This window comes from Bradyrhizobium sp. ARR65 (assembly GCF_000472385.1).
GTDB lineage: Bacteria > Pseudomonadota > Alphaproteobacteria > Rhizobiales > Xanthobacteraceae > Bradyrhizobium.
In genome coordinates, this window is sequence record NZ_AWZU01000012.1 from 57,040 (window position 1) to 114,710 (window position 57,671).

Sequence of the window (57,671 nt, forward strand, 5' to 3'; positions counted from 1 at the left end):
AATGCCTCGCCAGGATCGCCGACCCCGCCGGCGAGGGGCAGCGCACCTTCATCCATGTCGACAAGGAAGCGGCGCTGAATGCGGCTGAGGCGATGGATCGCCTGCGCAAAGCCAAGGCGGCGCCGTCGCGCTTTGCCGGCATTCCGATTTCCATCAAGGACCTGTTCGACATCAAGGGGCAGGTGACCCGCGCGGGTTCGCGCGCGCTGGAGGATTCCGCCCCGGCCGAAGCCGATGCGCCGGTGGTCGCGCGGCTGCGCCGCGCCGGATTCATCGTGATCGGCCGCACCAACATGACCGAGTTCGCCTTTTCCGGCATCGGCATCAATCCGCATTACGGCACGCCCAAGGGCGCCTGGCGGCGGAGCGAAGGCCATATCCCCGGCGGCTCGTCCTCGGGTGCCGCGGTCTCCGTGCTCGACGGCATGGCCCATGGCGCGCTCGGCACCGACACCGGCGGCTCCTGCCGGATTCCGGCCGCCTATAACGGCATTGTCGGCTACAAGCCGACGCAGCGGCGCATTCCGCTCGACGGCGGCGTGCCGCTGTCGTTTTCATTGGACAGCTATGGGCCGCTGGCGCGCAGTGTCGGCTGTTGCGCGATCCTCGATGCGGTGCTGGCGGACGAGCCGGTCACGCCGCTGCGTCAGCGCCCGATCAAGGGCGTGCGATTGGCAGTGCCGACCACCATCGTGCTGGACGAGCTTGATGAACCGGTGGCGCAGACCTTTGATCGTGTCCTGAGCACATTGTCGCGGCTGGGCGCCGAGATCGAACATATCGAAGTGCCGGAATTCCTCGATGCCGGCCCGATCAACAGCAAGGGCGGTTTCGCCGCCGCCGAAAGCTATGCCTGGCATCGCTATCTGCTCACCAGCAAGGGCGACGTCTACGATCCTCGTGTCTCCGTGCGCATCCTGCGTGGCGAGGCCATCAGCGCGGCGGACTATATCGATATGCTCAACGCGCGTCGTTCGCTGATTTCGCGCATCAATGCGCGGCTTGCGTCCTATGACGCGCTGGTGCTGCCGACCACGGCCAATACCCCGCCGCGCATCGCCGATCTCGCCGCCGACGATAAGGCGTTCACAAGGGCGAACCTGCGTTCCCTTCGCAACTGCTCGCTGATCAACCTGATCGACGGCTGCGCGATCTCGCTTCCTGCCCACAAGGAAGGCGAGGTGCCGGTGGGCTTCATGCTGGCAGCGCCCGGCGGCGCGGACCGCCGCATCTTCGAGCTTGCGGCAGCATTTGAGGGGGTGATCCGTGTTTGATCTCACCTTCACCGTCGATGCCAAGAGCACCACGACGCCGCTGACGCTCGCAATCGATCAGCTTGTGATCGCCGGCTGGACGGGGCGCGATCCGGTGGCGCGCGACAAGCACATTGCCGAGCTCGAGGCGCTCGGCATCGCGCGTCCCGCAACGACGCCGATTTACTACCGCGCCTCGGCGCGGCGGTTGACGCAGGAAGACAGCATCGAGGTCTGCGGCAACGAGTCCAGCGGCGAGGTCGAGTTCGTGCTGATCGGCTGGCAGGGGCGCATCTTCGTCGGCCTCGGCTCCGACCACACCGACCGCAAGGTCGAGACCTATAACGTCACCGTCTCCAAGCAGATGTGCGACAAGCCGATCGCGCCGGTGTTGTGGGAGCTGGAAGACGTCGCCGCGCACTGGGACCGGTTGATTCTGCGCTCCTATGCCTGCACCGCAGGAAAGCGCGAGCTCTATCAGGAAGGCACGCTCGATGCGATGCTGCCGGTCGACGAGCTGGTCAAGCGCGGCTTTGAAGGCGGCAAACTGCCCGACGGTTGCGCCATGTTCGGCGGCACCTTTGCCGCCAAGGGCGGCATCCGCCCGGCGGAACGGTTCGAGTTCGAGCTGGAAGACCCGGTGCTGAAGCGCAGCATCCGGCACGCGTATGACATCGTGACGCTGCCGGTGCGGGGCTAGCTCCATCCCGATCGCCATTCCGGGATGATCCGAAGGACCAGACCTCCGATGCGCAATTGCGCATCGGAGAATCTCGAGATTCTCAGATGTGCAATTGCACATCAGTGTTCGATGCTGAGTTTATCATCGGGCCGGCCACAGGCCGGACCCGGCGGCATCGCCCCGGAATGACCGGAGTTCGCAACCGGTTCCGTCAGAAATCGGGTGGTGGCACCCCGCGCGATCTGCGAGACTGCTGGCATGATCGCACATGCAAAGAAAATCGTTCGTACGGTTCCATCGTCCGACGTCGCCGCCCGCGTCGAGGCCATCGATTGGGCGCGCGTGGAAAGCGAGCTCGATGCGCAGGGCTGCGCGGTGTTGAAGCAGCTTCTCACACCCGAGGAATGCCGGCGTCTCGCCGCGCTCTATCCTGACGATTCGCATTTCCGCAGCCGCATCGTGATGGCGCGGCACGGCTTTGGGCGTGGCGAGTACAAATATTTTTCCTACCCGTTGCCCGACGTCATCGCGCAACTGCGTCCCCAGCTTTATGCGCGGCTTTGCGGCATCGCCAATCGCTGGAACGAGGCGATGGGGATCGATATCCGCTATCCCGAGCGGCATGAGGCTTTCCTCAAGCGCTGTCACGACGCGGGGCAAACGCGCGCAACACCGCTGCTGCTGCAATATGAGGCCGGCGATTACAACTGCCTGCACCAGGATCTCTATGGCGAGCACGTCTTCCCGCTGCAGGTCGCGATCCTGCTCTCGGAGCCGGGCCGGGATTTCGAAGGGGGCGAGTTCGTGCTGACGGAGCAGCGGCCGCGCATGCAGTCGCGCGCCGAGGTGGTCGCTCTATGCCAAGGCGATGCGGTCGCCTTTGCCGTGCATCACCGCCCGGTGCAGGGGACGCGCGGGCCTTATCGCGTGAACATGCGCCATGGCGTGAGCCGTCTCCGTGTAGGCCACCGCCATACCGTAGGCGTGATCTTTCACGACGCCAAATGACTGCGGATTTGTTTGAAGGCGTCCTCGACGTTGGCCCTGCGCGGCAAAAGATCGCGGACGGCGCAACGCTGCTGCGCGGCTTTGCCAAGGCGTTCGAACATGATCTGATGCCCGCGTTGCACGCGATCATCGCGCAAGCCCCGTTTCGTCACATGCACACGCCGGGCGGTCACCAGATGTCCGTGGCGATGACCAATTGCGGCTCCCTCGGCTGGGTCACCGATCGCAGCGGTTATCGCTACGACGCCATCGACCCGGAGATCGGAAAGCCCTGGCCCGCCATGCCGGCGGTTTTCCTCCTGCTGGCCCGAGAGGCCGCCGCTCGCGCGGGCTTCGCCGGCTTTGCGCCGGATGCCTGCCTGATCAACCGTTACGAGCCCGGCGCGCGCATGTCCCTGCACCAGGATCGCGACGAGCGCGATTTCGATCAGCCGATCGTTTCGGTCTCGCTCGGCCTTTCCGCCGTGTTTCTGTTCGGTGGCCCGAAACGCGCCGACAAGCCGCAGCGTTACCGGTTGCAACATGGCGACGTGGTCGTTTGGGGCGGCCCGTCGCGGTTGTTCTTTCACGGCGTCGCGCCGCTTGCCGATGGCGAACACGCATTGCTTGGCCGGCAGCGCATCAACCTGACGTTTCGGCGGGCGCGCTAGCTTCGTCCTGCGACCGAAGAGGAGCGATCCAGAGGTGCCGGGAAGAAGGCAGATCTGAATTGCCTCGCTCCGTCGTTCCGGGGCGACGCGATAGCATCGAACTCTGATGTGCAGTTCCACATCTGAGAACCTCGAGATTCCGGGTTCGCGCGCTAGTCGCGAGCGCCCCGGAATGACGGAGAACAACGGCGGCGGTCACTACGGCCGCGTCGGATGAATGAACGTCCAGGGCGAGACTTCCGAATCTCTTTCCACCTCGATCGCGACCAGATACGGCCCGCCATGCGCCAGCGCCTTTTCCAGCGCGGGCCGGAAGTGATCCGGCGAGGTGACGCGGCTGGCTGCGACGCCAAAGGACTCCGCGAGCTTGACAAAATCCGGGTTGACCAGGTCGGCCGCCACCACGCGGCCCTCAAAGCGGTTGCGCTGGTCGCGCCGGACATTGCCGTAGGCATTGTTGTTGAACACCAGCGTCACCACGCCGATGTTGAATTGCACGGCGGTTGCGAGCTCCTGCACGCCGAACATGAAGCCACCGTCGCCGGTGATGGCGACCACCGCCTTGTCGGGATTGGCGACCTTGGCGCCGAGCGCGGTCGGAAAGCCCGAGCCGAGCGTGCCCTGATAGCCCGAGGTGATGAAGGTGCGCGGCTCGTAGACCGGGAAGCCGTACCAGGAGGCAAAGCCGACCTGCGACAGTTCGTCGGTGACGATGGCGTTGTCCGGCAGAACCTCGCGCAGGATGTTCAGATAGGCCATTTGCGGCTGCACCTGCTGAATGTCCTTGAGCGCAGCGGCGGAGGCTTCGGCGATCTCCGCGCGCCGGCCGCTGGTCTTGCGGTAGCCGGCCTTGCGGACGGCCGCGAGCAGGTCGCGCGTGCCCGCCTTCGCATCCGCTATGACCGCGACGTCGGGCGTGAGCCGCCGCATCTCCACCGGATCGATATCGATGCGCACCGATTTGATGCCCTCGGGCCGGAACGGCCAGCGGAACATGGTGGGCAACTCCATGCGGGTGCCGATGCCGAGCATCAGGTCGGTCTGCGGCCAGAGCTTGTAGGCGGCCGCGATGGTCAATCCCAATTCATGCGCGTTGGAGACGATGCCACGTCCGCTGCGGAACGCCACCACCGGCGCATCGATCAGTTCGGCAAGTTCGAGAATCTCTTCCCGCGCATCGGTGGCGCCGCTGCCGACAAAGATCATCGGCCGCTTGCTGGCGGCAATCAATGCCGCTGCATTCTTGATGCGATCGGGATCTGCAAGCGGCGCGGGGAATGCTTCGAACACTTTCGCCGGACCTGTTGCCGTGCGTTGCGTGAACACGTCCCAGGGCATTTCCAGCGCAGCCGGGCCACGCCGTCCCGACAACATTTCCTGGAACGCACGCGCCACGAGCGTGGGCGCTACATCGGGATATTCGATGCGCTCCGCCCACTTCACGAAGGTGCGCAAGGTCGCAAGCTGGTCCGGCATCTCATGCAGATGCCCGCGCCCCTTGCCCAAAAATTCCGTCGGCACCTGTCCAGTCAGACACAGCACCGGCTCGTTCGAGCCGAAGGCGGTCAGCATGGCCGCGCCCGCATTGAGCACTCCGGGGCCGGGCACGACGCTGAACACGCCTACCTTGCCGCTCGATCGCGCATAGCCGTAGGCCATGTAGCCGCAGGCCTGCTCATGCCGTGCGCCGATCACCTTCAACTGCGCCTGTTGGAACGCGTCGAACAAGCCGTAAACCTGCGCGCCGGGCAGGCCGAACACCGTGTTGATGCCGTGAGCGACAAGGCCGCTCACGATCGCTTCGCCGCCGGTCATTGTGGTCATTGCGGGATCCAGTTGATTGCTTGTGGCTTAGAGCACTTCGTCGACCACGCCGTTGCGCAGCAGGCCGATGCCTTCGGCTTCGACTTCGACGACATCGCCGGGCTTGAGATAGCGCGGCGGATCGAATCGTGCGCCGGCTCCGGTCGGAGTGCCAGTCACGATGACGTCACCCGGAACGAGCGTGGTGAAAGTCGAGATGTAGCTGATCAGATAGCGGAACGGAAAGATCAGCCGCGACGTGCGATCGTCCTGCCGCGTCTCGCGGTTGACGCGGGTGGTCAGGCGGATATCGGCGATCTGGTTTTCGCTGGTGTAGGGGACGAGCCAAGGGCCGAGGCTGCCGCTGGCATCAAAATTCTTGCCTTGGGTCACGTTGAACTTGGCATGCCGCAGCCAGTCGCGGATGCTGCCCTCATTGCAGAGCGTCAGCGCTGCGATGTGGTCAAGGGCCGCACTTTCCGAAATGTGCCGGCCTGATTTGCCGATCACCAGCACCACCTCGCCCTCGTAATCGAGCTGCTGCGAGGCGCGCGGGCGCACCAGCAGCGTATTGTGGCCGACGAAGGATCGCGGTGTGCGCATGAACATCGACGGATATTTCGGCGCATCCTGGCCGTCCTTGTATTCCGCGTTGCGATCCGGATAATTCACGCCGATGCAGATGATCTTTTCCGGCGCGGGAATCGGCGGCAACCAGGTGATAGCTTCCAGCGGATGATCGGGCGATTGCCGCACGGCTTCGTCCGCGAGCTTTAAGAGCGTGCCGGCGGCGATGACCTCCCGCAGCGTCGGGTAGTCTTTGCCATAGCGCGCCGAGAGATCGACGATGCCGTTGTCGAGCACGGCGCCGTATTTCGGCGTGCCGCCAACGGAATATGTCGCAAGGCGAAGCAAGGTCATCGCGCCCTCCATCGTCGTCCCGGCCAAGCGAAGCGCGAGCCGGGACCCATACGGCGTGACCTCTCAGTCAGGCGCGCTGGAAGACGCCCGTCGTCCCAACTGCGCCCTGTGCTTATGGGTCCCGACCTTCGCCGGGACGGCTCGTGGCGGGAATCTTCGTGGGCAATCATCATCAATCCGCAACCGTCACATCAGCAACAAACAGCGGCTCGCGCACCTTTTGTCCGGTAAACGGCGAGCCCTGCTCGAACCATGAGCGTGGCGCGGGCGCGCCCCACAGCGTCTGCCGCCGCGGATCCTTCAGCGACCAGCGCAAGGGAGCGTGATCATGGTCCATCGTAAAGTAGTCGCTGGTGTAGAGCTCCAGCCGATGGCCGTCGGGGTCGCGCACGTAAAGAAAGAACGCGTTCGAGATGCCGTGCCGGCCGGGCCCGCGCTCAAGATTTTTCAGATATCCGCTGGAGGCCATGACGTCGCAAAGATGCAGGACGTTCATTGCCGTGGGCACCCAATAGGCGAAATGGTGCAGGCGAGGGCCCTCGCCATTGGTCAGCGCAAAGTCGTGTACATTGCCCTTGCGATGCAGCCAGGCCGCCGCCATGCGGCCGTTAGGCCCGTCCTCCTCGGCATATTCGGTGAGGCGGAACCCGAGCCGGGCGTAGAAGTCGACGGTGTCCTGCACCTCGGCGGCAAACACGTTGAAATGATCGAGCCGTTGCGGATGACAGCCCTTGTAGAGATCGTAACGGCGCAACAGATGCGGCCGCTTCTCCATCGACGCATAAAGCTCGATCTGGAAGCCGAAGGGATCGGTGAACTGCAGGGTGCGACCCTGGAACGGCTGGTCCGCAAAGGCGCAAGCGATGCCGTTCTCCTTGAAAAACGAGGCGGCCTTGTCGAGATCGGCCTCATTGCCGACTTTGAATCCCAATCGATTGCAGGCGGGCGCCGGAGCTTTCCGCAGCACCAGCGAGTGATGCTGATGCTCTTCTGCCGCGCGCAAGTAGATGGTGTTGTCGTCGGCATCCTCGACATGCAGGCCGACGGTGGTCTCGTAAAAGCTGCGGCTGAGCTGAAGATCCGTCACGTCAAGGACGACGTGACTTGAACGGATGATGTTGAAGGGCGGGTCGAAGACGTGTTGTGGAACGGGCATTGTTTCTCTCCCCCGATTTGTCATTCCGGGGCCGTGCGCAGCACGGAACCCGGAATCTCGAGATTCCGGGTTCATCGCTGCGCGATGCCCCGGAATGACGAGTGTGGCTAAACTCCCAGTCTCTGAATTTTGTGCGTGCCTCGCGCCAGCGAGACGTGCTTGGTTTCCATGTAGAAGTCGAACGAGTAGTCGCCGCCGTCGCGGCCGATTCCGGACGCCTTCATGCCGCCGAATGGCGTCGGCAGGTGGCGGACATTTTCCGAATTGAGCCAGATCATGCCGGCTTCCAGCGCGTCGGCAACGCGCAAGGCGCGGCCCATATCGTTGGTCCAGACATAGCCGGTGAGGCCGTATTTCACGTCATTGGCGATTGCGATGGCGTCCTTCTCGTCACGAAACGGAATGACCGTCAGGAACGGACCGAACACTTCCTCCTGCGCGACCCGCATCTTTGAGTGTGCGCCGGTGACCAGCGTCGGCTGCACGTAATGCCCGCCGCCCGGACCATCATGAGGCTTGCCGCCGACGGCGACTACGGCACCATCCTGCCGCGCGACGTCGAAATAGGAGCAGACCTTTGCCAGATGCCGCTCGTGAATCAGCGGTCCAATCTCGGTCGCGGGATCGAGGGGATGGCCGACCTTGAGCGCCTTCACCCGCGCGGCGAGCTTTTCGACGAAGGGCTCCGCGATGCTCTGCTGGATCAACAGCCGGCTCGATGAGGTGCAGCGCTCGCCATTGAGCGAGTAGATCATGAACACTACCGCGTCCAGCGCGCGGTCCAGATCGGCGTCGTCGAATACGATCACCGGATTCTTGCCGCCGAGCTCGAAATGCACGCGCTTTAGGGTCGGCGCTCCCTGCGCCATGATCGCCGAACCCGTCGCGCTTTCGCCGACAAAGCCGATCGCCTTGATCGCGGGGTGCTCCGTCAGCGCCTTGCCGGCCTCTTCACCAAAGCCGTGCACGGTGTTGAGCACCCCATCGGGAATGCCGGCTTCCTTGACGATCTTTGCAAGCAGATCGGCCGTGACCGGCGACCATTCCGCCGGCTTGTGTACGACCGTACAGCCGGCGGCAAGCGCCGGCGCGATCTTCCAGGTCGAGAGCATGAACGGCGTATTCCAGGGCGTGATCACGCCGACCGGGCCGATCGGCACGCGCGTGGAGATATTCCAATGCTCATCGCTCGGCATGTTGAGACCGTCGCGGGCATCGGCGCATTTATCCGCGAAGAAGCGGAAGTTTTCCGCCGCCCTGATCGCGGCCTTGGCCATGAAGCGATGGGCCTGGCCGGTATCGATGCATTCGAGCACGGCGATATCCTCGGCGTGGTCCTCGATCGCGTCGGCCGCGCGATGCAGCAGCTTGCGGCGCAGCGAGGCGGACATCTCGCGCCAGGCAGGGAAAGCTTCCGCCGCGACGGTGGCGGCACGGTCGATGTCCTCGGCATTGCCACGGGCGACGGTCGCGAGGACCGCGCCATCCACCGGCGATTTGGTCTCGAAGGTTGCGCCCGAGATCGACGGCACAGTCTTGCCGTCGATCATGTGGCCGATGCCGTCAGCTTTCAGTTTGGCAAGCAGCGGCGCGGCGCGGTCGAGATTGGCCTTGAACTGATCGGCTTTGGCCGTCGCCTTATCCATGAACAGCCTCCGTTTTGAGCGCTTCGTGGATGTTGTTGCGCTTGAAGCTCGTCTCCTTGTCGTTGATCTGCATATCGAACGACAGCGCGAACTTGCTGGCCTTGAATAGGGGATCAAGTTGTTCGGAGAGTGAGCGAAAGACGTGCTCGCCCGCCGTCTTGCGCGTGGCGAGATCGCGGCCCTCGCCAAGCCGCAGCACCATGTCGAGAAAGCCGTAGTCCTTCTTGCCGTCCGCTATGGCATAATGCTCGCAGCGGATGGCGCGGACGCGGATGCCGCCGAGCGGGAAGATGCCGGTTTCCACCGCGGCCCTGCGAACGACCTCAACTACCTCAGCCATATCGAGACGCCCATCGAGGTTGGCGGAGTATTCGATCGTGAAATGCGGCATTGTCTACTCCACGCGCAAGATCAGGCGAAATAACAACTGACGGTTCCGTAAGGGCCATAGTCGGCCTGGACGGTATCGCCCTTGCGGGTCTCGATCGGGCGAATGAACGAGCCGGCCAGAACCACCTGGCCAGGCTCCAACGCGAGCCCCAGCGGCGCGATCTTGTTGGCGAGCCAGGCGACCGCGGTGGCGGGATGATTGAGCACGCCGGCCGCCAATCCCGTCTCTTCCAATTGGCCATTGCGGTAGCAGAGCGCACCGATCCAGCGCAGGTCGGCGTCCAGCGGCCGCAACGGCCGGCCGCCGAGCACGATGCCGGCATTGGCCGCATTGTCCGCGATCGTATCAAAGATTTTCCGCGTCGCCTTGGTTTCCGGATCGACGCGCTGGATGCGCGTGTCGAGGATTTCCAACGCGGGCACCACGAACTCCGTTGCATTGAGCACGTCGAACAACGTGCAATCGGGTCCCGAAAGGTGCTTGCCCATGATGAAAGCGAGCTCGACCTCTACGCGCGTGGCGATGAAGCGGTCCGAGGGCACGAGCCCGCCATCGGCAAAGAACATGTCGTCGAGCAGCACGCCGGAGTCAGGCTCGTCGATATTAAGCGCGCTCTGCATCGCCTTCGAGGTGAGGCCGATCTTGTGGCCTTTGACGAGGCGTCCTTCGGCGCGCTTGATCTCGATCCACGCCGTTTGAATCGCGTAGGCATCCTCGATGGTGATGGCAGGGAATTCCTGCGACAACTGCCGGATCTGCCGGCGGCTCTTTTCCGCCTGATGCAGGCGCTCGGCCGCAACGCGGATATCTTGCTGAGAAAGGGCCATGCGCGCTCGCGAAAACTTGCTGCGGGCAAATACTTAACATGTTAAGTTTATCCGGGCAAATCGAATTGATGTTTGCTGCATTGCGAAATTTTACTGCGGATCGGAAGGGCTGATGGGGCGAACGAAATCATCGAGGCGATCGGGCGTGAGCCCTGCGTTGCAGGGACATCGGGTGCCGATGCGCGAGTTCTCGCGTTCGCTGCCGATGGCGCTGCTGCGGGCGCGCGAAGCCGTGATGCGGCAATTCCGCCCGTCGCTGCGGCGACATGGGCTGACCGAGCAGCAGTGGCGAATCCTGCGCGCGCTTGCAGCCGTCGACGCGAGCGAGGTGACGGAACTCGCGCGCACCGCTTTTCTGCTGGGGCCGAGCCTGTCGCGCATCCTGCGCGATCTGGAAGCGCGCCGGCTGATCGAGCGCCGAACCGCTGAAACCGATCTGCGTCGCGGTGTGGTCTCGATTTCCGAAAAGGGCCTCAAGCTGATGGAAGAGGTCGCGCCGTCGTCGGAAGCGATCTACGCCGCGATCACGAGGCGCTACGGCGCGCGCAAGCTCGCCGAGCTCCATGCGATGCTCGGCGCGCTCGAGGCGAGCCTCGCCGGCCTCGACACGGAGGAGGCGAGCGAGGCCGCGGCATCAGAACAGGAGTAAATGCAAATTTGCATGATGATCTGCGGCGGGACGCATAGCTGTAACTTCTGCACAGGGTTTGAGCACAGAAACGTCCTTGTTTACGGCCTTTCTGCGCCGTTAGTCGAAATCGCTGCGATAACAATTTACTCTCGCCGCGAGAGCCCTTAAAGAGCACCCGGTTTTCGCGATCGCGCGCGATCGCCAATACCAAGAAGGGCCGACAAGGATGCCCGGCCTCAGGGAGGTAGGAATGAAACTGACGAGACGCGATTTCGCGGCCGGTCTCGCCGCCGGACTTGCAGCACCTTACATCATCAAGAGCGCGCGGGCGGAAGGCGCCGCGACCATCAAGATCGGCATGTGCGCGCCGGTGACGGGTCCCGCCGCGGAATCCGGCCGCTACGCCATTCAGGGCGCCAAGATCGCGCTCGAAGCGGTCAACAAGGCCGGTGGCATCCTGGGCAAGCAGGCGGAGCTGGTCATCGAGGATGATCAGACCACCAATCCCGGCATCGTGCTCGCATTCTCCAAGCTCGCCGCGCAACCGGACATCGTCGCCTTCCTCGGCTCGATCCGCTCCACGCAGGTGCACGCCATGGCGCCCGACGTGCTCAAGCTCGGCAAGCCCGTGATGATCGGCGGTACCGATCCTAATCTCACCCACATGGGCAATCAGTGGCTGTTTCGTTTCCGCCCCAATGACAGCTATTCCGGCCGCGTGATCGCCGAATATGGCGTCAACACGCTGGGCAAGAAGAAGTGGGCGATCCTGCACTCGACCGACGCGTTCGGCACCGCCGGCGGCAAGGCGCTGGCGGCGGCGCTGGAAAAGCTCGGCTGTCCGGCCGTGCTCGATCAGGGCTACGCCAACCAGAGCCAGGACTTCACGCCCGTCGTGCTGGCGATCAAGCAGTCGGGCGCCGACATTCTCGGCTCCTACTTCACCTTCGAGAACGATCTCGGCATTTTCGCCCGTCAGCTCCGTCAGCTCGGCGTCAATATTCCCTGGGTCGGCTCGCCCTCGATCGTCAACATCACGGCGCTGAAGCTCGCAGGTCCCGCGCTCTACAACACCTTCGGCGTCGCCGACTATGCCGAGGACTCCAGCGATGCGGCGAAAGCGTTCGGCAAGGCCTATCGCGATGTCGTCAAGGTTGCTCCCGATAACCAGAGCTCCTGGACCTACGATGCGGTCAGCGTGCTGTCGGCCGCGATCAACAAGGCCGGTTCGACCGATCCGGCCAAGATCCGGGAGGCGATCCTGGCGACCAAGAAATTCCCGGGCGCCGAGGGCGAATATAATTTCGACCAGAACGGCGACGGGCTTCACGGCTACAATATCGTGAAGAACGACAAGGGCAACATCGTCTTCGACAAGCACATCGAATTCACCGATTGAGCCTTGCTCACGGCCTCCGCCTGAAGCGGCGGAGGCCGAAGCTCCCATCGCATCATCCAACGGACTTAAGCCAAGCGAAACCGCTCATGGATCTCGTCCTGCAACTCTTGTTCACCGGGATCGGGATCGGCGCCGTCTACGCGCTGGTTGCGCTCGGCTTCGTGCTGATCTTCCGGGCCACTAATGTGGTGAACTTCGCGCAGGGCGAGTTCTCCATGGTCGCCGCCTATCTGATGGTGGTGTTCGCGGTCGATCTCGGCTGGCCCTATTGGCTGTCGTTCTTGATCGCGCTCGGCGGCATGGCGCTGCTTGGCGTTATCTTCAATCTCGGCGTCTACTATCCGCTGCGCCACCGCAGCTTTCTCCCGGTAATCATCGCGACCATCGGCGCCTCGATCCTGCTCGCCAATTCCGTGCTCGCAATCTACGGCCCGCAGCCGCAGGTGCTGCAGGGCTGGTTCGAGACACCCGGCATCCAGCTCGGGCCGGTCTATCTCGACAGCCAGTATCTCCTGATCATCGCGGTGACCATCGCGCTGGTGATCTTCAACTACTGGTTCTTCGAGCATACGCTGCTCGGCAAGAAGCTGCAGGCGACCTCGCAGGACAAGGAGATGGCCTCGCTGCTCGGCATTTCCGTCTCCACCATGATCATGATTACCTTCATTTACTCCGCCGTGCTCGGCGGCTTGGCCGGCATCCTGGTCGCGCCGGTCCTGTTCGTCTCGATCCAGATGGGTTCGACGATCGCGCTGAAGGCCTTTGCCGCGACCATCATCGGCGGCTTCGGCGATGTCGCCGGCGCGATCATCGGCGGGCTGGCGCTCGGCGTGATCGAGACGTTCGGGGCAGCGTATATTTCGGTTCCCTACAAGGACGGCTTTGCCTTCCTGGTGCTGATCGCCTTCCTGGTCTTCCGACCCCAAGGCATCTTCGGCGAACGCGTGGCGGAAAAGGCATGAGCGCAGGAAGCGAGAACATGGCGGCGCCGGCTCCCGTTATCCGCAGCAAGCCGCTTATCGTGCGGCATCTGCCATATTTCGTCGCCGCCGCGATCTTGGTCGCGCTTGCCGCCGGTATGCAGTTCGACGGTTACGTCCTCAACATCCTGATGCAGGCGACGACCTTCTCGATCGCGGTGTTCGGGCTGTCGGTCGTGCTGGGCCTGTGCGGGCAGATCAACCTGGCACAGGCGGCGTTCTTCGGCTTCGGCGCCTACGCTGTCGGTCTCGGCACCGCCGACCTGCATATGAGCTATTGGCTGTGCCTGCTCGCAGGGTGTCTCGCCGCGCTGGTCGCGGGCGCCTTCCTCGGCATGTCGACGCTGCGCCTCGGCGGACATTATCTCGCCATGGTGACCATCTCGTTTCAGCAGATCGTCACGCTCGTCATGATCAACGCGATCTGGCTCACGCACGGGCCCGACGGCGTCTCCAACATCGGCCGGCCGGCTCTGTTTTCGACCTCGCAGGGCTATCTCGCCTTCTGTGTCGCGGTGCTCGCGATCGTGGGCTACATCGTCTGGCACCTGCCGGATACCAAGCTTGGACGCGCCATGCGCGCGGTGCGCGACAATGAGCTTGCCGCGGGCGTCAACGGCATCGACGTGTTCCGCACCAAGATCTACGCCTTTGGGATCTGCGCGGTGCTTGGCGGCCTTGCCGGCGGTCTCTTTGCCGGCGGCTTCGCCTATATCAGCCCCGACCAGTTCTCTTTCGCCGACTCCATCGTTTTCCTGACGATGTCGCTGCTCGGCGGTGTCGCCTCACCAATCGGCTCGGCGATCGGCACGGGGTTGTTGATCCTGATTCCGGAATGGCTGCGCTTCCTGAAGAGCGTGCCCGGCCTCTATCTCGCGATCTACGGCCTGTTCGTCATTCTGATCATCCGCTTCATGCCTGATGGCATCTGGGGTTTCGTCGCCAACATCTTCGAGCGGTGGCGCGCCAAGACGCAGGCGCCCGCGGCGGTGAAGCCGCTGCTGTTGAAGCCGGCGATGGTGGGCGGGGACATCGTGCTCGAGGTGCGCGGGCTCTCGAAGCATTTCGGCGGCCTCAAGGCGGTCGATGGCGTCGACATCGCGGTCAGGCGCGGCGGCGTGCATGCGCTGATCGGGCCGAACGGCTCGGGCAAGACCACGACGCTGAACGTGCTCTCCGGTCTCTACAAGGCGACCTCGGGCAGCATCATGCTCGACGGCACCGATATCACCAACATGCCGCCGCATCAGCGCACCGCCGCAGGGCTTGGCCGCACCTTCCAGAACATCCGTCTCTTCCGCTCGATGACGGCGTTGGAAAATGTCGAGATCGGCGCCGAGCGGCGCGGCAACACCATGGTCGGGCAGGGGGGCGATGCCGCCCTCACCGAGCGCGCGATGGAAGCGCTGACCTTTGTCGGGCTCGGCCACCGCGCCAACGAGCTGATCACGAGCTTCTCCTACGGCCACCAGCGGCTGATCGAGATCGCCCGCGCGCTCGCGGGCAATCCGACGCTCTTGTTGCTCGACGAGCCCGCGGCGGGCTTGAACTCCACCGAAAAGCTCGAGCTTCATGAGCTCTTGAAGCGCATCGCAGCCCAGGGACTGACCATCCTGATCATCGACCACGACATGACGCTGGTCTCGGAGGCGGCCCAGCACATCACCGTGCTCAATTTCGGACGCCGCATCGCGGACGGCGAGTCGATGGCGGTGCTGCGCCATCCCGATGTTGTCTCCGCCTATCTCGGAAGCGAATAAATGGCGCTGCTCGAAATCCGCGATCTGGTGGTTCGCTACGGCGAGATCGAAGCGCTACGCGGCATCTCGCTCACCGTCGAGCAGGGCAAGGTCGTGACTTTGCTGGGTGCCAACGGCGCCGGCAAGTCGACGACCTTGCGCGCCATCTCGGGCCTGGAAAAACCGGCCGCCGGCGACATCCTGTTCGACGGCAAGTCCATCGCAGGGCAGGGGCCCGAGGCGATCGTGCGGCTCGGCATTTCCCACGTTCCGGAGGGACGGCGGGTCTTTCCCGGCCTGTCGGTGAAGGAAAACATCATGCTCGGCGCGTCCAACCGCCGCGTCCCCGCCAAGGAGATCTCGCGCGAAGCGGACGCGATGTTCGACCTGTTCCCGGAGATCCGCTCGTTCTCCAATGCGCTGGGCTGGACGCTCTCCGGCGGGCAATTGCAGATGGTCGCGGTTGCCCGCGGGCTGATGGCGAAGCCGCGCCTGTTGCTGCTGGACGAACCCTCGCTGGGGCTCGCACCCGTCATCGTGCAGGCGGTGTTCCGGATCATTTCGCAGATCAGGCAGAGCACGACGGTCTTGCTTGTCGAGCAAAATGCGCGCATGGGCTTGTCGGTCGCCGATTACGGCTATGTGCTGGAAACCGGCCGGATCGTGCTCGGCGGCAAGCCTGACGAATTGTGGGGCAACGAAGCCATCCGCGCCGCCTATCTCGGCGGTCATGCTAAGGTTGCGACTGCGTGAGACGTATGATCCGAAAGGGCCGCTGCCGGTTTTCCGCGAAGATCATGCCGAGATGAAAAGAGAACGAACGATCCATGGTCACGATCAAGGTTGAGAACCTCATCGATTTTGTCGCCGATGTCTTTTCCCATGCCGAGTCCTCGCCCGAGGAGGCACGGCGCATCGCGACCTACCTGACCACGGCCAACCTGACCGGCCATGACAGCCACGGCGTGATCCGCGTGCCCGTCTATATCCGCTGGAAGAAGATGGGCTCGATCGTGCCGAACCAGACCGCGGAGGTCGTGGTCGATACGCCCTCGCTCGTCGTGGTCGACGGCAAGTTCGGCTATGGCCAGACCGTGACGCCACAGGCGGTCAAGATCGGCATTGAAAAATGCAAGAAGGCAGGGCTTGCGGCGCTGGCCCTGCGCAACTCCGGCCATCTCGGCCGCGTCGGCGACTGGGCCGAAATGGCGGCCGCCGAGGGCTTGGTGTCCATACACTTCGTGACGGCCGCCGGCTCGCTCCTGGTGGCGCCCTATGGCGGGGTCGAGAAGCGGCTGTCGACCGCGCCCTACTGCGTCGGCATCCCGCGCGAGGGCCAAGATCCCATCGTGCTGGATTTCGCCACCTCGGTCGTCGCCGAAGGAAAGTGCTTGGTCGCCAGCCGCGGCGGCAAGAAGCTGCCGACCGGCGCCTTGATCGATTCGGATGGCACGTTGAGCGAGGACCCCCATGTGCTCTACGGGCCCTACACGCCCGACGGGCCGCGTGACCACACCAAGGGCACGGGCGCGATCCGCGCGTTCGGCGAGCATAAGGGCTCCGGGCTCGCCTTTATCTGCGAGCTGCTCGGCGGCGCCCTGACCGGCACCGGCGCCACTTCCGCGAACCGCCGCTTCGCCAATGGCATGCTGGCCTTCTACATCGACCCCAAGGTGGTCGATCCCCAGAACTTCTTCGACGGTGAGGTCACCCGCTATACCGATTTCATCCGGGCGACCAAGCCGGTGGCCGGTGTCGATCAGGTGCTGATCCCCGGCGATCCCGAACGCAAGACCCGCGCCGAACGCACAAAGAACGGCATCCCCTTGCCTGATGATACCTGGGCGGCGATAGTGAACACCGCACGCGAGGTCGGCGTCAGCGAAACCAGCATCCAGCGGGCTACCGCTTGAGGGTATCGTCATTGCGAGCGTAGCGAAGCAATCCAGAACCGCCGCGAGATTCTGGATTGCTTCGTCGCTCCGCTCCTCGCAATGACGGTCGATATGGGCAAAAAGGAAGGAAACGCGATCCATGGCAAACAATAAAGTCAAGCAGATCTGGGCTTCGGGCAAAGCGGTGGTGAACGCCTGGCTTGCGATTCCGTCCGGCTTCACCGCCGAGGTGATCGCGCAATGCGGCTTCGACAGCGTCACCGTCGACATGCAGCATGGCGTGCAGGACTACATCTCGATGGTGGAGTGCTTCCAGGCGATGGGCGGCCATCCCATCACGCCGATGGTCCGCGTGCCCTGGAACGAGCCTGGCATCATCGGCAAGGTGCTGGACGGCGGCGCCTATGGCGTGATCTGCCCGATGGTCAACACGCCCCAGGAAGCCAGAAACCTCGTCTCCTATGCCAAATATCCGCCTGCGGGCACCCGCTCCAACGGCCCGATCCGCGCCGGCATGTACGGCACCGCGGGCACCTATCAGAAGACCGCCAACGACGAGATCGTGCTGCTGCCGATGATGGAGACCAGGACCGCAGTCGAAAACATGGAAGCGATCCTCGATGTCGAAGGCATCGATGGCGTCTATATCGGCCCCTCCGATCTCGGCTTCTCCTACGGCCTCGTGCCGAAACTCGATCGCGACGAACCGGAGATCCTGAAGATCTACGAGAAGATCGTGAAGGAGTGCGACAAGCGCAACCTCAACCCCGGCATCCATTGCAGCGGCGCCGAAGGCGCGGTGCGTGCAATCAACATGGGTTTCAAGCTGGTGACGTTGTCGAACGAAGTTGGGTTGATGGCCACCTACGCGAAGATGCAGGTGAACCAGACCCGCAAGGATTCCAGCGGGAAGGCGTAAAGCGCAAGCGACTCTATATCCCCTCATGCTGAGGAGGCCCGAAGGGCCGTCTCGAAGCATGAGGCCCCGCGGCATCGGCGACTATCCTTCGAGACGCAGGCTTGCGCCTGCTCCTCAGGATGAGGTCCGCGTATGTTGCGGCAATTTCGAGAGGAGACCCCATCATGACCCCGGCACCCGTCATTCGCCTGCACCCGGACGACAGCGTCCTCATCGCGCGTGCGAGCCTGCCGCCAGGGATGGCTGTCGCCGATGGCGTCACCACGGCCGAGCGGATTCCTGCCGGCCATAAGGTCGCGATCAAGCCGATCGCGACCGGCGAGCCGATCCGCCGCTACGGCCAGATCATCGGCTTTGCAACGCAGCCGATCGCGCCGGGCCAGCACGTGCACACGCAAAATTGCGGCATGGGCGATTTCGCCAAGGACTACGCTTTCGGCGTCGACGTGAAGCCGACGCCGAACTTCGACTTGCCGGCTACTTTCGACGGCATCCGCCGGCCCGATGGTCGCGTCGCCACCCGCAACTATATCGGCATCCTCACCTCGGTGAATTGCAGCGCCCATGTCGCGGGGCTGGTCGCCGACGTCTTCAAGAAAAATCCCTTCACCGGCGACAATCCGCTGGCCGACTTTCCCAATGTCGACGGCGTGGTCGCGCTGACCCACAAGACCGGCTGCGGCATGACCCAGGACGAGCCGCTTGCGCTGCTCCGCCGTACGCTCGGCGGCTATGCGCGGCACGTGAATTTTGCCGCGGTGGTCGTGCTGGGCTTGGGATGCGAGGTCAACCAGATCGGCGGGCTGATGCAGGAGCAGAAGCTCGCCGGCCGCCTGCGCGCAATGGACATCCAGGAGGTCGGCGGCACGCGCAAGACGGTGGAGGCGGGCATCGCCTTCGTGAAGGAGGCCCTCACCGACGCCAACAAGGTCAAGCGCGAGCCCGTACCGGCGAGCGAACTCGTCGTGGCGCTGCAATGCGGCGGCTCCGACGGCTATTCCGGCGTCTCCGCCAATCCCGCGCTGGGCGCGGCGAGCGACCTCGTGGTGCGCCATGGCGGCACCGTGATCCTCTCCGAAACCCCCGAGACCTATGGCGCCGAACATCTCTTGACACGGCGCGCGGTCAGCCGGGAGGTCGGGGAGAAGCTGGTCTCCTTGATGCGCTGGTGGGAGGAATATACCGCGCGTGAGGGCGCGGAGATGAACGCCAATCCGAGCCCCGGCAACAAGGCCGGCGGCCTGACCACGATTTTGGAAAAATCGCTGGGCGCGATGGCGAAGGCCGGCAGCACCAACCTCGTTGATGTGCTGCATTATGCCGAGCCCGTCGCCAAGCGTGGCTTCGTCTTCATGGATACGCCGGGCTACGATCCGGTCGCGGCCACGGGCCAAGTGGCGGGCGGCGCCAATCTCGTCTGCTTCACCACCGGCCGTGGCAGCGTGTTCGGCTGCAAGCCTGCGCCCTCGATCAAGCTCGCCACCAACACGCCCATGTACAAGCGCATGGAAGACGACATGGACGTCAATTGCGGCACCATCCTCGACGGCGAGGAAACCGTGCAGCAATGCGGCGAGCGCATCTTCGATTTGATCTTGAAGACAGCGTCGGGCAAGCCGACAAAGAGCGAAAGCTTCGATTTCGGCGGCGCCGAGTTCGCACCCTGGACGCTGGGCGCGACGATGTAAGGGTCGGCGACGCAGCTCTCATCAATATCGCCCCGGCGAAAGCCGCGTCCCTCAGCGCGAGCGCTTGCGCTCGTCGCAGTGAAGCGCGGCGCCAGTCGCTAACCTGCCTCGCTCCCGCAAGCGGGCCCCTTGCGCGTAAGTATCAAGATTCAACTTTCAAGCGAGCGCGCCGTTGTTCCGGAACCAAGACTTGAGCGGCGGCCGGAACCGGCGACGGTGTGATTGTGGCGACCGCAGATACCTCGGACCCGCCGGCTCGCGAAGAAGTTGAACTGCCAGGAGCCATTTGCAAATAGGGAGGCCCGAATGCAGGCGCGCGATGTGATGGTCTCTCCCGTCATAACCGTGGGAGAAAACGAGACTGTTCGTGAGGTGGCCGGGCTTCTGATCGAAAATCGGATCAGCGCAGTTCCGGTTGTCGACGATGCCGGAAAGCTCGTCGGAATTGTCACCGAAGCTGACCTTATGCGGCGGCCGGAGGCCGGAACTGAACGTCCGTCTTCCTGGTGGGTGTCGCTCCTCCTGGGCGACCGCGCGCTAGCGGCGGACTATGTGAAATCCCGCGCAGTGAAGGTGAAGGATGTCATGACGCGCAACGTCAAGACCGCCTCTCCCGAAACGCCCCTTTATGAAATCGCCGACCTGTTCGAGGAGAGCCATATCAAGCGCGTTCCGATCCTGGACGAGGGCGGCGACCTCGTCGGTATCGTCAGCCGCGCCAACATCATCCAGGCAGTCGCAAGCGCTCGGCCCAAGCTCGAAACCACTTTGCCGGACAGCCAGATTCGCGAGAAACTACTCGACGAGCTGAAAAGGCAGCCGTGGTCCCGCCTTCACAAGCTGAATGTGACCGTCACGAACGGCACTGTCGATCTCTGGGGCTTTGTCCAATCCGAGACAGAGCGTCAAGCCATCACGATCGCTGCCGAAGCAATTCCCGGCGTGACCGCCGTCAGCGACCATCTCACGCGCGATCCGGAGTTGACTTCCCCTCGGGGTTAGCACATCCGCCGATCAAGTCGCAGAGCCGGACAAGCGCCTTCAACCAGGCTTGTCATTTCGAGGAGCGAAAGCGACGAGGGCAATCCAGACTGCATCCGTGGAGAAAGTCTGGATTGCTTCGCTTGCGCTCGCAATGACGCCGGACGTTGGGCACGCTGCTACTCGACCCCAAAATGCGTTGCAAGCGGGCGCGCGCAAAATCGATTTTCGCTTGAACTCTCAAACTGATTTGGGCTGTCCAGTCCTTTCCGCAAAAATTCTTCTGTTTCGTATTTTCAGAAATCGTGCTTAAGTGCGCCCGTTCCGCACCGGCAAGAGGGGCGTACGCGTCGTCACGAACGTGGAGCGGAATGCGGTGGCCGCGGGAGTGCTGACTGACGAGCGGCACAATTCGCGGACGGCGAAGTCGTGTGGTCCTGGCGCGCCCATGCAGGCGCCAAGCCGGTCGCGATGTTTACGCATCGCACCGGCGACGGTGGCAATCAAGCTGGTTCACCGAGGAGAGCCCGAAGTAAGCCGCAAACCACTAGCGCAGGGAAGGCCGGAGTGTCTCCGCCTGTACCTGTGGTCACGCGCCCTTTGCGCATCTTTTCTGGCGCGAGGGCCCCGGGTGCAGCGGTCACCCGGTCTTCCCTGCACCCTCCGATTTCGAGGAGGGTAAGACGGATGCAAACCTCGGGCGCAATGGGCCGCGAGAACGTGGAGTTATGTCTCTCTCCGTCATTCCGGGGCGATGCGAAGCATCGAACTATGGTGCGCAATTGCGCACCTGAGAATCTCGAGATTCCGGGTTCGCCTTCGACGCCCCGGAATGACGGTGGACCGCTGACGTGCGACGACGCACGACTCCTAGGCACCCACTGCCCGTTGTTAATGCTTGAACCTTCGCCACAGCAATGTTCTGCTCAAAAAAGCTGCTGGAGCGCGCCACCTGTGTCGGTCTTCGTCGCACTGCATCACGTCACGCATTACAAGTACGACCGTCCGATCGATCTCGGCCCCCAAATCGTGCGCCTGCGGCCGGCGCCGCATACGCGGACGCCGATCCTGTCCTACTCGCTGAAGGTCACGCCGCTAAACCATTTCGTGAACTGGCAGCAGGACCCGCAAGGCAATTGGCTCGCGCGCTATGTCTTCCCGGAGAAGGCGACCGAGCTGAAAATCGAGGTCGACTTCACGGCGCAGATGACGGTGGTCAATCCGTTCGATTTCTTCGTCGAGCCTTATGCCAACAGCTTCCCATTCGACTACAGCAAGGATCTGAAGACCGAGCTTGCGCCTTATCTCGAGACGATCGAGCCCGGGCCGTTGTTCAAGGACTATCTCGCCTCGATCCCGCGCGAGGCGGAGTCGACCGTCAGCTTTCTGGTCGATCTCAATGCGACCTTGCAGAAAAAGATTCGCTACATCATCAGGATGGAGCCGGGCGTTCAGACGCCGGAGGAGACGCTTGGCCGAGGCGCCGGCTCATGCCGCGACTCCGCCTGGCTCTTGATCCAGGCGTTGCGGCATCTCGGGCTCGCCGCCCGCTTCGTCTCGGGCTATCTCATTCAATTGCGCCCGGATATCGATCCGGTCGAGGGGCCGGCTGAGGTCGAGAACGACTTCACCGACCTGCACGCCTGGGCCGAAGTCTATCTGCCCGGCGCGGGCTGGATCGGGTTTGACGCCACCTCCGGCATGCTGGCCGGCGAAGGGCATATCCCGGTCGCGGCCACGCCGCATTATCGCTCCGCGGCGCCGATCGCCGGCAGTGCGGGCTTTGCCGATGTCGACTTCTCATTTGAGATGAGCGTGAAGCGCATCCGCGAAGCGCCTCGAATCACAAAGCCTTTTTCGGATGAGGCCTGGGCCGCGCTCGACAGATTGGGCGAACAGGTCGATGCCGATCTGAAGGCGCAGGACATGCGGCTGACCATGGGCGGCGAGCCGACTTTCGTCTCGATCGACGATATGGAATCGCCAGAGTGGAATGTCGCCGCCGTTGGTCCAACCAAGCGCGGTCTCGCAGATGACCTGATCCGCCGCTTACGCGCGCGCTTCGCGTCGGGCGGGCTGCTGCATTACGGGCAGGGCAAATGGTATCCGGGCGAGAGCCTGCCGCGCTGGGCCTTTGGTCTTTATTGGCGCAAGGACGGCGTGCCGATCTGGAAGAACGCCGACCTGATCGCGAATATCGACCGGCCGCGCAGGGCCGGTATCGACGAGGCCGAGCGGTTCGCGCAAGGCACCGCGCGCAAGCTGGGGCTTGAGCCCGATTACGTCATTTCGGCCTTCGAGGATCCGAACCATTGGCTGCAGCGCGAAGCCACGCTGCCCATCAATGTCGACCCGACCGATTCAAAACTCGCCGATCCCGAGGAGCGCGCGCGGATGGCGCGCGTCTTCGACCAGGGGCTGAACGTCCCCAAGGGTTTCGTGCTGCCGATCCAGCGCTGGAATGCGCAAGCCCCACGCTGGCGGAGCGAACGCTGGCAGCTCCGGCGCGGCAATCTGTTCCTGGTGCCCGGCGATTCCCCGCTAGGGCTACGGCTGCCGATCTCGTCGCTGCCGCACATTCCGGCCGAGGATTACCCTTACATTATCGAGCAGGACCCGCTTGAGCCGCGCGAGCCGCTGCCGGTGTTCAGCTTCGCAAGCCAGGCGCCCGGCGCGCCGCAACAGCCGGTGCTGCAGCAGCGCGCAGGTGAGGGCGGCGTGCGCACCGCGATGTCGATCGAGGTTCGCGATGGCGTGCTCTGCGCCTTCATGCCGCCGGTGGAAAAACTCGAGGATTACCTGGAGTTGGTCGCGGCCGTTGAAGCGACCGCCGAAGACATGCAGATGCAGGTCCATGTCGAGGGCTATGCGCCACCCTTTGATCCGCGCATCGAAGTGATCAAGGTGACGCCCGATCCCGGCGTGATCGAGGTCAATGTGCAGCCGGCAGCAAGCTGGCGCGAGGCGGTCGACATCACCTTCGGCCTGTATGAAGATGCCGCCAAGTGCCGGCTCGGCGCCAATCGTTTCCTGATCGACGGCCGCCACACCGGCACCGGCGGCGGCAACCATGTCGTGGTCGGCGGCTCTACGCCGCAGGATTCGCCCTTCCTGCGCCGGCCGGATCTGCTCAAGAGCCTCGTATTGTATTGGCAGCGCCATCCCTCGCTGTCGTACTTCTTCTCCGGCCTCTTCATCGGCCCGACCAGCCAGGCGCCGCGCATCGACGAGGCGCGGCATGACAGCCTCTATGAGCTGGAGATCGCGATCGCGAATGTGCCCGCGCCGGGTGGCGAGATTCCGCTGTGGCTGGTCGATCGCCTGTTCCGGCACATCCTCGTCGACATCACCGGCAACACGCACCGCGCCGAGATCTGCATCGACAAGCTCTATTCGCCTGATAGCGCGACTGGCCGGCTCGGCCTCGTGGAATTTCGCGCGCTCGAAATGCCGCCGGATCCGCGCATGTCGCTGGCGCAGCAGCTTCTGATCCGGGCGCTGCTCGCAAAGCTCTGGCGCGAGCCGCAGGATGGCAAATTCGTGCGCTGGGGGACGAGCTTGCATGATCGTTTCATGCTGCCGCATTTTCTCTGGGAAGACTTCCTGGACGTGCTCGAGGACCTCAAGCGCTCCGGCTACCCATTCTCGCCGGAATGGTACCTCGCACAGCTCGAATTTCGCTTTCCCGCATTCGGCCGGGTCCATCATGGCGGCGTTTCGCTGGAGCTGCGGCAGGCGCTCGAGCCCTGGCACGTGCTGGGCGAGGAGGGGTCTTCGGGCGGCACCGTGCGCTATGTCGATTCATCGATCGAGCGGCTGCAGGTCAAGGCCGAGGGTTTTGTCGAGGGGCGCCATATCATCACCTGCAACGGCCGGCGCTTGCCGATGACCGCGACCGGGCGCGCTGGCGAGGCGGTCGCCGGCGTGCGCTTCAAGGCCTGGCAGCCGGCCTCCGGCCTGCATCCGACAATGGCTGTCCATGCGCCGCTGACCTTTGACCTCATCGATAGCTGGAACGGCCGCTCCCTCGGTGGCTGCGTGTATCATGTGACCCATCCCGGCGGTCGCAACTATGAAACAAAGCCGATCAATTCCTACGAGGCCGAGGCACGCCGGCTCGCCCGCTTCCAGGATCACGGCCACACCCCCGGCAAGATCGATCCGCCGCGCGAGGAGCGCTCGATCGAATTTCCGCTCACTCTCGACTTGAGAACCCCGCTGCCGCATTGAAAGATAGGTTTTTGGCAGGAGAGTCGGATGGCGGCCACCAGCGATGAGGCGGGCCAAGGTGCGGGGCAGGCGGCGGCCGGTCAGGCGCAAGCAGCGGGGCGGCCGCGGCCCAGCCAGCGGCGCGTGGCGCAGTGGATGCGCGACTATGCGCGGCTTCCCGGAATCCCCGATGAGTATATCGGCAGCGAGGGACCGCGCGCGGTCTGGACCCGGTTTTTCGATGCGTTTGCCGCCCTGTCGCCCGCCGAGATCGAGCGCCGCTTCGGCGCGGCCGACCGGCATTTGCGCGAGGCCGGTGTCACCTATCACGCGCCGGGCGAGGCCGCCGAGCGGCTGTGGCCGCTCAGTCACCTGCCGCTTCTGATCGATGAGGCCGATTGGCTGCAGCTCTCTGCCGGCATCGTGCAGCGCGCCGAACTGCTCGAGCTGGTGCTGCGCGACCTCTATGGCGAGGGCCGCCTCATCGCCGATGGCGCCATCCCCGCAGCGGCGATTGCCGGCAGCGCCGAATATTTGCGACCCGTCTGCGGCGTCAAGCCGCCGGGCGGGCGCTACTTGAGCCTCTACGCCGCCGATGTCGGGCGCGGCCCCGATGGCCGCTGGTGGGTGCTGTCTGACCGCACGCAGGCTCCGTCGGGGGCAGGCTACGCGCTGGAGAACCGGCTGGTGCTGTCGCGCGCCTTTGCCTCGCTCTACAAATCGATGAATGTCGAACGGCTCGCGCCATTTTTCGAGGCCTTCCGCGACTCACTTCGCGCCAGCGCCGATCGCGACGAGCCGCGTATCGGCGTGCTTACGCCGGGCAGCTTCAGCGAGACCTATTTCGAGCATGCAACGCTGGCGCGCTATCTCGGATTTCTCCTGGTCGAGGGCGACGACCTCGCGGTGTCGGGGGACCGGGTCCACATCCGCACCGTTGCTGGCCTGAAGCGGCTCGACGTGCTGCTGCGGCGGGTCGATTCGAACTCGCTCGACCCGCTCGAGCTCGATGCCTCCTCGCATCTCGGCGTGCCCGGCCTGATCGATGTCCTGCGCAAGAGCGGCGTCGTGGTCGCCAACATGCCGGGATCGGGCGTGTTGGAGGCGCGTGCATTATTGGGTTTCCTGCCAAGCCTTTGCCGCCGCCTGTTGGGCGAGGACTTGAAGATGCCGCACATCGCGACCTGGTGGTGCGGCCAGAAGGCGGCGCGCGAGGAGGTGCTCTCAAGGCTCGACGATTTTGCGATCGAAGGCGCCTATGGCCGGACCGTCCCCGGCTTTGCCAGCCATGGCCCGGTGCTGGCAAGCGAACTGTCGCCGAGCGAGCGCGAGCAGCTAAAAGCCGCCATCCGCGACCGTGGCATCGATTATGCCGGCCAGGAGCTGGTGCGGCTGTCGACCATGCCGGTGTGGGACCACGGCCGGCTCGCTCCGCGCCCTTTCGTGCTTAGAGTGTTTGCGGCCGCGACGCCCGACGGCTGGATAATGATGCCCGGCGGCTTCTGCCGGATCGCCGAGCAGCTTGATGCGCGCGCGGTCTCCATGGGCGACGGCGCCCGCGCCGCCGACGTCTGGGTGGTCTCCGACAAGGAGGTGTCGACTCGTACGCTATTGCCGGCCTCCGACACCGTGCGTATCCGGCGTATCGCCGGCGTGTTGCCGAGCCGCGCCGCCGATAATCTGTTCTGGCTTGGTCGCTATCTCGAACGCGCCGAGGCGACCTTGCGCCTGGTGCGCGCGCTCGGCACGCACCAGCGCGATGCCGGCGAGGGCGCGCCCGGCGCGCTGCAGGTGGCCGAACGCATCCAGCGGCTGCTCGTTGCCTGGGGCGCGGCCTCGCAGAACGCACGGATGCAACCAGCGAAGGTCGCGGCCGAAGCGCTGCAGGCCGAGGAGCGGTTCGGCTCCGGCCTCAATTTGGTGCGCGCCGCGCAGCGCACCGCGACGTCCTTGCGCGAACGGCTGTCACCAGATGCCTGGCAGGTCATCACCGAAATGGCTGAGCGGCTCGCCAACGAGATCGAGGATGATGACGGCGTGATCAGCGCCGCTGAACTCACGCTGCAGGAGCTCGCGAGCTTCGCCGGCCTCGCCCAGGAGAACATGAACCGCGCCGCCGGCTGGCGCTTCCTTGAAATGGGTCGTCGTGCCGAGCGCGCTATCAACACCACCCGCTTCGCGCGCCAATTCGCCTACGACGAGGCCAGCGATGAAGATCTCGATACGCTGCTCACGCTGGTCGATTGCCAGATCACCTACCGCTCGCGCTATTTGCTCGCGCCGGTGCTGGCGCCGGTGCGCGATCTTGCCGTGCTCGATCCTTATAATCCGCGCTCGGTCGCATTCCAGGTGCAGGCTCTGAACGAGCATATCGCGAGTCTGCCGGCGCTGAAGGAGACCGGCCTGATCGAGCGGCCGCAACGGCTTGCAGTCGCGTTGCAATCCACGCTCACGACCGCGGAAGCGGCTTCGCTCGATACCAAGACGCTGTTCGGGCTCGAGCAGGACCTTCTCAGTCTCGCCGATGCCATCGGCTCGCATTATTTCCCGCATGGGCCCAACGCCAGCCGGCCCGAGAAGCTGACGGGCCTTGCGTGATCTACGACATCCGGCACGTCACCACTTACGCTTATGAGAGCGCGGTCAGCTTCGCCCGCTGTACGCTGCGGCTCGAGCCGCTGAGCGGGCACGGGCAACGATTGATGTCGCACCATGTCGAGATCCGGCCGCGTCCGATCGAGCGCACGATGCGGCGCGACTTCTTCGGCACGCTCACCGAGAGCGTGGTGATCGAAGCCCCGCATCGCCATCTGCGCATCGACTCGCGCTCGCGTGTGGAGGTCGCGCGCAAGGCGCCCGGTCGCGCCGTGGAGAGCCCCGCTTGGGAGCGCATCCGCGATATCGCGTTCGGGGCCAACAGCCTCGGTCCCGCGTCGCCCATTGGCTATGTCTTCGCAAGCCCGCTGGTACCGGTGCTTACGCCGATCACCGCTTACGCCGCCGCGAGCTTTCCGCCGGGCGGCGGGATTCTCCTCGGCGCCGTGGACTTCATGCATCGCATTCGCACCCAGTTCAGATACGATGCCAAGGCCACCGCGATCTCCACGCCGCTCAAGGAGGTGTTCGAGAATCGTCACGGCGTCTGCCAGGATTTTGCTCATGTGATGATCGCAGGGCTCCGCGGCCTCGGGCTGCCTGCGGCCTACGTCAGCGGTTACCTGCGCACCATTCCGCCGCCAGGACAGCCGCGCCTGGAGGGTGCGGATGCGACCCATGCGTGGGTCTCGCTCTGGTGCGGCGAGGCGCTCGGCTGGATCGGCCTTGATCCGACCAACGACCTGTTGGTCGAGAACGATCACATCATGATTGCGATCGGGCGCGATTTTTCCGACGTGTCGCCGGTGGACGGCATCATCGTCGGCTCGCCCAAGCAGAAGCTAAATGTTGCCGTCGATGTGTTGCTCGTGGAGTGAACATGTTCCGCGCGGAAATCAAAAAATGGGAGTTCCACATCACGCAGCGGTGTCGGAACGGCAGGGAACAGCCGGAACAAAGAGCCGCTGTCGGGATTGTTTGTTGCCGTAGCCCGCCTTGTCGGGCTCATCTTCTCATGCAAGCGATGGAGTGATCCTGATGAGACGATTATCGCTGGCCCTTGGCCTCTTGGCCGCATGTGTCGCCACCGGCGCTTCGGCCGAAACGGTCAACCTGACCGGCACCTATCGGTGCATTCAGAACTGCCGGGACGGCATGTTCGGTGCGCCCGCCTTCGTCACCCAGAATGGCGAGGCGGTAACGCTGACGACGGAAGCGGGCGACTCATTCAAGGCCTGGCCTGACTGGAACGCGCCCTATAGCCGGATCTGGATCGATGCGCGTGACGAGGGCGCCGTCTATTCGCCCGACGGCATGCGTATCCAGTTCGACGATGGCCGCGTCTGGCAGCGTGATATCGGCCCGCCGCCTCCGCCGGTTGTGTGGCGTAGGTCGCGTGCGGAGTGGCGGTACTAACAAATCAAACGGTGACCGCAGGGTGGGCACAGGCGCGTTTGCGCCGCGCCCACCCGACGTATTGTTATCGCTTCCCCTTCCCCTTCGTCCTTCGCGCCTTCTCACCTTCTCACCTTCTCACAATGAGGGTTCACCGATTAGGCCACCTTCTGGCCGCCCGCCGGGCCTGCCCGCAGATTGCGGAAGAATTTTTCAACCTCGTTCGACAGCGTTTGCGCTGTCGAGGCAAGGCCGCCGGAGGCTGAAAGCACCGAGGCCGCCGCAGTCGAGGTTTCGCCGATGGCGTCACGCAGAGAGGCGATATTGGCGACCAGCGTGTGGTTGCCTTGCGCCGCCGATTGCGCATTGACGGATATTTCGCGCGTGGCGGCATCCTGCTGCCCGACGGCGCCGGCAATCGTCGATGTGATGTCGTTGATCTCGCGGACAGCATGACCGATCTCGCGCACGGCGTCGACCGCGTTCTTGGTCGAGTTCTGGATCAGCGCGACATTCTGGCCGATCTCTTCGGTGGCCTTGGCGGTCTGGCCTGCCAGCGCCTTGACTTCGTGGGCGACCACCGCAAAGCCGCGGCCGGCATCGCCCGCGCGCGCCGCCTCGATGGTGGCGTTGAGCGCGAGGAGGTTGGTCTGCTCGGCGATCGCCTGGATCAGCGTCAGCACGCCATCGATCCGCTGCGTGGCCGCGGCCAAACTCTCGATTTCGGCGATCGATTTTTCAGTGCGCGCACCGGTCTGTTCGACGGCGGCTGCGGATTGCCGAACCTGACGGCCGATCTCCTGCACCGAGGCGGACAGCTCCTCGGTTGCGCTCGCAACGGCGGAGACATTGCCAGAGGCTTGCGCGGTCAGGCCGGCCGCGGCATCCGCGCGCCCATTGGCGTCCGAGGTCACGCGGTTGATGGTCTCGGCCGTTCCGCGCATCGCGGTCGCATTCTCATCGACGGCACGCACCACCGCGCCGATCGCGTGCCGGAACTCTTCGACTGCGGCTTCGATGTGCCGGCTGCGCTCTTCACGCGCCCTGGAATCCGCCGACACCTGGGCGTTGAGATTGCGGTTGCGCTCCATCGCTTCCTGGAAAATGCGGATGGCCCGGGCCAGCGCACCGATCTCGTCACTGCGTTGTGTGTGTGGCACTTGGACGTGGTCGCCGCCTTCGGCGACACGCTCGATCGTCGCTGTGATGGCCGACAGCGGCCGCGCGATCGAGCGCGCGATTATGACGATGCCGATCACGACGAGCGCCAGCGCGACGCCGCCCAGGCAGGTCAGCACGAAGGAGAGCTCGCGGTTGAGTTCGGTCTCCGCCGAGATCTGCCGGCCGCGTTCGGCATAGACCTTTGACAGAGCCTCAAGGTCCTTGTTCAGTGCCGAACGCACCGCGCGGTTGGCATCATTGTCGCCCCATTCACGCCCCGCCGCGGGGTTGATCTCGTAGGCGCGGCGCACCAGCTCTTTGCGGAAATCGACGAATTGCTCGATGCGCTTCTTAAAAGTTGCGAACTGCGCGGCATCGTCAACCTGGACGATACTTTCCCATTTCTGGACGATGCCGAGAATTTGGTCGTTGAACTTGAGCAGGCCGTCGCCGAACTTCCTCACAGCCGCCGGATCGGTCGACATGTAGACGCCGCGGGACTCCATGACCACCGCATAGACCAGCGAATTGACGCGCTCGACATTGAGAGCAGCAAGGTTGGCCCGCTCGATGGCCGCGGTGAGTTCGGTATTGCGGCGGCTGTTATAGTCGGACAGCACCGCGATCGCCGCGGTCAGCACGGCGAACAGCGTGAAAATCGAGTACAGCCTCGCTGCAAGCGAAAGGCGCGAAAACAGGCTCATGATGGAATTTCGGCTGTTGAAATGTTGGGCCGACGGGCTCCCCCTGAACCTGGCAAGTGCGCCAGCCGATGCGTGATTGTGCAGGGTTCCGATGGATAAAATCTTAATGCGCGAGCCCTTGTGCGCTGCAACTTGCACAGGAATTGCCTATCGGAATCATACTTTTGCAGGGGCCGGTAAGGTGTCAAAGCCGGCTCTTGGGAGAATCCCGTAGTAATACAGGACACCTCGGCCGGCGCCGTTTACCTTTGCAACGCACAGGACGCGCAGGGAGCCAGTCGCCATGGGCTATCGCCACACCATCGCCGCCACTGCTTACCTGTTCGACGATCTGCGCGATCTCCTCGCCAAGGCGACGCCGCCGCGCTCGGGCGACCGGCTGGCGGGGATCGCGGCCCAAACCGCCGAACAGATGATCGCTGCGCGCATGGCGCTGGCTGACGTTCCGCTGCGGCAATTCCTCAACGAGGCCGTGATCCCCTACGAGGACGACGAGGTTACCCGCCTGATCATCGATACCCATGACGAACAGGCGTTTGCGCCGGTCGCCGCCATGACGGTCGGCGCGTTCCGCGATTTTCTGTTGTCGGATGCGGCGGCGACCGGCGCACTGCAAAAGCTTTCGCGCGGCGTCACGCCGGAAATGGCGGCGGCGGTGTCGAAACTGATGCGCAACCAGGACCTGATCCTGGTCGCAAAAAAGTGCCAGGTGACCACGGCCTTTCGCGACACCATCGGCCTGCCGGGCCGCATGAGCGCGCGGCTGCAGCCGAATCACCCCTTCGACGATGCCAGGGGCATCACCGCCTCCATCCTCGACGGCCTTCTGCTCGGGTCAGGCGATGCCTGTATCGGCATCAATCCCGCAAGTGACGATCCGGCCGTTATCGGCAGGTTGCTCCACCTCCTCGACGAGGTGATTGCGCGGCTGAAGATCCCGACTCAAGGATGCGTGCTGACCCACGTCAGCACGAGCCTTGACCTGATTAATCAGGGTTTTCCGGTCGACCTCGTCTTCCAATCCATCGCCGGGACCGAAGCCGCCAACCGCAACTTTGGCGTCGAATTGAAGTTGCTCCGGGAAGCGTATGAGGCGGGTCGCTCGCTGCGGCGCGGCACGGTCGGCGAAAATCTGATGTACTTTGAGACGGGGCAGGGCTCTGCGCTGTCGGCTAATGCCCATCATGGCGTCGACCAGCAGACCTGCGAAGCCCGCGCCTATGCGGTGGCGCGCGCGTTCAATCCGCTCCTGGTCAACAGTGTGGTCGGCTTCATCGGGCCCGAGTACCTCTACGACGGCAAGGAGATTATCCGCGCAGGCCTCGAGGACCATTTCTGCGGCAAGCTGCTGGGCCTGCCGCTCGGCGTGGATGTCTGCTACACTAACCATGCCGAGGCCGATCAGGACGACATGGACAATCTCTTGACGCTGCTCGCTGCGGCGGGCGTCACCTACATCATGGGTGTACCCGGGGCCGACGACGTCATGCTGAACTATCAGTCCACCTCCTTCCACGATGCACTTTATATCCGCGACCTCTTCGGCCTGAAGCGCGCGCCGGAATTCGACGACTGGCTACTTCAGGTCGGGCTCGCCGATTCCAGCTTCCGGCTTGCCGGCGATGCAGGGCAGTTACCCGAATTTGCCTCGCGCTTGATCGAACAGGAGAGCCCCGCCATTTGAACCGAGGCCGTGAAGCGAGCGTCTTTAAAGCATCGATGAGAGCGGCGGTCACAATCTTGAGCATTTTTGGGCCCAGCTTTGTCGCACGCGCTGATGATTTGCCGGACCGGTGCGCAATGGCGGAGGGGAGTCGATGAGAGCTGCAAGCAGCGAGATGGTGCGTCGCATTCTTTGTGTGTTCCCGCGCTATACGTCCGCTTTCGCGACCTGGGAATACGCCTATCCATTGACGGACGGCGTTCGGGCCTTGATGCCCCCGCAGGGCCTGCTGCTGATCGCCGCCTACCTGCCGGAAAACTGGCAGGTGCGCTTCGTCGATGAGAACATCCAGCCGGCAGCGAGGCAAGACTTCGAGTGGGCCGACGCGGTCTTCGTCAGCGGCATGCACATCCAGCGCAAGCAGATGAACGACATTTGCCATCGCGCACATGAATATGACCTGCCCGTCGCCATCGGCGGGCCCTCCGTGAGCGCCTGCCCGGAATATTATCCAGCCTTCGACTATCTTCACCTCGGCGAGCTGGGCGACGCGACCGATGCATTGCTCGCGCAGCTTGCGCGCGACGTCTCGCGGCCGCCGGAACAGATCGTGTTCAAGACGCTCGATCGCCTGCCAATGACCGAATTTCCGGTGCCGGCCTACGAGCTCGCCGACTTGGACAAATATTTCCTGGCCAACATCCAATATTCGAGCGGCTGTCCCTATCAATGCGAGTTCTGTGATATTCCCGGCCTCTACGGCCGCAATCCGCGCGTCAAGACGCCGCAGCAGATCATCGCCGAGCTCGACAAGCTGCGCGAAGGCGGATCAACCAACACGGTCTATTTCGTGGACGATAATTTCATAGGCAACCGCAAGGCGGCACTGGAGTTGCTGCCGCATCTGATCGAATGGCAGAAGAAGCACGGTTATCCGACGCGGCTCGCCTGCGAGGCGACGCTCAACATCGCGAAAAGGCCCGAAATTCTGGAGAAGATGCAGGAGGCGTTCTTCATCACCATCTTCTGCGGCATCGAGACGCCCGATCCCGACGCGCTCAAGGCGATGCAGAAGGACCACAATATGATGGTCCCGATCCTGGAGGGCGTGCGCACAATCAACTCCTACGGCATGGAAGTGGTCTCGGGCATCATCATGGGGCTCGACACTGATAAGCCCGATACGGCCGATGCGCTGCTGCAATTCATCGACCAGTCCAGAATCCCGATGCTGACCATCAATCTCTTGCAGGCATTACCGAAGACGCCGCTATGGGATCGGCTGGAGCGCGAGGGCCGGCTCATTCACGACGAGGGCCGCGATTCCAATGTCGACTTCCTGCTGCCTTACGACCACGTGGTCAGCGAATGGAGGCGGTGCATGGAAATAGCCTATGATCCGGAAAGGCTCTTTGATCGTTACAACTATCAATGCGAATATACCTATGCCAACCGGGTGAAGCCGCCCGTCCGCGGGCAGGCGACCTGGGCCAACATCAAGCGCGCGCTCGTCATCCTGCGTAATGTGTTCTGGAAAGTCGGCGTGCTCGGCGACTACCGACGCGTATTCTGGAAGTTTGCGCTCAAGCGGCTGCGGAAGGGTGATATCGAAGGACTGCTAGCGGCAACGCTGGTCGGCCATCACCTGGTCAGGTTCGCTCAGGAAGCCACGAGGGGCAATCAGAACGCCTCGAACTATTCGGTCAGGCTGCGCGAGGCGGCGGTACCCGCCGAATGAGTGTATGACCACACCGACCCGCCGATCAGTCTCGCGCTTGCGTGAGCTCACGCCAGCGCGCGTGGCGCTGGGTCGTGCCGGCGCGAGCCTGACGACGAAAGCTCTGCTTGACTTCACCCTGGATCACGCGCGCGCTCGCGACGCCGTGCAGGCGGCGTTCGACGCGCGCAGTTTGATGGCGGCGCTTGGCGCGCTTGGCCTCGATGTCCGCGCCGTCAACAGCCGAGCGGCGAGCCGGCAGGATTATCTCAAGCGTCCCGATCTCGGCCGCCGGCTCGATCAAGCGAGCATCGAGATGCTGCAAGAACGCAAGGGCGCGACGTGCGATGTCGCGATCGTGGTAGGAGACGGCCTGTCGCCGACAGCCGTGCACACCCATGCGGTCGAACTGATGCGGCAGCTCTTGCCGCGCCTTGCGGCCGACCACATCGAGGTTGGCCGAACTGTGGTTGCCTCCGGGGCACGGGTCGCGCTCGGGGACGAAATCGGCGCGCTGCTTGGCGCGCGCATGGCCGTGATGTTGATCGGCGAGCGACCCGGACTGTCGGCGCCCGACAGTCTCGGGGCTTATCTCACTTTTGCGCCGCGGCTGGGCCGTTCGGATGCCGAGCGCAACTGCGTTTCCAACATCCATCGCAACGGGCTGACTTACGACGAAGCCGCCTTCAAGATCGCCTGGCTGGTTCGCGAGGGGTTGAGGCGGAACGTCACAGGCGTTGCACTAAAGGATGAAAGCGGGGAGTTAGCGCAGCCGCGAATCTCGCCAGTGTCCTCTGCGTGACATATTCGCCACGCGCGGCGCAAAAGCATCAAAGACGATCGATTTTTCACGCTTTCGTGGGGGGAACTTGCGAGTCGAGCGCCAGACCTGCTAAACCGCCAGCCGTGATTTTTCGAAACATTATCGAAGCTTAGTGCCGATCAATGAAGGCCGCGCGCAGTGATTTGACGTCCGCCTTCTGGCACAATCGCGCGTGCGGAAGTTAAGCTATAGACATTTGTTCCCATTCCAGAACCGGTCAGGGCATGCTCGAGAAGAATTACGACAGTCAGGTCCATGTCGAGCAGGTTGAAGAGCGTCCCACGGGGAGCATCGCCTTCGGCCTGGAGCGGATCGGGCTGATCGCGGTCAAGGCGCCGATCCTGTCCTGCATCATTCTGGCCGCCCTCGTCGTCGCCGCCGTGTTCGGCATCCAGCGCATCAAAATCGACGATTCGCTCTCCCAGCTATTCCGCTCCGACACCAAGGAATTCCACCAGTACGAGGAGGTGACCAAACGCTTCCCGGCCGAGGAATTCGATGTGCTCGTCGTCGTCGAAGGCAAGGACCTCCTGGCGCGCGACAATCTGGAAAAGCTGCGCGACTTCGTCACCGACCTGCAGCTCGTCGACGGCACGCGCGGGCTGGTGTCACTGTTCTCCGCCCGGCAGGCCCCGGCTCCGGGCAAGTTGCCGGCCGCGCTGTTCCCGAGCGAACTGCCGACCGGAGAGGCCTATAACAAGTTCATCGAGACCGTCAAAAGCAACGAGATCATTCGCGGCAAGCTGCTCTCGGAAGACGGCACGCTGGCGTTGATCGTGCTGTCGCTCGAGCCCGATGTCGTCTCCTCGAATAAGCTCGCCACGACGGTCGGCGATATCCGCAAGCTGGTGTCGCAGGACCTCGGCGATACCGGACTCAACGTCGAACTCTCCGGCGTGCCGGTCATGCAGCTCGAGATACGCAACGCGGTGGAGCGCGACGGGCTCACCTATAATGTCCTCGGCATCGTTGCCGGTTGCGTCATCGCCATCATCTTCTTCCGCAAGATCTCCTTTATGGTCGTGGCGGCATTCCCCCCGATGATCGCGATCCTGCTGGCACTCGGCGGGCTCGGCTGGGCCAATTTCAACCTCAACATGTTCCTGAACGTGATGACACCGCTCATCATGGTGATCAGCTTCTCCGACTCGATGCAGCTCACTTTCGCTGCACGCGACCGGCTGATCGCGGGGCAGGACAAGTTTACCGCGTTCAAGAACGCGGTGCTGGTGGTGGGACCTGCCTGCGTGCTGACGCACGCGACCGCCGGCATTTCCTTCATCGCCCTGCAGTTCTCCGACTCCGACCTGATCCGCAAGTTCGGCGAGGCAGGCTTGGCCGCGACCATCATTGCGCTGCTGGCCGTGCTGTCGCTGGTGCCGGTGTTCGGTGTCCTGCTCGTGCGCAACGAGAATGTCTTCGCGGTCAAGTTCCAGCGCGCCGACGCCGGCGTGCAGATGCTGCGCAATTTTTGCTACTGGATCGCGGTGCGCATGGTCAGCCGTCCCGGCCTGTTCAGCCTGATCGCGGTGTTGTTCGTAGGCAGCCTTGGGGTGGTCTATGCCAACCTGCAGCCGCGCTACCGGCTCGCCGACCAGGTGCCGGACAAGCGACAGGCGGTCGCGGCGAGCGAGCGGCTGGACGCAAAGCTCACCGGCGCCAATCCGATCAACGTGCTGATCGAATTCCCCAAGGGCGCATCGCTCTATTCGCCTGAGACCTTGCAGACGATCGCCGATGTTCACGCTACGGTCGAGCGCGCGGCCGGCGTGGGCAACGTCTGGTCACTGGAGACGCTGCGCCGCTGGCTCGCCGAAAAGGTCGGCACCACCGATGTCGGAACATTGAAGGAATATGTCGACCTCATTCCCAAATATCTGGTGCAGCGCTTTATCGACCCCGAACAGGACGCGGTCGTGGTGGCGGGCAGGGTGCCTGACAAGGACTCCAGCCAGCTTCTGCCTGTGGTCGAGAAGCTCGACCATGAACTGGACGCGGTACGCAAGAAGCACCCGGGCTATGAGATCGCTGTCACCGGGCTGGCTGCGATCGCCGCGCGCAACTCGGCCAACATGATCGAGAAGCTTAACCGCGGTCTCACGATCGAATTCGCTTTCGTCGCGATCTTCATCGGCCTCGCGTTCCGCTCCTGGGTGGTGATGTTGGCCTGCATCCTGCCGGGCATCTTCCCGGTGGTGATGTCGGGCACGCTGCTCTACTTGCTGGGAGAGGGGCTGCAATTTGCCAGCGTCGTCGCGCTGACGGTGTCCTTTGGCCTCGGGCTAAGTGCGACCATCCATTTCCTGAACCGCCTGCGCTTGCAAACCAAGCCTGGCGTCACCTCGGCAGTGGCGGTAGAGCGCGCCACCGTGCTGGTCGGTCCGGCACTGATCCTGACGACGGTGGTGCTGGCCTGTGGCCTTGGCGTTACTATCTTCTCCGACCTGCCTTCGCTGCGGCTGTTCGGCTGGCTCAGCGCGTTTTCGATGGTGGCAGCGCTTGTCGCCGACCTCTTCATCCTGCGGCCGACCGCGATGTGGCTGATCAATCTGCACGAGCGCATCCACGGGCCGGAGAAACGCTCGGTGTGAGTCTCTTCTGTATTCTTCCCTTGCCCTGAAGCGGGGCCAGGGAAACCTCGTCCTTGGCTGAATGAAAAACCCCCGGCTCTCGATCCGCCTGAGAGAGTGCCGGGGGCGAACTTTGCGTAAAACAGCGTTGAGAGCGTTCAGCTCCTGACCATCGTGATGTTGACGCCCCGGATCTCACCTTTGGAGTTGATCTGCACGGTCTGCTTGTTGCCGGTGGTGCGCAACGTCAGGTTGGCGGCAAATCCGTTGGCCTCGACGAAGACCTGAATCTGGCCGCCGCCGGCGGTGCCCTGCAAGCTGCCATTGATGTTGCGGCTGGCTTCGCTCCAATTGCCAGAAAGCCGGTCGCCGTTGCTGGTGACGTCGCTGGTCAGATCGAACTTGTAGCTGTCGCTGGCGCACCGCAGGGTCTGCCGCAGACCCAACCCCGTGCCGTCGACCTTGTAGTCCGCCTTGCAGCGAATGCGCTCGACGGTGCCGTCAGACAGCGCAACCGTTCCGGTGCCGGACCAGGCGCCGTTGAAGCCGGCGAACGGGCTGCCCGACTGCGCATGCCCCGCCGAGACGGACATCATCAGTGCGGCGCCGACGCCTGCGGCTTTCATCGCCTGCGCAAACGGACTGGAGCCAAACAGTTTCATATCGCGTTTCCCATCTCTCAAAAATGACGCCTGTCATTCATGGCGCGCGCGTCGCTGCATCGAAAGTTTAGTGTTGCTGCACTGTCTCAGGTTCAAATGACAGGGCCGCGCGCCCGTAAAGCGAATCAGCCGATTTGTGAGCCTCTCGCATAGCGGATCCTCGACCGATCGGCCCTAGCCTCCCGGCCGGGATTGCATGCTTGCAACAGCCAAGTACGAAAAGCAATCGCGGCAGAATAATGTTCTAGTATCAAAAGCTTATCTGTGCCAATGAACGACATCCCGGAAGCCCACAAAGGGTGAGGCGGTCGCCGCAAATTTGGCCGCATTTGTCCACGCTTGTGCTTCTCGAAGCGACGCGCGGGGGTTCGCGGCGCTTTTAATCCCAAAAACCTTCCCGGCGATGCCTCGCGCGGGGCGGATAGACTCTGCTTCAGAATGAAGGAACATGATGCGTAAATATCTTCTGGCCCTTGCGCTGTCGTCGCTTGTCTTTTCCACCGCTTCCTTCGCTGACAATGGGCGTGGAACGCCGGAGGAGCAGAAGGCTTGCACCCGTGACGTGCAGAAGCACTGCCGTGCCGTCATCGATCAGGGCGACTTCACCATTCTTGCCTGCCTCAAGGAAAATCGTGCCAAAATCAGCCCGGCCTGCGACTTGGTGCTGAAGTCCCACGGGCAATAATCGCCAAGCCTGGCGCGTCAGCGACGCGCCAGGCGCGTTAACAATTGCCATCGCGCCCCCGCAAAAGCCGGGCCGGGGGCGGCGGAACACCCAGACAGCATTGGTTTTGAAAGCATATTCGCCTATATGGGAGCCGTGCTTCGCGGTTTTGCGCGAAGATCGTTTGGTGACCTTCAGGCCTTCGCGCCCAACGGATGTAGCCAGTTCCCGATGACCGCCGCGAGCGAATTGCGATCCGGAAAGACGCACCGCGACGAGAACTTTCCGGTCGCCTCGTTTCTGATTCACCCGCGGCACCGAGCGCTGATTCTCGCCTTCTACAATTTTGTCAGGACCGCCGACGATATCGCCGACCATGCAACGCTCGCAGCAAGCGACAAGCTCGCCTATCTCGACCTGCTCGAGGCCGAGTTGCTCGGCAAGGGCGACAGCCAGAAAGAGGCGGTTATTTTGCGGCGGGCGCTCGCCGAGCGCGGCATGCCGCCGCGCCACGCGCTTGATCTGCTCGCCGCATTCCGGATGGACGTGACCAAGCTGCGCTACGAGAACTGGGACGACCTCATCCACTATTGCCGCTATTCCGCGATGCCGGTCGGCCGCTTCGTGCTGGACGTCCATGGCGAGAGCACCTCGACCTGGCCGGCCAATGACGCACTCTGCGCGGCGCTGCAGATCAACAACCATTTGCAGGATTGCGGCAAGGATTTTCGCAATCTCAATCGCGTCTACCTCCCGCTCGACGCGCTGGAGGCCTCGGGTGCATCGGTCGAAATGCTTGGAGGCGACAAAGCGCCGGCGGAGCTGCTGCAGTGTCTGCAGGCGCTCGCCGCGCGCAACGAGCGTCTGCTCGAAAACAGCAAATCGTTCAGCGCCGAAGTGAAGGATTTTCGGCTTGGGCTTGAAATCTCGGTGATCTATGCCTTCGCCGAGAAGATCGTGCGGTTGCTCAAAGTCCGCGATCCCCTGAGCGAGCGGGTGCATCTGAGCCCGCTCGAGCTGCTCTTCTACACTCTGGGCGGCATGGCCGCCGAGACGGCGCGCCGCGTAATGGGCCGGCGGCCCGTGTCTAAAGCGGCGGCGGGCCGATGACGGTTCAAGCTGCCGCGTCTGATACCAATTACGGCACGACTGCGTCCGGCAGTTCGTTCTATGCCGCCATGCGCATCCTGCCGCGCGAGCAGCGCGACGCGATGTTTCAGATCTACAGCTTCTGCCGCCAGGTCGACGACATCGCCGATTCCGACGGCCCGCGCCCGGAGCGGCTGAGGGCGCTGCAGCAGTGGCGCGAGGACATCGATGCGCTGTACCGGGGCAATCCGCCGCCGCGTCTGCGCGACTATGGCGCCTCGGTGAAGAAATTCGGCCTGCAGCGCGAGGATTTCCTCGCCATCATCGACGGCATGGAAATGGACGTGCCGCAGGAGATCCGCGCGCCGGACCTTGCGACGCTTGATCTCTATTGCGATCGTGTGGCGAGCGCGGTCGGGCGGCTCTCGGTGCGGGTGTTCGGGCTGCCCAGCGATGATGGCATTCTGCTCGCTCATCATCTCGGCCGGGCGCTGCAGTTGACTAATATCCTGCGCGACATCGACGAGGACGCGAGCCTCGGCCGGCTCTACCTGCCGCGCGAGGAGCTGGAAAAGAACGGCGTCACCTCGACCGACCCGCTCAAGGTCGCGACCGAGAAAGCGCTGCCGAAGGTTTGCGCGGCGCTGGTCGAACGGGCGCGGGGCCACTTTATCGAGGCCGACAAAATCATGGCGCGCTACCCACGCCGCGTCGTGCGCGCGCCGCGGATCATGTCGAAATATTATCACGCGATCCTGCAACTGCTGATCGCGCGGGGATTTGCGGCCCCGCGCGCGCCGGTGCGCGTCAGCAAATTCGCCCGCCTCGCCATCGTCTTGCGCTACGCCTTCATCTGATGCCAAAGACCGTCCACATCATCGGCGCCGGAATTTCGGGCCTGTCCGCGGCCGTACGGCTGGCAGACGCGAACCATCAAGTGCATGTGCACGAGGCCACGCAGCAGGCGGGCGGCCGCTGCCGTTCCTATTTCGACGCGGCGACCAATCTCACCATCGACAACGGCAACCACCTGCTGCTGTCAGCCAATCATCATGCGCTGGCCTATGCGCGCGCCATCGGCAGCGAGAAGGGGTTGGTCGGGCCGGCGCGGGCGCAGTTTCCCTTTGTCGATCTAGCGACCGGGCGGCGCTGGCAGCTCGACCTTGGTGATGGGCGGCTGCCGCTTTGGGTGCTCGATCCAAGCCGCCGCGTGCCCGATACCAGCTTGGCCGACTACCTTGCGCTGGCGCCCTTGATCTGGGCCAAGGAGAGCAAGCGGATCGACGAGGCCATCCGCTGCGAGGGCACACTGTATCATCGGCTGGTGCAGCCACTCCTGCTCGCAGCGCTCAATCTTGATCCGCCCGAAGGCTCGGCAGGCCTCGCCGGCGCGATCGTGCGCGAGACCCTGCTCGCCGGTGGGCAGGCTTGTCGGCCGCTGATCGCACGCGACGGCTTGAGCGCGGTGCTGATCGAGCCTGCGATCAAGCGTCTCCAGGCCAAGGGGGCGAGTGTCCGCATCGGTCATGAGCTGCGCGAGCTCGTGATGGCGGGGGACCGCGTCAGCGCGCTGAAATTCGGGGGCGAGGACACCATCCCGCTTGGCGTGGATGATGCCGTGGTGCTGGCCGTGCCGCCGCGGGCGGCGGCCTCGCTGCTGCCGGGCCTGAAAACGCCGACGAAATTCCGCGCCATCGTGAACGCGCATTTCCGCTTTGACCCGCCCCGCGATGCGCCGCCCATCCTGGGCGTCGTCGGCGGGCTCGTGGAATGGCTGTTCGCCTTCCCACAGCGGCTCTCGGTCACCATCAGCAATGGCGACCGCCTGGTGGATCAGCCGCGCGAGGAGCTCGCGCAGGCCATTTGGCGGGACATCTGCAAGGCCGCGGGCGTTGCCGGCGAGTTGCCGCCCTGGCAGATCGTGCGCGAGCGCCGTGCGACCTTCGAGGCAACACCCGCGCAAAATGCTCTTCGTCCGGGGCCGGTCACGGCTTTCAAGAACCTGTTTCTCGCGGGCGACTGGACGGCTACGGGACTGCCAGCGACGATCGAGGGCTCGGTCCGGTCAGGGGACAGCGCCGCGGATCATGTGCTGGCCGCCGGCTCGTAACGCCGGCAAACGAACGGCACGCGCTTTGCTTGTTAGGGTTGCGGGCGGGATAGATCATCCGGCCGTGGCGCGCAGGGGCGATACCCACTTGCAACACATTCCGAAAAAGGCTTGTGGAACGGCGACGTTCGATGGCAACCGGATTTCCACGGGTATTTTATCTGCGCTAGATGGGTATTGTGAATTCGTCCCGCCGAGGGGGCCGGTGCGGGATCGGAATTGAAAACACCAACAGCAGGGTGGCAGGGGTCGAGAAGTGAGTTTGGGGGCGGAGGACGAGGCTACCGCGGATAAGGGGATCGATCCGCGGCCAGTTCTGATTGTGACCGGTCTGGTGCAGGAGGCCCGCATTGCGGCTGGCCCTGGCATGGTTGTCATTTGCTCGAGCAGTGATCCCAAACAGTTGCGCGCGCTGCTGACCGTGTTTGATCCGACGACGATCCGCGGCGTCATCAGCTTTGGCGTGGCGGGCGGCCTCGATCCGTCGTTGAAACCGGGCGATATCGTGCTGGCTACCGAAGTCGTCGCCGGCGACGGCCGCTGGCTCGCCGAGCTGTCCTTGAACGAAGAGGTGGTGGCGAGCGTGGCGCTCAGGCGCCGGCGCATCATCCGTGGCGGCCTTGCCGGGGCGGAGGAGGTGGTTGCCGCCCAAGCCCGTAAGGCGGCCCTGTGGCTGCAGACGGGCGCTAAGGCGGTCGACATGGAAAGCCACATCGCCGCGGCCTATGCGGCCGATGCCGGCCTGCCGTTCGCGGCGCTGCGCGTGATCAGTGATTCGGCTCACCGCTCGCTGCCGGCCCTTGCCAAATCGGCGATTAGGCCGGATGGCAAGGTCGATCTGCGCAAGATCTTCTCCGGCGTGGTCCGCAATCCGCGGACACTCAGCGCGCTGGTCTCGACCGGGATCGATTTCAACCGCGCGCTGCGCTCCTTACGCGGCTGTCGAGGCTTTCTGCTTGGCAGCGAGGGCCTCCTCGCGGCGGATCTCTGAGAGCTTCTTCTGGACCTGCTCTGAGAAGATGTACTGCGCCGGGCGCTGCTTGGAGAGGTCGATCTCCGGCGCCATGGGACCCGTGGTGCGGATGCCGCGCAGCGCCACCCACATCGCCTTGAGCGGGTTGTTGATCGCCGCCGTCGCCGCGGTCGGCTCGTAACCGCAATGCGCCATGCAGTTGGCGCACTTCTCGTACTTGCCGGTGCCGTAGGAATCCCAGTCGGTGGTCTCCATCAGCTCCTTGAAGGTCTTGGCGTAACCTTCGCCCAGCAGATAGCAGGGCTTCTGCCAGCCGAAGATGTTGCGCGCGGGCATGCCCCACGGCGTGCATTCGAAATTCTGGTTGCCGGCCAGGAAGTCCAGAAAAAGGCCCGAATGCATGAAATTCCACTTCTTGCCCTTGCCCAGCGCGAAGACGTCGCGGAAGAGCCGCTTGGTCTTGGTGCGGTTGAGGAAGTGCTCCTGATCGGGCGCGCGCTCATAGGCATAGCCCGGCGACATCGATACGCCGACGCCGAGCTCGGTGCAGAAGTCGAGGAATTTGGCGATCTCTTCCGCCGGATGGCCGTCGAAGATGGTGGCGTTGACGTTGACGGTAAAGCCGCGCGCCTTCGCCGCCTTGATCGCGGAGACGGCGCGGTCGAACACGCCCTTCTGCGAGACCGACTTGTCGTGGTGATCGCGCAGGCCGTCCAGATGCACGGAGAAGAACAAATAGGGTGAGGGCTCGAACAGGTCGAGCTTCTTCTCCAAGAGCAGCGCGTTGGTGCACAAGGAGACGAACTTCTTGCGCGCAACGAGGCCCTTGACGATCTCGCCGATGTCCTTGTGGATCAGCGGCTCGCCGCCCGGAATTGCCACCATCGGCGCGCCGCATTCGTCGGCAGCGTCCAGGCATTCCTGCACCGTCATGCGGCGGTTGAGGATAGCGTCGGGATAGTCGATCTTGCCGCAGCCGGCGCAAGCGAGGTTGCAGCGAAACAGCGGCTCCAGCATCAGCACCAGCGGATAGCGCTTCCGGCCGAGCAGCTTCTGCTTGATCAAATAGCTGCCGATACGCAGCTCCTTCAGGAACGGTATTGCCATTACGGGTTTTCTTTCTCGAGTCTCAACGGTTGCCGTTCAGCCTGCCGCCAATTCGGCGGGCAGGCGAAATTCAATATTTTCTTCCCGACCCGGCAGCACCGATACCGTCACCGGGCCGATACGCCGGAGCGCCTCAATAACGTCGTCGACTAGCACTTCCGGCGCCGAAGCACCGGCGGTGATGCCGACGGCCCTGGCGCCCTTCAGCCAGTCGGGGTTTAATTCGCTCCCGTCCGCAATCAGATAACTCGCGACGCCGGCCTCGGTGCCGATTTCGCGCAATCTGTTCGAATTGGAGCTATTGGCGGCCCCCACCACCAGGATCACATCCACCAGCTTGCTAAGATCCCTTACCGCAGTTTGCCGGTTCTGTGTCGCATAGCAGATATCCCGGATATCCGGTCCTTGAATATCTGTAAATTTGGCCTGGAGCGCCGCGATGATGTCCTTGGTGTCGTCGACCGAAAGGGTGGTCTGCGTGATGTAGGCCACCGGCGTATCCGCTTGCAGCGTCAGAGCCTTCACATCCTCGACATTCTGCACCAGGAGCACGGGACCGGGGACCTGGCCCATGGTGCCCTCGACCTCGGGATGGCCGGCATGTCCGATCAGGATCACGGTCCGGCCCTTCGACATGTAGCGCTTGCCCTGATTGTGGACCTTGGTCACGAGCGGGCAGGTCGCATTGAGCACCGGCAAGCCGCGCTCGGCGGCCTCCTCCTCGACGGAGCGCGCCACGCCATGGGCGCTGAACACGGTCACCGCCATCGGCGGCACCTCCGAGAGATCCTCGACGAAGATGGCGCCCTTGTTTTTCAGGCTTTCGACGACGTATTTGTTGTGCACGATCTCGTGGCGCACATAGACCGGCGGTCCGTACTTCTCCAGCGCACGCTCGACGATCTCGATCGCGCGGACCACGCCGGCGCAAAATCCGCGCGGCTGCGCGAGATAGATCTGTCTCGGATGTTCGTTATCCGTACCCAAACTCATTCCTCGTCACCTCCGGGTGCCACGAACATCTGCAATCTCCGCACCACCACGATGTTTCCTGTTCCCGGTCCACGCGAGCCGCGCGGGAACCAGGGGTTTGTGTCAAAAATTCAGCAGCGCGAAAGGCAGATCGGCTCAGAAACGGGCCGCGAGCCGATGCGGTACTATAGTAGTCAGCGCTAAGTTACGGAAGCTAAAGCCCTTATTACCTCACGTGTTCGCCACTTTACCGCCCAGCAATCCCGGTTATATCAGCCGCATCGCGTGAGCGCTGTCGTTTTCCTGCCACGCTCGGGCAGTCCTTACGAGGAAGAAAGTTCAAATCCAGGTTAATCCGGCCTAGGAAACGCCGCCAGACAGCCGGACGTTTCCGGCGACCCCTGAACCATTAGAAAGAAAAGAAGTGCTGACAAGTATCGTTGTTTCGATCGTCAGAGCCTGTACCCGATTCGCCGTTCTGACTTTACTTGTCGGATTCGCTCTGGCGATTGCGGCCGGCTATTACACGGCGCGGCATTTTTCCATCAACACCGACATCAACACGCTGATTTCGGAGAAGCTGGATTGGCGCCAGCGCGATCAGCAGTTCGACCGGGCCTTCGATCGCGACAGCACGATTCTGGCCGTGGTGGAAGCGCCGACGCCCGAACAAACCATCGCCGCAGCGAGCGCACTCCTGGACAAGCTCAAGAGCGACACCACGCACTTCATGTCGACGCAGCCGCTCGGCTGGGGCGAGTTCTTTGACAGGGAAGGCCTGCTGTTTCTGCCGACGGAGGAAGTTCGCGAGATCACGGGCCAATTCGAATCCGCCGCGCCCCTGGTCGAGATCATGGCGGGCGATCCTTCGATCCGCGGGCTCACCGGTGCGCTGGAGACCGGGCTTGCCGGCGTCAAGCGCGGCGAGGTGAAGCTCGACAACACCGCGCGGCCTTTCAACATGATTGCGCAGACCGTGGAGGACGTCCTCAACAAGCACAACGCCAACTTCTCCTGGCGTGCGCTCACCAGCGATCAACCGCTCACAGATTCCGACAAGCGCGCCTTCATCGAGTTCAAACCGGTCCTGGATTACAATGCGCTCGAGCCTGGCAGAGCGGCCACCGATGCAATCCGGAGCGCGGCTGCCGACCTCGACTTTGCCGGCAAATATCAGGCGCGGGTCCGCCTGACCGGGCCGGTGCCGATCGCCAACGAAGAATATTCGACCGTGCAGGAGGGCGCGATCATCAACGGGATCGGCACCGTGATCGTGGTGCTGGTCATCCTGTGGCTCGCGCTGCACTCGGCGAAGATCATCCTGGCCGTGTTCGTCAACCTGTTCATCGGGCTTGCGATCACCACGGCCGCGGGATTGGCGCTGGTGGGCTCGCTGAACATCTTGTCCGTCGCCTTTGCGGTGCTGTTCGTGGGCCTGGGTGTGGATTTCGGCATTCAGTTCAGCGTCCGCTACCGCTCGGAGCGCTTCAAGAACAACGATCTGAAGCAGGCGCTGGCCCAGGCGGCGCGTCGCGTCGCGGTGCCCTTGTCGCTGGCGGCGATGGCGACGGCGGCAGGCTTTCTGTGCTTCATGCCGACCGACTACAGGGGCATTTCCGAGCTCGGCGAGATTGCCGGCGTCGGCATGCTGTTTGCGTTTCTCTCCAGCATCACCGTGCTGCCGGCATTGTTGACCCTGCTCAACCCGCCCGGCGAGAAGGAGCCAGTCGGCTATGCCTTCCTGGCGCCGGTCGATCATTTTCTGGAGAAGCACCGTATCCCGATCGTGGTTGGCACGCTGGCCGTGTCGGTGGCCGGCCTGCCGCTGCTCTACCAGATGCGGTTCGACTTCAACCCGATGCATCTGCGCAATCCGAATGCCGAGTCGATCGCGACCTATCTCGACCTGCGCAAGGATCCGAACACCGGCGCCAGCGCCATCAATGTGCTGACGCGTTCCGATGCCGAGGCCCAGCAGATCAAGGCGAAGCTCGAGAAGCTGCCGGAGGTGCTGCGCGTGATGTCGCTGGATAGTTTCGTGCCGGAGGACCAGGGACCGAAGCTGAAGCTGATCGCGCAGGCCGCGAAGACGCTTGGTCCCGCGCTCAATCCTGATTCCGTCGATCCTGCGCCCTCCGATCAGGAGAACATCGATTCCCTGAAGAGCTCGGCTGCCGCCCTGCGCCGCACGGCGGGCGACGACAAGGGGCCGGGTGCCATGGCCTGCCGACGGCTCGCCGATGCCTTGGAAAAACTCGCCGCCGCGACTGAGGCCACGCGCAACAAGGCGCAGGCGATTTTCGTCACCCCGATGAATGTCGTATTCAACCAGCTAAGGAGCGCGCTGCAGGCGCAGCCGGTCAGCCTGGAGACGCTGCCGCAGGGCTTGGTGCGCGAATGGAAGAGCAAGGACGGCCTGATGCGGGTCGAGGCGCTGCCGCGCGGCGATCCCAATGATAACGATAATTTGCGCAAATTCGCCAGCGCCGTGCTCGCCGCCGAACCGACCGCGATCGGTGGGCCGGTCTCGATCTTGAAATCGGGCGACACCGTGGTCAGCGCCTTTGTCCATGCGGGCATCTACGCGCTTGTGGTGATCAGCCTGTTGCTGTGGATCACGCTGCGGCGGATCACCGACGTGCTGATGACGCTCGTGCCGCTGTTGGTCGCGGGTGCCGTAACGCTGGAAATCTGCGTGCTGATCGGGCTGCCGCTCAACTTCGCCAACATCGTCGCGCTGCCGCTCTTGCTCGGCGTCGGCGTTGCGTTCAAGATTTATTATGTCACGGCGTGGCGCTCGGGAAGGACGAATCTGTTGCAGACCAGTCTGACGCGGGCGATCTTTTTCAGTGCCATGACCACGGCGACCGCTTTCGGCAGCCTCTGGCTGTCGAGTCATCCCGGCACATCCAGCATGGGCAAACTGCTCGCGCTTTCGCTGTTGACCACGCTGGCCGCCGTGCTGCTGTTTCAGCCTGCGCTAATGGGCAAGCCCCGCGATATCAGGGAGTAGGCAGATGTCGCCGACCGGATCGTTCGGATGGGCGGACGCGTGCTTCTGAGCAGGCGAGGTGGCCGCACCGGTGGTCCGCGGCGGGTTGGGCACTGTCGGAGGCGCGTTGCTCTTCGGAGCACCGCCTTTCGCCATGCTGTTGGCGGGGCTCGAGGGAATCGGCGGCGCGACGCGGGTCCAGGTCTCGCCGCCGCAGAGAAAGCCGAGCACGCAGCCCTGAATTTCGAGATGGTTGGGGTCGGTGGGCTTGATGGTAGAACTATAGGTCTGCCCATCCTTAGCGTTGTAGACTTGCCCCTCCCACTGATCGGTGCTGGGCTTTTTCTTCATATCGAGCAGGATTGGCATGCCCAAAGTCGGCCTATTCCGTTTTGACGGATCGGGGTTATTGGTGTCGCGACCGCCCGGCTCTTTCTCCCAGGCGATCACGCCCCACATGTCGCCATTACATTGCGCAACCCGGACATTTGCGACACCATCGGCCACCCGCCAGTCTCCTGTCGGGTCAAGAGCCAAAGCAGGCACGATGCTACTGAGAAGAAAAACCCCCGAAAAAATACCGACTTTACGCATGAACTTTCGTGGGCAGTGCAGCATGGCTCAAACCTGTGCTTGCTTTGAGGGTGTGAATGAGGGCAAAACGCCGCATTGAGCGTTTTCAGTTGACGAGATGGCCATCAACCGAAGTATGTAGCTGATGCTAAGTCCGAATCTAGACGTTTCCGAGATGTTTGTTGAGCGTCAGGCGCAGCGTAGCGCCATGCATGCGCGCCACCTCAATGAGCAGCTCGTCCGCGTACTCAAAACGATCGGGTACGATGTTGGGTTCCAGAAGGGGCAGGGCCAATATCTCTACGACCGCGATGGCGTCCGCTATCTGGATCTGTTGAGCGGTTTCGGCGTCTTCGCCATCGGGCGCAATCATCCCACCTTGCGCGCGGCCTTGAAGAGCGTGCTCGACAGCGACCTGCCCAATCTGGTGCAGCTCGATGTCTCGACCCTCGCAGGTGTCCTGGCCGAACGCCTGCTCAAGTTTGTCCCATATCTCGATAAAGTATTTTTCGCCAATTCCGGCGCCGAGACGGTGGAAGCGGCGATCAAATTCGCGCGCGGCGCGACGGGCCGCCCCGGCATCGTCTATTGCGGCCACGCTTATCACGGGCTTTCCTACGGCGCGCTGTCGCTGACGGACGACCCGAACTTCCGCAAGGGTTTCGAGCCCCTGTTGCCCGGCTGCACGCCGATCCCGTTCAACGATCTGGCCGCGCTGGAGCAGGCCCTGTCGTCGCGCGAGATCGCCGGCTTCATTGTCGAGCCGATCCAGGGCAAGGGCGTCAACATGCCGACCGACGAGTTTCTGCCGGGTGCGGCGGCGCTGTGCAAGAAATATGGCACGCTGTTCATCGCCGATGAAATCCAGACCGGCATGGGCCGTACCGGCCGTTTCACCGCGGTCGAGCATTGGAATGTCGAGCCCGACATGGTGCTGCTCTCCAAGGCGTTGTCCGGCGGCCATGTCCCGGTCGGCGCGCTGCTCACGCGCAAGAGTATCTTCGACAAGATCTTCAACCAGATGGATCGCGCGGTCGTACACGGCTCGACATTTGCGAAAAACGATCTTGCGATGGCGGCGGGCATCGCCACGCTCGAAGTGCTGGAGTCGGAAAAGCTGATCGAGGCCGCCGCCAAGCGCGGCGCAGAGCTCCGGCTGGCGCTGACCCGCATGGTGCCGGGCTACGAGCTGATGAAAGAGGTTCGCGGCAAGGGCCTGATGATCGGCGTCGAGTTCGGTCCGCCGAAATCGCTGCGGCTGAAGGCGTCCTGGAACGTGCTGGAAACCGCGAGCAAGGGGCTGTTCTGTCAGCTCATCACCGTGCCGCTGTTCAAGGATCACAAGATTCTCACCCAGGTCGCCGGCCATGGCAGCCATACCATCAAGCTGCTGCCGTCACTCAACATCACCGAAGAGGACTGCAACTGGATCGCGACCGCGTTCGACAGCGTGATCGCCGCCAGCCACAAGGTCCCCGGCGCGATCTGGTCGCTCGGCAAGACGCTGGTCGACAACGCGGTGCGGAAGTCGGCGTAACACTGGGGCATCAGCCGTAGTCCGCATGAGCGTAGTAACATGCGGGAAATGGCACGGGTCACCCGGATATCGCTTCGTTCATTCCGGGCTACGCTCTATCCCTCCTTATTCGCGCGCGTCGCGGCCTCGAATTTCTCGCTGAACTCGGCGAGTTCATCCGCGCCGATATCGCTGATCGCCCAGAACTTCAGGCCGCGGTCGCTCCAGGTGCGGATGTTGTAGCCCTGCAGTGTCTCGGTTCGGGCCGCACGATGCTCGGTGTTCGCGGTCTGCGCGACGAACAGATTGATCACGTGCGCCCGCCGCTTGTAGACGACGGCTCCGATCGGGCGGGCGTCGACATAGTCAAGGCGGCCGCCGATCAGGGTAAAGCCCTGTGCAGTGAGGTCGATCACGGGCGGGGCGACGTCGATCCTGCCGTTGAACCATGGCTTGACCGTGTGCTGGTCGGTCGAGAGCACGTCGGTGAGGTGGCCGGCCTGCAGTGAGCGCAGATGCGCGGAGACGATCTCGGACATGATGCGCTGCTCGTCGTCCTCGCGCAGCACGATGGCGACGAGCCCGGTTGCGGCAAGCGCCGACACTGCTGATCCCATCGCAAAACCGCGCAGCACCAGGCGCCGGCTCGGCGCTGCGGCCGTCGCCTTTGGCAGCGCGGCTTCGACGCGGCGCCGCAGGCTTTCCGGCGCGGTATAGCGCAGAGCGGCGCCCGCGATCACCTGGCTCATCTGGCGATAGGCGGCGAGGGCGGCGGTGCAATGCGTGCACGCGGCGACATGGGCCTCGACCTCGCGCGCGTGGCTCGCATCGAGCTCGCCGTCGATCAGCGCGTGAATCAGGATTTCGGCTTCCTCGCATGTCATCTCGACGCCTCCTGTTCCGCGATCCATGCCGCGCGCAGCATGGCGCGGGCGCGTGCGAGACGGGACATCACGGTGCCAACCGGCGCCCCGACCGTCTCGGCAATTTCGCGGTAGGACAGGTTGTTGATTTCGCGCAGCACGAAGGTCTCGCGGAACGGCTCGGCGAGCGTATCGATCAGCCGGCGGATGGCATCCGCGTCGCGCTCGCGCAGGATCTGCGCCTCCGGCGTCTCCTGGCTCTCGTGCCACAGTGGCGTTTGCTCTGCCGCTTCCGGCGTGTCCTCGATGGTCGCGGCGGGCGCGGCGGCGCGGCGCGCGTATTCGGCGCGGCAGATATTGCGCAGGATCGCGAACAGCCAGGGCCTGATCGCCGGACCGCGATAGGTGTCGAAATGCTTCAGCGCGCGCAGATAGCATTCCTGCACCGCGTCCTCGGCATCCGCGGCATCGCGCAGCAAATAGCGCGCAAGCGTGTAGACGTCGTTCAGATGCGGCAGCGTCAATTCGCGAAAGCGCCGCGTCCTGTCGGGATCATGATCGAAACTGAAGACCGGCATCGCCTTTTGCCCGGCGGTTGCAGAAGACGCGGGTGCCCGGCCGGCTTTAGGCCACCGGCCGGGCACTATTGTGATGCCTTGGTTTGCGGCACTACTCAACCTTGATCATTCCCGTCATGTGCGGGTGCAGCGAACAAAAATATTTGTAGTCGCCGGCCGCGGTGAAGGTGAAGGAGAAGCTGTTGTCGGTATCCATGGTCTTCGACCTGAATTTGCCTGCCGATACCACCGTGTGCGGGATGTCATCGTGATTGGTCCAGGTGACGGTGTCGCCGAGCTTCACCGTCAGTTCGGGCGGAGTGAAGGTGAAGTTGTCGATCGTCACCTGCACCTCCTGGGCCTGCGCGCTGTAGGCGCCGAGCGTGAGGGGAATGATCGCGGCGAGCGCGAAGCGAAGCAGGAGGTGGCGACCCAAGCCGCGGAAATAGGTCAGCGTCATTTGCGAATTCCCTTAGCCCTGCAGCGGCGTGTCGATGATGGCGAGGCGCTGATCGCCTTGCTTGAAGTTGACGCTGGCAATCCCGAGCACGCTGCGCAGCCTGCTGTCTTCGACCTTCATTGGTCCGGGCGAGGGGGCGGTACCGGGTGCGGGTTGCGGGAAGGCCGTGGAGCGTGCGGTGTGGAAGGTGACGTTGCCTTCGACCTTCTGCATCACCTGGTGGATATGCCCGTTGAGCACGGTGACCGAGCCGAAGCCCTTAAGATATTCCAGCGCACGCGCGCTGTCCTCGGTGCCCCAGCCCCATTGCTGATAAACGGTCCACAGCGGGATGTGCGCGAACACCACGATCGGCGTGGATTTCGATTTTCCCTTGAGGTCGTCTTCGAGCCATTCGAGCTGCTCGGCGCCGAGATTGCCGAGGCCGCCGGCCTTCAGGTCTACGACGTTGACGAGGCCAACGAAGTGCACGCCATTGGCATCGAACGAATAATAGCCCGGGCCCTTGGTGCCCTTGCCGTAGCGTTCCTTGTAGAACTTGACCTCTTCATCGAGGAAGTCGTGCTCGCCCGGCACGTAATGCACATCCAGCTTGGCCTGCGAGATGATGCGGTCCGCATCGTCGAACTCGGAGGCCTTCGACAGGTGCGAGATGTCGCCGGTATGAATCATGAAGGCGGGCTTGGTCTGTAGGGCCTTCACCTTGTTGATCGCCTCTTCGAGCGTGCCGAGGGCGTGGGGGTTGGCCGGCTTGTCGAATCCGACATGGCTGTCGCTGATTTGCAGGAATGTCAGCCCGGGCTCGGCGGCGCTCGCGGCATCGACCAGCCCGAGCGAGCGCGGCACGCCGCCGGAAATGGTCCAGAGCACGCCGGTGCCCGCCCAGGTCATGCACTCCAGCACTCTGCGGCGGCTGACGCCGGCTTCCTCGTCGTGATGGTGATCGTGGCTCATCGCGCTCTCTCCTTGGACCCATGATCGGGCTCCACGGCCTTGATCGAGCGCGCTCGGAGTTTATTCCCACCGCATCCGCGGCAGCCGCTGGCGTTGCGGCAGGGTTAATGACGTTTGCGTGAACTGGTGCGGGATTCGTCTGGGCTACAGCAGATCACGCTCGGCGCGTTGCTGATGAGCCGCACGCCATTTCGGGCCGCGCCCGCGCATGTAGTGCAGCTCGGGCCGATAGGGATCACAGGCGGCTTTGATCAGCCTCTGCCACCCCGCAGCGATCACATGTAGGCTGCGTCGAAGCGGAGACAAGGACGGCTGCGCGATCGGCATGGTGTCCTCACCGCCGGAATTCATCAAAGCCGTGGAGTAACGCGGCCCACGATGTTCCCCATCACGAATTCCACAAGGCCAGCGTCGCCTGCGCGCATTCGTTCATCACGGTCAGCGCGCGTTGCACGGTTGCTTCGCCGAGCACGAACGGATTGGGTCCCTCGGCCGACTTCGCGGCCAGCTTCTCCACCGCGCCGTCGTAAAGATTGTGGTTGGAGAGGAAGACATCCACGCCTTGCAGCTTGGCGATCTTGAGCGTGCGCGCCGTCGCGTCGATATAGGCCTGCAGCCGCTCGGGCTTTTTGCCGAAATTGAAGGCGGTGCCGCCCCACAACAGAGCGCGATGCTTCTGCGAGCCCGACCAGACGTCGAACAGCGGAGAAATCGTGCCCATGGTGTGACCGGGCGTGATCAGGATATCGATGGTGGTGTCGCCGAGCGTCACCTTGGCGCCGTCGCCGACGGAGACATCGCGCTTTGGCGGCCGACCCCAGAGCGGGCTGTCGAACTCGAGTTTGGTCTCCATCATCGTCCAGTCGGCTTCGCTTGCGACGATGCGCGAATCGTATTTCCGCACGAAATAATTGGCGCCGCCATAGTGATCCCCATGGCCATGCGTGACGATGATCGTTTTCACCTCGGCCGGATCGAGCCCCAACGTCTTGAGCCCGCCCTCGACGATCCGCGCGGCCTCTTCCTCATTGTCCATGGCGTCGATCAGGATGATGCCGCCGGACGTGGTGATCGCCCAGCTACTCACCCATTTGCTGCCGACAAAATAGAGATTGTCGAACGCTTTTCCGGGTGGCGGTGCCGGCATCTTCATGAGTGCCGCAAGGTCAGGCGCCTCCGGTTTGAAGTTCGGATCGGCTGATTGCCCAAGCGTGAGATAGGCTCCGAGATCGGAGCCGGCGGCTTCCTTGGCCGCCGCGAGATGCCGCGCCACGTCAGGAGAAGGCGTCTGCGCATGCGCAAAAGGTGCCGCCATGACGGCACAGCACGCGCATCCCAGCTTCAGGAAGCCACGCCGGCTGGTGCCGACTTCGGAGGACGTGTCTTCGGCACGAAATGATGGCGGCGTCGGGCGCTGGAATAGCGTCATTTTATCCTCCCCATTGTTGAACGCGCTAGGGCGCATCTTCCAGGATCATTGTGGCGCCTTTTTCGGCGATCATCGCGGTCGGTGTATTGGTGTTGCCTGAAGTGATCGTCGGCATGATCGAGGCGTCGACCACGCGAAGCTGGCCGATGCCGAAAAACCGCAGCCGCTCGTCGACGACGGCAAGCGGGTCGGTTGCGGCGCCCATCTTCGCAGTGCCCACGGGGTGGAAGATGGTGGTGCCGATATCGCCGGCGGCCTTCGCGAGCGCGGCGTCGTCATCCCCGACGCTGGGGCCGGGCAGGAGTTCGGACGGCGAAAAGCGCGCCAGGGCGTTCTGGCGCATCAGCCGCCGCGTGGTGCGGATGGCGTCGGCGGCGACCTGGCGGTCGTCCTCGGTCGACAGATAGTGCGGCGCGATCGAGGGCTTCTCATTTGGATCGGCTGAGCGGATGCGTATCTCGCCGCGTGAGGTCGGCTGCAGATTGCAGGCGCTCACGGTGATGGCGGGGAAGCGGTGCAGGGGGTCGCCGAATTTGTCCAGCGACAAAGGCTGCACGTGGAATTGGATGTTGGCGCGCTCGCGCGTCGCGTCCGACCGGGTGAAGATGCCGAGCTGCGAGGGGGCCATGGTGAGCGGCCCGCGGCGACGGAAGACATAATCGAGCCCCATCAGGCCGCGCCGCGGCAGCGACCAATAGGTCTCGTTCAGCGTTCGCACGCCACTGACCTTGTAGATCGCGCGCTGCTGCAGATGATCCTGCAGATTGCGCCCGACGCCAGGCTTGTCGCGCAGGACCTCGATGCCGAGCGGGGAGAGCCAATGCGCGGGCCCAATGCCGCTGCGCTGCAGCACCTGCACAGATCCGATTGCGCCGGCACACAGGATCACCTCGCCTTTGGCACGCGCCTCGAACGTCTCGCCGTCCCGAGCGAAGCGTACGCCCACCGCACGGCCGTCCTCGATCACGAGCCGATCGACCAGCACGTGTTTTTCGAGCCGCAAATTGGGGCGGCCTAGTGCGGGCTTGAGAAAGCCGCGCGCGCTGGACCAGCGCCGCCCGCGCTTCTGGTTGACGTGGAAATAGCTGACGCCTTCGTTGTCGCCCGTGTTGAAATCGGGGATTTTCTTGATCCCCATTTCTTCCGCGGCATTCCCCACTGCGTCCAGAATGGCCCAGGATAGCCGCGGCGCCTCGATGCGCCAGCCGCCACCTACGCCGTGGTGCTCGCTTTCGCCCAGGAAATGATCTTCGAGTTTCTTGAACAGCGGCCAGACGTCGTCGCGGCCCCAACCGGTGAGCCCGAGCTGCCGCCAATGGTCATAGTCGGCTCCCTGGCCACGCATCGAGATCATGGCGTTGATGGCGGAGCAGCCGCCGATCACCTTGCCGCGAGGGTAGGCCAGCGAGCGTCCGTTCAGGCCGGGCTCGGGGTCGGTGCGAAACATCCAGTCGGAGCGGGGATTGCCGATGGCGAACAGGTAGCCGACCGGAATGTGGAACCAGATCCAGTTGTCGTCGCCGCCGGCTTCCAGGATCAGCACGCGGTGCTTCGGATCGGCCGACAGGCGGTTGGCGACGATGCAGCCGGCCGTGCCCGCGCCGACCACGATATAGTCGAACTCGCCCTCAAGCCGTCTCATAACTCCCTCACTTTCCTCGGATTTTTACGCGCTCGCGCATTTTTGCTGCACCTGTATAGACTGCCGCGGCGCTGGGCGGAACACGGCTTGCATGCTAGAGAGGACTACCCGCCATCCGAACCAAACAGCCGAGACTTTCCATGCCCATCGTCAATCGCGTCGCCGATCTGCACCCCGAAATCCAGGCCTGGCGCCGCGACCTCCATGAACATCCGGAACTGCTCTATGACGTCCACCGCACCGCAGCCTTCGTGGCGGACAGGTTGCGGGAATTCGGCTGCGATGAGGTCGCAACCGGCCTTGGCAAGACCGGAGTCGTCGGCGTCATCAAGGGGAGGAAGGCCGCGACAAATGGCGAGGTCAAGGTGATCGGCCTGCGCGCCGACATGGATGCCTTGCCGATCGAGGAGCGGACCAATCTTCCCTACGCCTCCAAGACCAAGGGCATGATGCATGCCTGCGGCCATGACGGCCACACCGCCATGCTGCTCGGCGCGGCGCGCTATCTCGCGGAGACCCGGAATTTCGCCGGCAACGCCGTCGTGATCTTCCAGCCGGCGGAAGAGGGCGGCGCGGGCGCGGCCGCGATGATCAAGGACGGCTTGATGGAGCGCTTCGGCATCGAGCAGGTCTACGGCATGCATAACGGCCCGGGCATCCCGATCGGTTCCTTTGCGATCCGTACCGGCCCGATCATGGCGGCCACAGATGCGATCGATATCAGGATCGAGGGCCATGGCGGGCATGCGGCACGGCCGCACAAATGCATCGACTCCGTGATGGTCGGCGCACAACTCGTGACCGCTCTGCAGCAGATCGTGTCGCGCAACGTCGACCCGCTCGAATCGGCTGTCATTTCGATGTGCGAATTCCACGCCGGCAATGCCCGCAACGTGATCCCGCAGACCGCGGAGCTGCACGGCACCGTGCGTACGCTGACGCCGGAGGTGCGCGACCTCGTGGAGCGGCGGGTGCGCGAGGTGGTGGCGGGCGTCGCCCAGATCACCGGCGCCAGGATCGACCTCACTTACGAGCGGGGCTATCCCGTCACCGTCAACCACACCGCGCAGACCGAGCAGGCGATCAGCATCGCCAAGCAGGTGGTGGGCGAGGGCAATGTGCACGAGACGCCGCCGCTGATGGGCGCGGAGGATTTCGCCTATATGCTGGAAGCACGGCCGGGCGCCTTCATTTTCTGCGGCAACGGCGACAGCGCAGGCCTGCATCACCCCGCCTATAATTTCAACGACGAGGCGATCCTCTACGGCACCTCCTATTGGATCAAGCTGGTGGAGAACACGCTGGCAGCGTGAGGCCGGGCTTATGGCGGCGGTTCGGAGGTGATCATTGCGCTCCACGATTTGTGCTTTCAAGCGATCGGGCGTCATTCCGGGACGCCTCGAAGAGGCGAAACCCGGAAGCTCGTCATTCGGGGTTCGATGCTTCGCATCGCCCCCGAATGACGGGCGAGACAATTTAGACCAGCCTTGTTCTAAGAGTGCGCGCGGAGGATGGTGACCCGGGTTTCGTCCACGAAGCTCCGCTCGTCCTGACCGGCTTGCCGGAACAGGCTGCGCTCTACCACGAGGGCGCGTCCATCGGTCGTTTTGGTACATTTCTCCTTGATGTAAACCCCGCCGACCGGTTGTTCGCCGGCATCCGGCTGGGCCTGCGTGCAGGTCCAGCCCTCGGATCCATAGCG

48 protein-coding genes (2 of these 48 only partly in view) are annotated in these 57,671 nt (G+C 63.6%); 29 read left to right on the forward strand and 19 right to left on the reverse strand.

Going from position 1 to position 57,671, the window contains the following annotated elements; translation table 11 throughout:
* The 4 genes from F758_RS0115665 to alkB form a co-directional block, all read left to right on the forward strand.
* Nucleotides 1-1,274, forward strand: the 3' portion of a protein-coding gene (locus tag F758_RS0115665) for an amidase (protein ID WP_024508737.1). It extends 79 nt beyond the left edge of the window; 1,274 of the gene's 1,353 nt are visible here — the last part of the coding sequence; the start codon falls outside the window, past its left edge; its stop codon occupies nucleotides 1,272-1,274.
* A complete protein-coding gene (locus tag F758_RS0115670; protein WP_024508738.1) occupies nucleotides 1,267-1,953 on the forward strand; it encodes a DUF2848 domain-containing protein in 687 nt (228 codons plus the stop codon). Before F758_RS0115665 ends, F758_RS0115670 begins: the two co-directional genes overlap by 8 nt.
* A gap of 240 nt (nucleotides 1,954-2,193) precedes the next feature.
* Entirely contained in the window at nucleotides 2,194-2,943 is a 750-nt protein-coding gene (locus F758_RS0115675) for a 2OG-Fe(II) oxygenase (RefSeq protein WP_024508739.1), read from the forward strand.
* Nucleotides 2,940-3,593, forward strand: coding sequence for a DNA oxidative demethylase AlkB (gene alkB, locus F758_RS0115680; protein ID WP_024508740.1), 654 nt, complete (start codon nucleotides 2,940-2,942; stop codon nucleotides 3,591-3,593). Before F758_RS0115675 ends, alkB begins: the two co-directional genes overlap by 4 nt.
* A 198-nt stretch (nucleotides 3,594-3,791) precedes the next feature.
* Here the strand turns inward: alkB and F758_RS0115685 are convergent, their stop codons facing one another.
* The 6 genes from F758_RS0115685 to hpaH form a co-directional block, all read right to left on the reverse strand.
* Nucleotides 3,792-5,417: a thiamine pyrophosphate-dependent enzyme gene (locus F758_RS0115685; protein ID WP_024508741.1), complete on the reverse strand. Its 1,626-nt coding sequence runs from the start codon at nucleotides 5,415-5,417 to the stop codon at nucleotides 3,792-3,794.
* A gap of 27 nt (nucleotides 5,418-5,444) precedes the next feature.
* Entirely contained in the window at nucleotides 5,445-6,317 is an 873-nt protein-coding gene (locus F758_RS0115690) for a fumarylacetoacetate hydrolase family protein (protein WP_024508742.1), read from the reverse strand.
* Nucleotides 6,318-6,489: 172 nt separating this feature from the next.
* Nucleotides 6,490-7,473: a 3,4-dihydroxyphenylacetate 2,3-dioxygenase gene (gene hpaD, locus F758_RS0115695; protein ID WP_024508743.1), complete on the reverse strand. Its 984-nt coding sequence runs from the start codon at nucleotides 7,471-7,473 to the stop codon at nucleotides 6,490-6,492.
* Between the two features lie 107 nt (nucleotides 7,474-7,580).
* Nucleotides 7,581-9,119, reverse strand: coding sequence for a 5-carboxymethyl-2-hydroxymuconate semialdehyde dehydrogenase (gene hpaE / locus F758_RS0115700; protein ID WP_024508744.1), 1,539 nt, complete (start codon nucleotides 9,117-9,119; stop codon nucleotides 7,581-7,583).
* Nucleotides 9,112-9,510: a 5-carboxymethyl-2-hydroxymuconate Delta-isomerase gene (locus F758_RS0115705; RefSeq protein WP_024508745.1), complete on the reverse strand. Its 399-nt coding sequence runs from the start codon at nucleotides 9,508-9,510 to the stop codon at nucleotides 9,112-9,114. The genes hpaE and F758_RS0115705 overlap by 8 nt, the downstream gene beginning before the upstream one ends.
* Nucleotides 9,511-9,530: 20 nt before the next feature.
* Nucleotides 9,531-10,337, reverse strand: coding sequence for a 2-oxo-hept-4-ene-1,7-dioate hydratase (hpaH, locus tag F758_RS0115710; RefSeq protein ID WP_024508746.1), 807 nt, complete (start codon nucleotides 10,335-10,337; stop codon nucleotides 9,531-9,533).
* A gap of 112 nt (nucleotides 10,338-10,449) precedes the next feature.
* Between hpaH and hpaR the strand changes: the two genes are divergently transcribed.
* From hpaR to F758_RS0115775, 13 genes are all read left to right on the forward strand, one after another.
* A complete protein-coding gene (hpaR, locus tag F758_RS0115715; RefSeq protein WP_024508747.1) occupies nucleotides 10,450-10,986 on the forward strand; it encodes a homoprotocatechuate degradation operon regulator HpaR in 537 nt (178 codons plus the stop codon).
* 232 nt (nucleotides 10,987-11,218) lie between these two features.
* Complete coding sequence (locus F758_RS0115720; RefSeq protein ID WP_024508748.1) at nucleotides 11,219-12,367, forward strand: ABC transporter substrate-binding protein; 1,149 nt, start codon at nucleotides 11,219-11,221, stop codon at nucleotides 12,365-12,367.
* 86 nt (nucleotides 12,368-12,453) lie between these two features.
* Nucleotides 12,454-13,329 carry a branched-chain amino acid ABC transporter permease gene (locus F758_RS0115725; RefSeq protein ID WP_024508749.1) on the forward strand — a complete coding sequence of 292 codons (876 nt, stop codon included), beginning with the start codon at nucleotides 12,454-12,456 and terminating at the stop codon, nucleotides 13,327-13,329.
* Entirely contained in the window at nucleotides 13,326-15,107 is a 1,782-nt protein-coding gene (locus F758_RS0115730) for a branched-chain amino acid ABC transporter ATP-binding protein/permease (RefSeq protein ID WP_024508750.1), read from the forward strand. Before F758_RS0115725 ends, F758_RS0115730 begins: the two co-directional genes overlap by 4 nt.
* A complete protein-coding gene (locus tag F758_RS0115735) occupies nucleotides 15,108-15,839 on the forward strand; it encodes an ABC transporter ATP-binding protein (protein ID WP_024508751.1) in 732 nt (243 codons plus the stop codon).
* Between the two features lie 74 nt (nucleotides 15,840-15,913).
* A complete protein-coding gene (locus F758_RS0115740) occupies nucleotides 15,914-16,999 on the forward strand; it encodes a malate/lactate/ureidoglycolate dehydrogenase (protein ID WP_024508752.1) in 1,086 nt (361 codons plus the stop codon).
* 121 nt (nucleotides 17,000-17,120) lie between these two features.
* A complete protein-coding gene (locus tag F758_RS0115745; RefSeq protein WP_024508753.1) occupies nucleotides 17,121-17,900 on the forward strand; it encodes an HpcH/HpaI aldolase family protein in 780 nt (259 codons plus the stop codon).
* 164 nt (nucleotides 17,901-18,064) lie between these two features.
* On the forward strand, nucleotides 18,065-19,588 hold the full coding sequence (locus F758_RS0115750) for a UxaA family hydrolase (protein ID WP_024508754.1): 1,524 nt from the start codon (nucleotides 18,065-18,067) through the stop codon (nucleotides 19,586-19,588).
* 306 nt (nucleotides 19,589-19,894) lie between these two features.
* The gene (locus F758_RS0115755) at nucleotides 19,895-20,590 is read left to right on the forward strand and encodes a CBS domain-containing protein (RefSeq protein WP_024508755.1); all 696 of its coding nucleotides are present in this window, start codon (nucleotides 19,895-19,897) and stop codon (nucleotides 20,588-20,590) included.
* A gap of 933 nt (nucleotides 20,591-21,523) precedes the next feature.
* Nucleotides 21,524-24,799, forward strand: coding sequence for a transglutaminase family protein (locus F758_RS0115760; RefSeq protein WP_024508756.1), 3,276 nt, complete (start codon nucleotides 21,524-21,526; stop codon nucleotides 24,797-24,799).
* Between the two features lie 27 nt (nucleotides 24,800-24,826).
* A complete protein-coding gene (locus tag F758_RS0115765; RefSeq protein ID WP_024508757.1) occupies nucleotides 24,827-27,376 on the forward strand; it encodes a circularly permuted type 2 ATP-grasp protein in 2,550 nt (849 codons plus the stop codon).
* Nucleotides 27,373-28,251: a transglutaminase family protein gene (locus tag F758_RS0115770; RefSeq protein ID WP_024508758.1), complete on the forward strand. Its 879-nt coding sequence runs from the start codon at nucleotides 27,373-27,375 to the stop codon at nucleotides 28,249-28,251. Before F758_RS0115765 ends, F758_RS0115770 begins: the two co-directional genes overlap by 4 nt.
* Nucleotides 28,252-28,402: 151 nt before the next feature.
* The gene (locus tag F758_RS0115775; RefSeq protein ID WP_024508759.1) at nucleotides 28,403-28,789 is read left to right on the forward strand and encodes a hypothetical protein; all 387 of its coding nucleotides are present in this window, start codon (nucleotides 28,403-28,405) and stop codon (nucleotides 28,787-28,789) included.
* Nucleotides 28,790-28,926: 137 nt separating this feature from the next.
* Here F758_RS0115775 and F758_RS0115780 read toward each other — a convergent pair whose 3' ends face one another.
* Complete coding sequence (locus tag F758_RS0115780) at nucleotides 28,927-30,633, reverse strand: methyl-accepting chemotaxis protein (protein ID WP_024508760.1); 1,707 nt, start codon at nucleotides 30,631-30,633, stop codon at nucleotides 28,927-28,929.
* A 283-nt stretch (nucleotides 30,634-30,916) separates the two neighbouring features.
* On the opposite strand from F758_RS0115780, the gene F758_RS0115785 reads away from it, so the two are divergent.
* The 4 genes from F758_RS0115785 (at nucleotide 30,917) to F758_RS0115800 (ending at nucleotide 37,427) form a co-directional block, all read left to right on the forward strand.
* Nucleotides 30,917-32,317: an ethanolamine ammonia-lyase subunit EutB gene (locus F758_RS0115785; RefSeq protein WP_024508761.1), complete on the forward strand. Its 1,401-nt coding sequence runs from the start codon at nucleotides 30,917-30,919 to the stop codon at nucleotides 32,315-32,317.
* Nucleotides 32,318-32,450: 133 nt separating this feature from the next.
* Nucleotides 32,451-34,034 (forward strand): B12-binding domain-containing radical SAM protein, encoded by a 1,584-nt coding sequence (locus F758_RS0115790; protein WP_024508762.1) that lies wholly within the window; start codon nucleotides 32,451-32,453, stop codon nucleotides 34,032-34,034.
* Nucleotides 34,035-34,038: 4 nt separating this feature from the next.
* Complete coding sequence (eutC, locus tag F758_RS0115795) at nucleotides 34,039-34,815, forward strand: ethanolamine ammonia-lyase subunit EutC (protein WP_024508763.1); 777 nt, start codon at nucleotides 34,039-34,041, stop codon at nucleotides 34,813-34,815.
* A 245-nt stretch (nucleotides 34,816-35,060) separates the two neighbouring features.
* Nucleotides 35,061-37,427 carry an efflux RND transporter permease subunit gene (locus tag F758_RS0115800; protein ID WP_024508764.1) on the forward strand — a complete coding sequence of 789 codons (2,367 nt, stop codon included), beginning with the start codon at nucleotides 35,061-35,063 and terminating at the stop codon, nucleotides 37,425-37,427.
* A 137-nt stretch (nucleotides 37,428-37,564) separates the two neighbouring features.
* Here the strand turns inward: F758_RS0115800 and F758_RS0115805 are convergent, their stop codons facing one another.
* Nucleotides 37,565-38,068, reverse strand: coding sequence for a hypothetical protein (locus F758_RS0115805; protein WP_024508765.1), 504 nt, complete (start codon nucleotides 38,066-38,068; stop codon nucleotides 37,565-37,567).
* 451 nt (nucleotides 38,069-38,519) lie between these two features.
* Here F758_RS0115805 and F758_RS0115810 point away from each other — a divergent pair, with 451 nt between their 5' ends.
* The 5 genes from F758_RS0115810 (at nucleotide 38,520) to F758_RS0115830 (ending at nucleotide 42,922) form a co-directional block, all read left to right on the forward strand.
* Nucleotides 38,520-38,753: a cysteine rich repeat-containing protein gene (locus F758_RS0115810; RefSeq protein WP_024508766.1), complete on the forward strand. Its 234-nt coding sequence runs from the start codon at nucleotides 38,520-38,522 to the stop codon at nucleotides 38,751-38,753.
* 210 nt (nucleotides 38,754-38,963) lie between these two features.
* Nucleotides 38,964-39,842 (forward strand): squalene synthase HpnC, encoded by an 879-nt coding sequence (hpnC, locus tag F758_RS0115815; protein WP_024508767.1) that lies wholly within the window; start codon nucleotides 38,964-38,966, stop codon nucleotides 39,840-39,842.
* On the forward strand, nucleotides 39,839-40,678 hold the full coding sequence (hpnD, locus tag F758_RS0115820) for a presqualene diphosphate synthase HpnD (RefSeq protein WP_024508768.1): 840 nt from the start codon (nucleotides 39,839-39,841) through the stop codon (nucleotides 40,676-40,678). Before hpnC ends, hpnD begins: the two co-directional genes overlap by 4 nt.
* On the forward strand, nucleotides 40,678-41,931 hold the full coding sequence (hpnE, locus tag F758_RS0115825) for a hydroxysqualene dehydroxylase HpnE (protein ID WP_024508769.1): 1,254 nt from the start codon (nucleotides 40,678-40,680) through the stop codon (nucleotides 41,929-41,931). Before hpnD ends, hpnE begins: the two co-directional genes overlap by 1 nt.
* A 256-nt stretch (nucleotides 41,932-42,187) precedes the next feature.
* On the forward strand, nucleotides 42,188-42,922 hold the full coding sequence (locus F758_RS0115830) for a phosphorylase (RefSeq protein ID WP_024508770.1): 735 nt from the start codon (nucleotides 42,188-42,190) through the stop codon (nucleotides 42,920-42,922).
* Here F758_RS0115830 and hpnH read toward each other — a convergent pair.
* Nucleotides 42,863-44,011, reverse strand: a complete 1,149-nt coding sequence (gene hpnH, locus F758_RS0115835; RefSeq protein WP_024508771.1) for an adenosyl-hopene transferase HpnH — start codon at nucleotides 44,009-44,011, stop codon at nucleotides 42,863-42,865. The genes F758_RS0115830 and hpnH overlap by 60 nt on opposite strands.
* A gap of 36 nt (nucleotides 44,012-44,047) precedes the next feature.
* Nucleotides 44,048-45,004: a 4-hydroxy-3-methylbut-2-enyl diphosphate reductase gene (gene ispH / locus F758_RS0115840; protein ID WP_035722182.1), complete on the reverse strand. Its 957-nt coding sequence runs from the start codon at nucleotides 45,002-45,004 to the stop codon at nucleotides 44,048-44,050.
* Between the two features lie 403 nt (nucleotides 45,005-45,407).
* Between ispH and hpnN the strand changes: the two genes are divergently transcribed.
* Nucleotides 45,408-47,996 (forward strand): hopanoid transporter HpnN, encoded by a 2,589-nt coding sequence (hpnN, locus tag F758_RS0115845; RefSeq protein WP_024508773.1) that lies wholly within the window; start codon nucleotides 45,408-45,410, stop codon nucleotides 47,994-47,996.
* Here hpnN and F758_RS0115850 read toward each other — a convergent pair.
* Nucleotides 47,964-48,593, reverse strand: a complete 630-nt coding sequence (locus F758_RS0115850; RefSeq protein ID WP_024508774.1) for a DUF2147 domain-containing protein — start codon at nucleotides 48,591-48,593, stop codon at nucleotides 47,964-47,966. The two genes, hpnN and F758_RS0115850, sit on opposite strands and share 33 nt — an antisense overlap.
* Nucleotides 48,594-48,693: 100 nt before the next feature.
* Between F758_RS0115850 and hpnO the strand changes: the two genes are divergently transcribed.
* Nucleotides 48,694-50,085 carry an aminobacteriohopanetriol synthase HpnO gene (gene hpnO / locus F758_RS0115855; protein ID WP_024508775.1) on the forward strand — a complete coding sequence of 464 codons (1,392 nt, stop codon included), beginning with the start codon at nucleotides 48,694-48,696 and terminating at the stop codon, nucleotides 50,083-50,085.
* A gap of 95 nt (nucleotides 50,086-50,180) precedes the next feature.
* On the opposite strand, the gene F758_RS0115860 is transcribed toward hpnO, so the two are convergent.
* From F758_RS0115860 to F758_RS0115890, 7 genes are all read right to left on the reverse strand, one after another.
* Nucleotides 50,181-50,948, reverse strand: coding sequence for an anti-sigma factor family protein (locus F758_RS0115860; protein ID WP_024508776.1), 768 nt, complete (start codon nucleotides 50,946-50,948; stop codon nucleotides 50,181-50,183).
* On the reverse strand, nucleotides 50,945-51,505 hold the full coding sequence (locus F758_RS0115865) for a sigma-70 family RNA polymerase sigma factor (RefSeq protein ID WP_035722187.1): 561 nt from the start codon (nucleotides 51,503-51,505) through the stop codon (nucleotides 50,945-50,947). The genes F758_RS0115860 and F758_RS0115865 overlap by 4 nt, the downstream gene beginning before the upstream one ends.
* Before the next feature lie 91 nt (nucleotides 51,506-51,596).
* A complete protein-coding gene (locus F758_RS0115870; protein ID WP_024508778.1) occupies nucleotides 51,597-51,944 on the reverse strand; it encodes a cupredoxin domain-containing protein in 348 nt (115 codons plus the stop codon).
* Between the two features lie 12 nt (nucleotides 51,945-51,956).
* Nucleotides 51,957-52,898, reverse strand: a complete 942-nt coding sequence (locus F758_RS0115875; RefSeq protein WP_024508779.1) for a metallophosphoesterase family protein — start codon at nucleotides 52,896-52,898, stop codon at nucleotides 51,957-51,959.
* Between the two features lie 144 nt (nucleotides 52,899-53,042).
* Complete coding sequence (locus F758_RS0115880; protein ID WP_024508780.1) at nucleotides 53,043-53,225, reverse strand: hypothetical protein; 183 nt, start codon at nucleotides 53,223-53,225, stop codon at nucleotides 53,043-53,045.
* A gap of 61 nt (nucleotides 53,226-53,286) precedes the next feature.
* On the reverse strand, nucleotides 53,287-54,327 hold the full coding sequence (locus F758_RS0115885; protein WP_084305438.1) for an MBL fold metallo-hydrolase: 1,041 nt from the start codon (nucleotides 54,325-54,327) through the stop codon (nucleotides 53,287-53,289).
* A gap of 25 nt (nucleotides 54,328-54,352) precedes the next feature.
* A complete protein-coding gene (locus F758_RS0115890) occupies nucleotides 54,353-55,969 on the reverse strand; it encodes a GMC family oxidoreductase (protein ID WP_024508782.1) in 1,617 nt (538 codons plus the stop codon).
* Nucleotides 55,970-56,109: 140 nt separating this feature from the next.
* On the opposite strand from F758_RS0115890, the gene F758_RS0115895 reads away from it, so the two are divergent.
* Nucleotides 56,110-57,282 (forward strand): M20 aminoacylase family protein, encoded by a 1,173-nt coding sequence (locus F758_RS0115895; protein WP_024508783.1) that lies wholly within the window; start codon nucleotides 56,110-56,112, stop codon nucleotides 57,280-57,282.
* A gap of 179 nt (nucleotides 57,283-57,461) precedes the next feature.
* Here the strand turns inward: F758_RS0115895 and F758_RS0115900 are convergent, their stop codons facing one another.
* Nucleotides 57,462-57,671, reverse strand: partial view of a hypothetical protein gene (locus F758_RS0115900; protein WP_024508784.1) — the 3' end only. 411 nt of this gene lie beyond the right edge of the window; 210 of the gene's 621 nt are visible here — the last part of the coding sequence; its start codon lies off the right edge, out of view — the gene reads right to left on this strand; the stop codon is at nucleotides 57,462-57,464.

Excerpts from the sequence above, each read along its gene's own strand:
- F758_RS0115675 (WP_024508739.1), top strand. The coding sequence starts at position 2,194 with ATGATCGCACATGCAAAGAAAATCGTTCGTACGGTTCCATCGTCCGAC.
- alkB (WP_024508740.1), top strand. The coding sequence starts at position 2,940 with ATGACTGCGGATTTGTTTGAAGGCGTCCTCGACGTTGGCCCTGCGCGG.
- F758_RS0115685 (WP_024508741.1), bottom strand. The coding sequence starts at position 5,417 with ATGACCACAATGACCGGCGGCGAAGCGATCGTGAGCGGCCTTGTCGCT.
- F758_RS0115690 (WP_024508742.1), bottom strand. The coding sequence starts at position 6,317 with ATGACCTTGCTTCGCCTTGCGACATATTCCGTTGGCGGCACGCCGAAA.
- hpaD (WP_024508743.1), bottom strand. The coding sequence starts at position 7,473 with ATGCCCGTTCCACAACACGTCTTCGACCCGCCCTTCAACATCATCCGT.
- hpaE (WP_024508744.1), bottom strand. The coding sequence starts at position 9,119 with ATGGATAAGGCGACGGCCAAAGCCGATCAGTTCAAGGCCAATCTCGAC.
- F758_RS0115705 (WP_024508745.1), bottom strand. The coding sequence starts at position 9,510 with ATGCCGCATTTCACGATCGAATACTCCGCCAACCTCGATGGGCGTCTC.
- hpaH (WP_024508746.1), bottom strand. The coding sequence starts at position 10,337 with ATGGCCCTTTCTCAGCAAGATATCCGCGTTGCGGCCGAGCGCCTGCAT.
- hpaR (WP_024508747.1), top strand. The coding sequence starts at position 10,450 with ATGGGGCGAACGAAATCATCGAGGCGATCGGGCGTGAGCCCTGCGTTG.
- F758_RS0115720 (WP_024508748.1), top strand. The coding sequence starts at position 11,219 with ATGAAACTGACGAGACGCGATTTCGCGGCCGGTCTCGCCGCCGGACTT.
- F758_RS0115725 (WP_024508749.1), top strand. The coding sequence starts at position 12,454 with ATGGATCTCGTCCTGCAACTCTTGTTCACCGGGATCGGGATCGGCGCC.
- F758_RS0115730 (WP_024508750.1), top strand. The coding sequence starts at position 13,326 with ATGAGCGCAGGAAGCGAGAACATGGCGGCGCCGGCTCCCGTTATCCGC.
- F758_RS0115735 (WP_024508751.1), top strand. The coding sequence starts at position 15,108 with ATGGCGCTGCTCGAAATCCGCGATCTGGTGGTTCGCTACGGCGAGATC.
- F758_RS0115740 (WP_024508752.1), top strand. The coding sequence starts at position 15,914 with ATGGTCACGATCAAGGTTGAGAACCTCATCGATTTTGTCGCCGATGTC.
- F758_RS0115745 (WP_024508753.1), top strand. The coding sequence starts at position 17,121 with ATGGCAAACAATAAAGTCAAGCAGATCTGGGCTTCGGGCAAAGCGGTG.
- F758_RS0115750 (WP_024508754.1), top strand. The coding sequence starts at position 18,065 with ATGACCCCGGCACCCGTCATTCGCCTGCACCCGGACGACAGCGTCCTC.
- F758_RS0115755 (WP_024508755.1), top strand. The coding sequence starts at position 19,895 with ATGCAGGCGCGCGATGTGATGGTCTCTCCCGTCATAACCGTGGGAGAA.
- F758_RS0115765 (WP_024508757.1), top strand. The coding sequence starts at position 24,827 with ATGGCGGCCACCAGCGATGAGGCGGGCCAAGGTGCGGGGCAGGCGGCG.
- F758_RS0115780 (WP_024508760.1), bottom strand. The coding sequence starts at position 30,633 with ATGAGCCTGTTTTCGCGCCTTTCGCTTGCAGCGAGGCTGTACTCGATT.
- F758_RS0115785 (WP_024508761.1), top strand. The coding sequence starts at position 30,917 with ATGGGCTATCGCCACACCATCGCCGCCACTGCTTACCTGTTCGACGAT.
- F758_RS0115790 (WP_024508762.1), top strand. The coding sequence starts at position 32,451 with ATGAGAGCTGCAAGCAGCGAGATGGTGCGTCGCATTCTTTGTGTGTTC.
- eutC (WP_024508763.1), top strand. The coding sequence starts at position 34,039 with ATGACCACACCGACCCGCCGATCAGTCTCGCGCTTGCGTGAGCTCACG.
- F758_RS0115800 (WP_024508764.1), top strand. The coding sequence starts at position 35,061 with ATGCTCGAGAAGAATTACGACAGTCAGGTCCATGTCGAGCAGGTTGAA.
- F758_RS0115805 (WP_024508765.1), bottom strand. The coding sequence starts at position 38,068 with ATGAAACTGTTTGGCTCCAGTCCGTTTGCGCAGGCGATGAAAGCCGCA.
- F758_RS0115810 (WP_024508766.1), top strand. The coding sequence starts at position 38,520 with ATGCGTAAATATCTTCTGGCCCTTGCGCTGTCGTCGCTTGTCTTTTCC.
- hpnC (WP_024508767.1), top strand. The coding sequence starts at position 38,964 with ATGACCGCCGCGAGCGAATTGCGATCCGGAAAGACGCACCGCGACGAG.
- hpnD (WP_024508768.1), top strand. The coding sequence starts at position 39,839 with ATGACGGTTCAAGCTGCCGCGTCTGATACCAATTACGGCACGACTGCG.
- hpnE (WP_024508769.1), top strand. The coding sequence starts at position 40,678 with ATGCCAAAGACCGTCCACATCATCGGCGCCGGAATTTCGGGCCTGTCC.
- hpnH (WP_024508771.1), bottom strand. The coding sequence starts at position 44,011 with ATGGCAATACCGTTCCTGAAGGAGCTGCGTATCGGCAGCTATTTGATC.
- ispH (WP_035722182.1), bottom strand. The coding sequence starts at position 45,004 with ATGAGTTTGGGTACGGATAACGAACATCCGAGACAGATCTATCTCGCG.
- F758_RS0115850 (WP_024508774.1), bottom strand. The coding sequence starts at position 48,593 with ATGCTGCACTGCCCACGAAAGTTCATGCGTAAAGTCGGTATTTTTTCG.
- hpnO (WP_024508775.1), top strand. The coding sequence starts at position 48,694 with ATGCTAAGTCCGAATCTAGACGTTTCCGAGATGTTTGTTGAGCGTCAG.
- F758_RS0115860 (WP_024508776.1), bottom strand. The coding sequence starts at position 50,948 with ATGACATGCGAGGAAGCCGAAATCCTGATTCACGCGCTGATCGACGGC.
- F758_RS0115865 (WP_035722187.1), bottom strand. The coding sequence starts at position 51,505 with ATGCCGGTCTTCAGTTTCGATCATGATCCCGACAGGACGCGGCGCTTT.
- F758_RS0115870 (WP_024508778.1), bottom strand. The coding sequence starts at position 51,944 with ATGACGCTGACCTATTTCCGCGGCTTGGGTCGCCACCTCCTGCTTCGC.
- F758_RS0115875 (WP_024508779.1), bottom strand. The coding sequence starts at position 52,898 with ATGAGCCACGATCACCATCACGACGAGGAAGCCGGCGTCAGCCGCCGC.
- F758_RS0115880 (WP_024508780.1), bottom strand. The coding sequence starts at position 53,225 with ATGCCGATCGCGCAGCCGTCCTTGTCTCCGCTTCGACGCAGCCTACAT.
- F758_RS0115885 (WP_084305438.1), bottom strand. The coding sequence starts at position 54,327 with ATGACGCTATTCCAGCGCCCGACGCCGCCATCATTTCGTGCCGAAGAC.
- F758_RS0115890 (WP_024508782.1), bottom strand. The coding sequence starts at position 55,969 with ATGAGACGGCTTGAGGGCGAGTTCGACTATATCGTGGTCGGCGCGGGC.
- F758_RS0115895 (WP_024508783.1), top strand. The coding sequence starts at position 56,110 with ATGCCCATCGTCAATCGCGTCGCCGATCTGCACCCCGAAATCCAGGCC.